52 protein-coding genes and 1 pseudogene (1 of these 53 running past the window's edge) are annotated in these 57,671 nt (G+C 58.5%); 40 read left to right on the plus strand and 13 right to left on the minus strand.

Going from position 1 to position 57,671, the window contains the following annotated elements:
* From FN806_RS19065 to FN806_RS19085, 5 genes and pseudogenes are all read left to right on the plus strand, one after another.
* Positions 1-108 (plus strand): annotated as a pseudogene (locus FN806_RS19065) (IS5/IS1182 family transposase); the annotation flags it as partial.
* 142 nt (positions 109-250) lie between these two features.
* Positions 251-1,132, plus strand: coding sequence for a LysR family transcriptional regulator (locus tag FN806_RS19070; protein ID WP_142640095.1), 882 nt, complete (start codon positions 251-253; stop codon positions 1,130-1,132).
* Positions 1,133-1,217: 85 nt separating this feature from the next.
* Entirely contained in the window at positions 1,218-2,921 is a 1,704-nt protein-coding gene (locus FN806_RS19075) for an NAD(P)H-dependent oxidoreductase subunit E (protein WP_142640097.1), read from the plus strand.
* Positions 2,922-2,934: 13 nt separating this feature from the next.
* Positions 2,935-5,718, plus strand: a complete 2,784-nt coding sequence (gene fdhF, locus FN806_RS19080; RefSeq protein WP_142640099.1) for a formate dehydrogenase subunit alpha — start codon at positions 2,935-2,937, stop codon at positions 5,716-5,718.
* A gap of 312 nt (positions 5,719-6,030) precedes the next feature.
* Positions 6,031-6,963 (plus strand): LytTR family DNA-binding domain-containing protein, encoded by a 933-nt coding sequence (locus FN806_RS19085; RefSeq protein WP_142640101.1) that lies wholly within the window; start codon positions 6,031-6,033, stop codon positions 6,961-6,963.
* A 457-nt stretch (positions 6,964-7,420) separates the two neighbouring features.
* On the opposite strand, the gene FN806_RS19090 is transcribed toward FN806_RS19085, so the two are convergent.
* From FN806_RS19090 to FN806_RS19100, 3 genes are all read right to left on the minus strand, one after another.
* The gene (locus tag FN806_RS19090) at positions 7,421-11,467 is read right to left on the minus strand and encodes a translocation/assembly module TamB domain-containing protein (protein ID WP_246097349.1); all 4,047 of its coding nucleotides are present in this window, start codon (positions 11,465-11,467) and stop codon (positions 7,421-7,423) included.
* A 23-nt stretch (positions 11,468-11,490) separates the two neighbouring features.
* Positions 11,491-13,296 carry an autotransporter assembly complex protein TamA gene (locus tag FN806_RS19095; protein WP_142640103.1) on the minus strand — a complete coding sequence of 602 codons (1,806 nt, stop codon included), beginning with the start codon at positions 13,294-13,296 and terminating at the stop codon, positions 11,491-11,493.
* Positions 13,297-13,452: 156 nt separating this feature from the next.
* Positions 13,453-14,676, minus strand: a complete 1,224-nt coding sequence (locus FN806_RS19100; protein ID WP_142640105.1) for a urate hydroxylase PuuD — start codon at positions 14,674-14,676, stop codon at positions 13,453-13,455.
* A 96-nt stretch (positions 14,677-14,772) separates the two neighbouring features.
* Here FN806_RS19100 and FN806_RS19105 point away from each other — a divergent pair, with 96 nt between their 5' ends.
* On the plus strand, positions 14,773-15,693 hold the full coding sequence (locus tag FN806_RS19105; RefSeq protein ID WP_142640107.1) for a LysR family transcriptional regulator: 921 nt from the start codon (positions 14,773-14,775) through the stop codon (positions 15,691-15,693).
* A 141-nt stretch (positions 15,694-15,834) separates the two neighbouring features.
* Here the strand turns inward: FN806_RS19105 and uraH are convergent, their stop codons facing one another.
* Positions 15,835-16,191 (minus strand): hydroxyisourate hydrolase, encoded by a 357-nt coding sequence (uraH, locus tag FN806_RS19110; protein ID WP_142640109.1) that lies wholly within the window; start codon positions 16,189-16,191, stop codon positions 15,835-15,837.
* Between the two features lie 209 nt (positions 16,192-16,400).
* On the opposite strand from uraH, the gene puuE reads away from it, so the two are divergent.
* The 3 genes from puuE (at position 16,401) to FN806_RS19125 (ending at position 19,789) form a co-directional block, all read left to right on the plus strand.
* A complete protein-coding gene (gene puuE, locus FN806_RS19115; protein ID WP_142640111.1) occupies positions 16,401-17,819 on the plus strand; it encodes an allantoinase PuuE in 1,419 nt (472 codons plus the stop codon).
* Complete coding sequence (locus FN806_RS19120; RefSeq protein ID WP_142640113.1) at positions 17,816-18,298, plus strand: ureidoglycolate lyase; 483 nt, start codon at positions 17,816-17,818, stop codon at positions 18,296-18,298. The genes puuE and FN806_RS19120 overlap by 4 nt, the downstream gene beginning before the upstream one ends.
* Positions 18,299-18,361: 63 nt before the next feature.
* Positions 18,362-19,789 (plus strand): nucleobase:cation symporter-2 family protein, encoded by a 1,428-nt coding sequence (locus FN806_RS19125; RefSeq protein ID WP_142640116.1) that lies wholly within the window; start codon positions 18,362-18,364, stop codon positions 19,787-19,789.
* A 40-nt stretch (positions 19,790-19,829) separates the two neighbouring features.
* On the opposite strand, the gene FN806_RS19130 is transcribed toward FN806_RS19125, so the two are convergent.
* The 3 genes from FN806_RS19130 to FN806_RS19140 all read right to left on the minus strand — a co-directional run bounded on the left by FN806_RS19130 (position 19,830) and on the right by FN806_RS19140 (position 22,106).
* Positions 19,830-20,816, minus strand: coding sequence for a type I glyceraldehyde-3-phosphate dehydrogenase (locus FN806_RS19130; protein ID WP_142640118.1), 987 nt, complete (start codon positions 20,814-20,816; stop codon positions 19,830-19,832).
* A 54-nt stretch (positions 20,817-20,870) separates the two neighbouring features.
* Positions 20,871-21,191: a hypothetical protein gene (locus FN806_RS19135; RefSeq protein WP_142640120.1), complete on the minus strand. Its 321-nt coding sequence runs from the start codon at positions 21,189-21,191 to the stop codon at positions 20,871-20,873.
* Positions 21,192-21,272: 81 nt separating this feature from the next.
* Positions 21,273-22,106 carry a bifunctional allantoicase/(S)-ureidoglycine aminohydrolase gene (locus FN806_RS19140; protein WP_142640122.1) on the minus strand — a complete coding sequence of 278 codons (834 nt, stop codon included), beginning with the start codon at positions 22,104-22,106 and terminating at the stop codon, positions 21,273-21,275.
* A 174-nt stretch (positions 22,107-22,280) separates the two neighbouring features.
* Between FN806_RS19140 and FN806_RS19145 the strand changes: the two genes are divergently transcribed.
* The 5 genes from FN806_RS19145 to FN806_RS19165 all read left to right on the plus strand — a co-directional run bounded on the left by FN806_RS19145 (position 22,281) and on the right by FN806_RS19165 (position 26,485).
* Positions 22,281-22,637, plus strand: coding sequence for a hypothetical protein (locus FN806_RS19145; protein WP_142640124.1), 357 nt, complete (start codon positions 22,281-22,283; stop codon positions 22,635-22,637).
* Between the two features lie 189 nt (positions 22,638-22,826).
* Positions 22,827-24,062, plus strand: a complete 1,236-nt coding sequence (locus tag FN806_RS19150) for an acyl-CoA dehydrogenase family protein (protein ID WP_142640126.1) — start codon at positions 22,827-22,829, stop codon at positions 24,060-24,062.
* 26 nt (positions 24,063-24,088) lie between these two features.
* The gene (locus FN806_RS19155) at positions 24,089-24,877 is read left to right on the plus strand and encodes a thioesterase family protein (RefSeq protein ID WP_142640128.1); all 789 of its coding nucleotides are present in this window, start codon (positions 24,089-24,091) and stop codon (positions 24,875-24,877) included.
* A 73-nt stretch (positions 24,878-24,950) separates the two neighbouring features.
* Positions 24,951-25,598 carry a DUF1007 family protein gene (locus tag FN806_RS19160; RefSeq protein ID WP_142640130.1) on the plus strand — a complete coding sequence of 216 codons (648 nt, stop codon included), beginning with the start codon at positions 24,951-24,953 and terminating at the stop codon, positions 25,596-25,598.
* Positions 25,583-26,485, plus strand: a complete 903-nt coding sequence (locus FN806_RS19165; RefSeq protein WP_142640132.1) for a nickel/cobalt transporter — start codon at positions 25,583-25,585, stop codon at positions 26,483-26,485. The genes FN806_RS19160 and FN806_RS19165 overlap by 16 nt, the downstream gene beginning before the upstream one ends.
* On the opposite strand, the gene truA is transcribed toward FN806_RS19165, so the two are convergent.
* The gene (gene truA, locus FN806_RS19170) at positions 26,482-27,249 is read right to left on the minus strand and encodes a tRNA pseudouridine(38-40) synthase TruA (protein ID WP_142640134.1); all 768 of its coding nucleotides are present in this window, start codon (positions 27,247-27,249) and stop codon (positions 26,482-26,484) included. The genes FN806_RS19165 and truA overlap by 4 nt on opposite strands.
* A gap of 108 nt (positions 27,250-27,357) precedes the next feature.
* Here truA and FN806_RS19175 point away from each other — a divergent pair, with 108 nt between their 5' ends.
* The 10 genes from FN806_RS19175 to FN806_RS19220 all read left to right on the plus strand — a co-directional run bounded on the left by FN806_RS19175 (position 27,358) and on the right by FN806_RS19220 (position 39,844).
* Positions 27,358-28,770, plus strand: coding sequence for a YcjX family GTP-binding protein (locus FN806_RS19175; protein WP_142640136.1), 1,413 nt, complete (start codon positions 27,358-27,360; stop codon positions 28,768-28,770).
* A complete protein-coding gene (locus FN806_RS19180) occupies positions 28,767-29,222 on the plus strand; it encodes a GNAT family N-acetyltransferase (RefSeq protein ID WP_142640138.1) in 456 nt (151 codons plus the stop codon). Before FN806_RS19175 ends, FN806_RS19180 begins: the two co-directional genes overlap by 4 nt.
* On the plus strand, positions 29,215-30,204 hold the full coding sequence (locus FN806_RS19185) for a YcjF family protein (RefSeq protein WP_142640202.1): 990 nt from the start codon (positions 29,215-29,217) through the stop codon (positions 30,202-30,204). Before FN806_RS19180 ends, FN806_RS19185 begins: the two co-directional genes overlap by 8 nt.
* A 54-nt stretch (positions 30,205-30,258) precedes the next feature.
* Complete coding sequence (locus tag FN806_RS19190) at positions 30,259-30,969, plus strand: VIT1/CCC1 transporter family protein (RefSeq protein ID WP_142640140.1); 711 nt, start codon at positions 30,259-30,261, stop codon at positions 30,967-30,969.
* Between the two features lie 91 nt (positions 30,970-31,060).
* Positions 31,061-32,368, plus strand: coding sequence for an SDR family oxidoreductase (locus FN806_RS19195; RefSeq protein ID WP_142640142.1), 1,308 nt, complete (start codon positions 31,061-31,063; stop codon positions 32,366-32,368).
* Positions 32,368-32,847 carry a DUF2269 family protein gene (locus tag FN806_RS19200; protein ID WP_221929504.1) on the plus strand — a complete coding sequence of 160 codons (480 nt, stop codon included), beginning with the start codon at positions 32,368-32,370 and terminating at the stop codon, positions 32,845-32,847. Before FN806_RS19195 ends, FN806_RS19200 begins: the two co-directional genes overlap by 1 nt.
* Before the next feature lie 95 nt (positions 32,848-32,942).
* Entirely contained in the window at positions 32,943-35,636 is a 2,694-nt protein-coding gene (locus tag FN806_RS19205; protein WP_142640145.1) for a DUF2339 domain-containing protein, read from the plus strand.
* A gap of 163 nt (positions 35,637-35,799) precedes the next feature.
* Positions 35,800-38,712 carry an isoleucine--tRNA ligase gene (gene ileS / locus FN806_RS19210; RefSeq protein WP_142640146.1) on the plus strand — a complete coding sequence of 971 codons (2,913 nt, stop codon included), beginning with the start codon at positions 35,800-35,802 and terminating at the stop codon, positions 38,710-38,712.
* A gap of 132 nt (positions 38,713-38,844) precedes the next feature.
* On the plus strand, positions 38,845-39,300 hold the full coding sequence (locus tag FN806_RS19215; protein ID WP_142640153.1) for a methylated-DNA--[protein]-cysteine S-methyltransferase: 456 nt from the start codon (positions 38,845-38,847) through the stop codon (positions 39,298-39,300).
* Between the two features lie 76 nt (positions 39,301-39,376).
* A complete protein-coding gene (locus tag FN806_RS19220) occupies positions 39,377-39,844 on the plus strand; it encodes a GreA/GreB family elongation factor (RefSeq protein WP_142640155.1) in 468 nt (155 codons plus the stop codon).
* Positions 39,845-39,846: 2 nt separating this feature from the next.
* Here the strand turns inward: FN806_RS19220 and FN806_RS19225 are convergent, their stop codons facing one another.
* The 4 genes from FN806_RS19225 to fsa all read right to left on the minus strand — a co-directional run bounded on the left by FN806_RS19225 (position 39,847) and on the right by fsa (position 43,085).
* Positions 39,847-40,542 carry a CDP-alcohol phosphatidyltransferase family protein gene (locus FN806_RS19225; RefSeq protein WP_142640157.1) on the minus strand — a complete coding sequence of 232 codons (696 nt, stop codon included), beginning with the start codon at positions 40,540-40,542 and terminating at the stop codon, positions 39,847-39,849.
* A 67-nt stretch (positions 40,543-40,609) separates the two neighbouring features.
* On the minus strand, positions 40,610-41,530 hold the full coding sequence (locus tag FN806_RS19230; protein ID WP_142640159.1) for a tyrosine recombinase XerC: 921 nt from the start codon (positions 41,528-41,530) through the stop codon (positions 40,610-40,612).
* On the minus strand, positions 41,527-42,234 hold the full coding sequence (locus tag FN806_RS19235; protein ID WP_142640161.1) for a DUF484 family protein: 708 nt from the start codon (positions 42,232-42,234) through the stop codon (positions 41,527-41,529). Before FN806_RS19235 ends, FN806_RS19230 begins: the two co-directional genes overlap by 4 nt.
* Before the next feature lie 197 nt (positions 42,235-42,431).
* On the minus strand, positions 42,432-43,085 hold the full coding sequence (gene fsa, locus FN806_RS19240; protein ID WP_142640163.1) for a fructose-6-phosphate aldolase: 654 nt from the start codon (positions 43,083-43,085) through the stop codon (positions 42,432-42,434).
* A gap of 88 nt (positions 43,086-43,173) precedes the next feature.
* Here fsa and FN806_RS19245 point away from each other — a divergent pair, with 88 nt between their 5' ends.
* The 4 genes from FN806_RS19245 (at position 43,174) to FN806_RS19260 (ending at position 48,073) form a co-directional block, all read left to right on the plus strand.
* Positions 43,174-45,369 carry a primosomal protein N' gene (locus tag FN806_RS19245; protein ID WP_142640165.1) on the plus strand — a complete coding sequence of 732 codons (2,196 nt, stop codon included), beginning with the start codon at positions 43,174-43,176 and terminating at the stop codon, positions 45,367-45,369.
* A gap of 80 nt (positions 45,370-45,449) precedes the next feature.
* Positions 45,450-46,682 carry an MFS transporter gene (locus tag FN806_RS19250; protein WP_142640167.1) on the plus strand — a complete coding sequence of 411 codons (1,233 nt, stop codon included), beginning with the start codon at positions 45,450-45,452 and terminating at the stop codon, positions 46,680-46,682.
* 66 nt (positions 46,683-46,748) lie between these two features.
* Positions 46,749-47,621, plus strand: a complete 873-nt coding sequence (locus FN806_RS19255) for a 50S ribosomal protein L11 methyltransferase (protein ID WP_142640169.1) — start codon at positions 46,749-46,751, stop codon at positions 47,619-47,621.
* Positions 47,622-47,728: 107 nt separating this feature from the next.
* Positions 47,729-48,073, plus strand: coding sequence for a hypothetical protein (locus FN806_RS19260; protein ID WP_142640171.1), 345 nt, complete (start codon positions 47,729-47,731; stop codon positions 48,071-48,073).
* Between the two features lie 102 nt (positions 48,074-48,175).
* On the opposite strand, the gene FN806_RS19265 is transcribed toward FN806_RS19260, so the two are convergent.
* Positions 48,176-48,388, minus strand: coding sequence for a DUF1127 domain-containing protein (locus FN806_RS19265; protein WP_142640173.1), 213 nt, complete (start codon positions 48,386-48,388; stop codon positions 48,176-48,178).
* Positions 48,389-48,721: 333 nt separating this feature from the next.
* Here FN806_RS19265 and ruvC point away from each other — a divergent pair, with 333 nt between their 5' ends.
* From ruvC to tilS, 12 genes are all read left to right on the plus strand, one after another.
* Positions 48,722-49,219, plus strand: a complete 498-nt coding sequence (gene ruvC / locus FN806_RS19270) for a crossover junction endodeoxyribonuclease RuvC (RefSeq protein ID WP_142640175.1) — start codon at positions 48,722-48,724, stop codon at positions 49,217-49,219.
* On the plus strand, positions 49,216-49,893 hold the full coding sequence (gene ruvA / locus FN806_RS19275; RefSeq protein WP_142640177.1) for a Holliday junction branch migration protein RuvA: 678 nt from the start codon (positions 49,216-49,218) through the stop codon (positions 49,891-49,893). Before ruvC ends, ruvA begins: the two co-directional genes overlap by 4 nt.
* 4 nt (positions 49,894-49,897) lie before the next feature.
* Complete coding sequence (gene ruvB, locus FN806_RS19280; RefSeq protein ID WP_142640179.1) at positions 49,898-50,917, plus strand: Holliday junction branch migration DNA helicase RuvB; 1,020 nt, start codon at positions 49,898-49,900, stop codon at positions 50,915-50,917.
* A 61-nt stretch (positions 50,918-50,978) separates the two neighbouring features.
* Positions 50,979-51,602, plus strand: coding sequence for a hypothetical protein (locus FN806_RS19285; protein WP_142640181.1), 624 nt, complete (start codon positions 50,979-50,981; stop codon positions 51,600-51,602).
* The gene (gene ybgC, locus FN806_RS19290; protein ID WP_142640183.1) at positions 51,599-51,982 is read left to right on the plus strand and encodes a tol-pal system-associated acyl-CoA thioesterase; all 384 of its coding nucleotides are present in this window, start codon (positions 51,599-51,601) and stop codon (positions 51,980-51,982) included. Before FN806_RS19285 ends, ybgC begins: the two co-directional genes overlap by 4 nt.
* A 105-nt stretch (positions 51,983-52,087) precedes the next feature.
* Positions 52,088-52,783 carry a protein TolQ gene (gene tolQ / locus FN806_RS19295; RefSeq protein WP_142640185.1) on the plus strand — a complete coding sequence of 232 codons (696 nt, stop codon included), beginning with the start codon at positions 52,088-52,090 and terminating at the stop codon, positions 52,781-52,783.
* A gap of 1 nt (position 52,784) precedes the next feature.
* Positions 52,785-53,261 carry a protein TolR gene (tolR, locus tag FN806_RS19300; protein WP_142640204.1) on the plus strand — a complete coding sequence of 159 codons (477 nt, stop codon included), beginning with the start codon at positions 52,785-52,787 and terminating at the stop codon, positions 53,259-53,261.
* Between the two features lie 9 nt (positions 53,262-53,270).
* Entirely contained in the window at positions 53,271-54,374 is a 1,104-nt protein-coding gene (locus FN806_RS19305; protein ID WP_142640187.1) for an energy transducer TonB, read from the plus strand.
* Positions 54,371-55,690, plus strand: coding sequence for a Tol-Pal system beta propeller repeat protein TolB (gene tolB, locus FN806_RS19310; RefSeq protein ID WP_142640188.1), 1,320 nt, complete (start codon positions 54,371-54,373; stop codon positions 55,688-55,690). Before FN806_RS19305 ends, tolB begins: the two co-directional genes overlap by 4 nt.
* Positions 55,691-55,778: 88 nt before the next feature.
* A complete protein-coding gene (gene pal, locus FN806_RS19315; protein ID WP_142640190.1) occupies positions 55,779-56,288 on the plus strand; it encodes a peptidoglycan-associated lipoprotein Pal in 510 nt (169 codons plus the stop codon).
* 4 nt (positions 56,289-56,292) lie between these two features.
* Complete coding sequence (gene ybgF / locus FN806_RS19320; RefSeq protein WP_142640192.1) at positions 56,293-57,117, plus strand: tol-pal system protein YbgF; 825 nt, start codon at positions 56,293-56,295, stop codon at positions 57,115-57,117.
* On the plus strand, positions 57,114-57,671 hold the 5' end (the start) of the coding sequence (tilS, locus tag FN806_RS19325) for a tRNA lysidine(34) synthetase TilS (RefSeq protein WP_142640194.1). Its footprint extends 696 nt past the window's final position; 558 of the gene's 1,254 nt are visible here — the first part of the coding sequence; its start codon is at positions 57,114-57,116; the stop codon falls past the right edge of the window. The genes ybgF and tilS overlap by 4 nt, the downstream gene beginning before the upstream one ends.

A 57,671-nucleotide genomic window follows, 5' to 3' on the forward strand; every position in this document is an offset into this window, starting at 1 on the left:
TTTGGCTGGCTCAAGGATTGGCGCCGTGTGGCAACCCGTTACGACAGGTGCCCGAAGGTCTTCCTCTCAGCAATCGCCATCGCAGCTCTCGTCATCTATTGGCTATGAGTCCTGACCCTAAGGCCCAAACTTGGCATTACCAATGGTAATAAGGATCGGTTCGAGGAGGGGCCGGGTTTAACTCCTGCTTTCCTCATCCCAAGGAATTCCGCTAGTGTCGGCACCGACCTGATATGAGTGATGCCGCCACATGATCGAAATCCGCGACCTGCAACTGCTCAGCGCTTTGGCGCGGCACCGGCATTTTGCAAAGGCAGCCGAGGAATGCGGGATTTCCCAGCCTGCGTTTTCAATGCGTATTCGCAACCTAGAGGATCGGTTGGGCGTGTCCATCGTCCGCCGCGCCAACCGGTTTCAGGGCCTGACCGAAGAGGGCGAGATGATCGTCCAGCGGGCGCGGCGCATTCTGGACGACACCAAGGCCTTGGAACAGCAGGTGCAGGCGGCAAAGGGGGAAATCACGGGGACTCTGATACTGGGCGTGATCCCGACTGCAATCGCCTTTACGGGCCGGTTGATCAAGCGTCTACAGCAGGCGCATCCGCGCATCATCACTCGGATCGAAACGATGTCGGCTACGGCCATTCAACATCGGCTGGACGAAGGCAGTCTGGATGCGGGCATCACATATGGCGACAGTATCGGCACCGATTTGCGGCAGGTACAGTCGCTGTATGAAGAAACCTATGTCCTGTTGATCCCGTCTCATATGACAGACGAAACGGGGCCAATTCCCTGGGCGCGGGTCGCCGAATTTCCGGTCAGCCTGCTTGAACCGCAGATGCAGAACCGCCGCATATTAGACCGGATTTTCGCAGAACAGGGCCTGCATCCTCATGTGGTCGCGGAAACCAGCGGGTTCACTGCCTCAATGGTCATGGCGCGTGAGGGATTGGCGGCCACCGTGGTGCCACGCGTGTTAGTACGGGCGTTGGGGGATCTGAAGGGAACAAAGGTTCTGCCTTTGGTCGATCCGGTGGTCAGCAAACCTATCTGTCTGGCGACCCTGACACGCGATCCGGAACTGCCAACGGTTGGAGCGTTGCGCGCGGTGGTGACGTCTTTGCGGTGATAAGGTGTCGTTATCGTGCGATTGAAATATGCGATTTGACGATATGCTAGTCTGATGAGACACGGGGCCTGAATCGGAGGGCATCATGGCACCATTAGATACCAAGCCATCAGGCGCGCCAAAGGGCGTCTGGAAGTCAGGTAAAGGCAAGGGGCGGCACACACCCAAAGGCCGTCAGTTCACGGATGAGGCACAGGCCGAGATCACGCGCCTGCTGGGCGATCGTCCCCGCCGTCGCGACCTTTTGATCGAATTTCTGCATCTAATTCAGGACGAACACGGCCATATCAGCGCCGATCATATTGCTGCGCTGGCCGTCGAGATGCGGATTGGTCAGGCCGAGATATATGAGACCGCCACCTTCTATGCCCATTTCGATGTGGTGAAAGAGGATGAAACCCCGCCGCCCGCGCTGACCATCCGCGTCTGCGATTCCCTGTCCTGCGAAATGGCCGGTGCCCAGCAGTTGCAAAAGGCGTTGGAAGACGGTCTTGATCCTTCCAACGTCCGTGTCCTGCGTGCGCCTTGCATGGGTCGTTGCGATACTGCGCCTGTGCTGGAGATCGGGCATAACCATATCGACCATGCCACCCCTGAAAAGGTGCAGGCGGCGATTGCTGCGGATGATACCCACGCCCATCTGCCCGCCTATGAAACCTTTGCAGCATATGAAGCAAACGGCGGCTATGCAAAGCTGAAAGAGCTGCGCGAGAGCGGTGATTGGGAGAAAGTACAGGAAGACATCCTGTCCTCGGGCTTGCGCGGTCTGGGTGGTGCTGGCTTCCCGTCCGGCAAGAAATGGGGCTTCGTTCGCATGAACGAAGGCACCCGTTATCTGGCCGTGAATGGCGATGAAGGCGAGCCTGGCACGTTCAAAGATCGCTTCTACCTCGAGCGCACGCCGCATGTCTTCCTTGAAGGCATGCTGATAGCTGCCTGGGCGGTAGAGGCCGAGACCTGCTTTATCTACATGCGCGATGAATATCCGGCGGTGCTGGAAATTCTACGCCGCGAGATTGCCGAGCTGGAACAAGCTGGCCTGATTGAAAAGGGATATATCGATCTGCGCCGGGGCGCCGGTGCCTATATATGCGGCGAAGAATCCGCGATGATCGAGTCGATCGAAGGCAAGAAAGGCTTGCCGCGTCACCGGCCTCCGTTTGTGGCGCAGGTTGGGGTCTTTAACCGTCCGACCTTGGTGCACAATGTCGAGACGCTCTATTGGGTGTCGAAAATCTGCCGCGAGGGGCCGGAATGCCTCAACAGCACGGAAAAGAATGGGCGCACGGGTCTGCGCAGCTATTCGGTCTCGGGCCGGGTGGCGCAGCCGGGCGTCTATCTACTGCCCGCAGGGTCGACCATTGTGGATGTGATTGAGGCCGCTGGCGGCATGGCCGAGGGTCAGACTTTCAAGGCGTATCAGCCGGGTGGGCCGTCTTCGGGTCTGCTGCCTGCGTCGATGGATGATATCCCTCTGGACTTCGACACCTTGCAACCACACGGGACGTTTATCGGTTCCGCTGCTGTGGTGGTTCTGTCCGATCAGGATACGGCCCGCGATGCTGCGCTGAACATGTTGCGCTTCTTCGAGGATGAAAGCTGTGGCCAGTGCACGCCCTGCCGGGCGGGCTGTGAAAAGGCGGTCAAGCTGATGCAGGCTGACAAGTGGGATCAGGATCTGCTGGAAGATCTGTGCCAGGTCATGGGCGATGCCTCGATCTGCGGTCTGGGGCAGGCGGCCCCGAACCCGATCCGTCTGGTCATGAAACACTTCGCTGACGAAATCTGAGGGAGACAGAGCCATGCTTGATGCAAGCCCAACCAAGACCGTCACCTTCAACCTGAACGGCGATGATGTCACCGTGCCCGAGGGCTGGACCATCTGGGAAGCCGCCAAGGGGCAGGGGTTCACCATTCCGCACCTGTGTCATAAGCCGCAGCCGGGTTACAAACCCGACGGCAACTGCCGCGCCTGCATGGTCGAGGTGGAAGGCGAGCGCACTCTTGTCGCTTCGTGCATTCGCCCTGCGGCGGACGGCATGGTGGTGAAAACCGACAGCGACCGTGCCGAGAAATCGCGCGCAATGGTCATGGAATTGCTGGTCGCCGATCAGCCCGAGGTGGCCCACGACAAATCCAGCCATTTCTGGGACATGGCCGAACTGAACGATGTCAGCAACAGCCGGTTCCCGGCCAAAGAGGTCGAGAAAATCCCGTTGCTGGATGACAGCCATATCGCGATGCGGGTTAATCTGGATGCTTGCATCAACTGCAACCTCTGCGTCCGGGCCTGCCGGGATGTGCAGGTCAATGATGTGATCGGGATGGCCGGGCGCGGTCACACCGCGCAGGTGGTGTTCGATCAGAACGACCCGATGGGCGATTCAACTTGTGTGGCCTGTGGTGAATGCGTTCAGGCCTGTCCGACCGGTGCCCTGATGCCTGCCACAGTGCTGGACGATCAGCAGCAGGGAGACAGCAAGGATTACGATAGCGAAACTGAAAGTGTCTGCCCGTTCTGCGGCGTAGGCTGTAAGGTTTCGCTGAAGGTCAAGGACGGCAAAGTCAAATATGTCGAGGGCATCAACGGCCCCGCCAATGAAGGCCGCCTGTGTGTTAAAGGCCGGTTTGGGTTCGACTATATCCACCATCCCCACCGCCTGACCAAGCCGCTGATTCGGCGCGAGGATGCGCCCGCCAAGGGGCTGAATGTCGATCCTTCGAACCTGTCGACCCATTTCCGCGAAGCGACCTGGGAAGAGGCGATGGACCTGGCGTCCTCCAGACTGAAGGCGCTGCGCGACCAGGACCCACACAATGTCGCGGGCTTTGGCTCGGCCAAATGCACCAACGAAGAAGCATATCTGTTCCAGAAGTTCATTCGTCAGGGATTTGGGCACAACAATGTCGACCACTGCACGCGTCTGTGCCACGCCTCATCGGTGGCGGCGCTGATTGAAAACGTCGGTTCGGGTGCTGTGACCGCAACCTTTAACGAGATCGAAAACGCGGATGTGGCCATCATCATCGGGGCCAACCCGATTGAGAACCACCCCGTTGCGGCGACCTACTTCAAGCAGTTCACCAAACGCGGCGGCAAGCTGATCGTGATGGACCCGCGCGGCGTTGGCATGCGCAAGTTCGCCGATGAGATGCTCCAATTCCGCCCCGGTGCCGATGTTTCGATGCTGAACGCGATCATGAACGTGATCGTCGAAGAAGAGCTGTATGACAGCCAGTATATCCACCGCTGGACCGAGAACTGGGAGGCCGAGAAGGAACACCTGCGCGCCTTCACCCCCGAAGCGATGGCGCCGATCTGCGGTATCGATCCTGATCAGCTGCGCCGCGTGGCGCGCATCTTTGCACAGGCCAAGGCCGGGCTTATTTTCTGGGGTATGGGTGTCAGTCAGCATATCCACGGCACCGACAATTCGCGCTGCCTGATCTCGCTGGCGTTGATGACCGGCAACGTTGGTAAACCCGGCGCGGGCCTGCACCCGCTGCGCGGTCAGAACAATGTGCAGGGCGCGTCGGACGCGGGCCTGATCCCGATGTTCCTGCCCGATTACAAAACGGTGACCGATGACAACATCCGGGCACAGTTCACCTCGGTCTGGGGGTCTGAGGATTTCTCGAACGAAAAAGGCTTGACCGTCACTGAAATCATCGATCAAGCATATGCGGGCAATATCAAGGGCATGTATATTCAGGGTGAAAACCCAGCCATGTCCGACCCCGATGTAGGCCACGCGCGGGACGCACTGGCCAAGCTAGAGTTGATGATCGTGCAGGACATCTTCCTGACCGAAACGGCGAACTACGCCGACATCATCCTGCCTGCCTCGGCGCTGTATGAAAAGAACGGCACCGTGTCGAACACCAACCGTCAGGTACAACGAGTGCGCCCAGCTGTGGCGCCTCCGGGTGAGGCGCGCGAGGATTGGAAAATCACCGTCGAACTTGCGCAGCGCATTGGTCTGAACTGGTCTTATTCGGATGTGTCCGAAGTGTTTGCCGAGATGAAGCTGACGATGGAGTCTCTCGACAACATCACCTGGGAGCGGCTGGAGACCGAAACAATCACCTACCCGTCGCTGTCTGAGACCGATCCGGGCCAAGCGATTGTGTTTGGTGATGGCTTCCCTCGTGCCGATGGGCGGGCCAAGTTCACTCCTGCCAGTGTGATCCAGCCGGATGAAGCGCCGGATGAGGAGTATCCGATGATAGCCACCACGGGTCGTCAGCTTGAACATTGGCACACAGGGTCAATGACCCGCCGGGCCACGGTGCTGGATGCGGTTGAACCAGAGGCCAACTGTTCGATGAACCCACGTCAGCTAAAGCTGATGGGAATCGAACCGGGCGAGACCATTCGCCTGACCACCCGTCGCGGCTCGATCGAGATCATGGTGCGTGCCGACCGGGCGATTGCAGAGGACATGGTGTTCATCCCCTTTGCCTATGTTGAGGCGGCGGCGAATATCCTGACCAACTCAGCCATCGACCCTTATGGTAAAATCCCTGAGTTCAAATTCTCGGCCATTCGCGTAGAAAAGATCGAAGACGCAATCGCGGCTGAGTAAGAGTGTCGGAGTAGAATTTTTGAGGGCGGCCTTGCGAGGTCGCCCTTTTAGGTTTCCGCGACGTCAACGCGGAAATAGGCATTTCCCACTCAGCTTTGCGCCATTTGCGCCATATTTCTCTGGTTTCAGCAATTTTGAGCCTAAGAAAACGCCACCAAAGCGCCCATTTTGCGGTCGTCAGGTTAGGTCTTGATTGGGTTTGGAAACGAAATTGGGGAACCGATTGCGCAGGGCCCGAACCTGTGGGCAGTCGGGCCTAGGCGCCGAAGCCGAAATAGATGGTAGTAGTGCGATCAGAGCAACAAGGGCTGAATGAAACCGCAAGACGTGTATAACGATTTGAAACAGGCTAAGCTTTCGTTTGTCGTATTGCCGGGTATGTCGGTTGATGCGATCCTGAGCGAAGTCCTTAGTTTTTTCCTGTCCAGAAACTTCCTGATGTTTCTGCCTGCTTTGATGCTGCTGCTCATTGGTGCGACGCCGTCATTGTTTGCTGAACCGCTAAACGGGCTGGGGCGCACGATCTATTGGATGTGCGGATTGCTGGGGTATATGGGCTCGGTGGTGCTGATGTTGCTTTTTGAAGCATTCTGCAGCCGATATCTGGGCATCAAACGGTTTTTCACCCCGCTGACATGTTTTCCCATTGCGTATGGGGCGATGCAGTTTGCCCAATTCGCAACGACAATGGTTTTCAGTACATTTCTGTCTTTCAGCTTTGAAAACTCGCCGCTTTTGCTGCCTCAGTACTTTCTCGTCGTTGGAATTGAAGTGATCGTAATCGTTTGGGTTTTTCCACCTTATCTGGCCCGCCTGCGCGCCAGCGATCCGCAACCCGAGGACGAGCCGGATAGCAGAGTGGAATCCCGTGTTCCTGTGGCCAATGGTTTAGTGTCCGCCAATGGGCAAAATTTTTTGGCCAAGGACATTTTGTTCGTTCAGGCTCAGCAGCACTATGTCACCCTGCGTGTAGATGAAAAAGAAGTGCTGGTGCGTTCAACGTTCAAAGGCATCCTATCGCAAATGCCAGAATGCTATGGCCTACAGGTGCATCGGTCCTTTTGGGTTGCCAATCGGTGTGTGGATATTGCTCAAAGCCTGAATGAAGTCGGATATCTGGTTCTGGGCTGCGGCAAAAAGATCGCTATCGCCCGTAGTCGGCACGGCGCCGTGCGTGATTGGCTGTCCGAGATGGCGTCAGCGGAAAGCCCGGCAACAGTCAAAGCTTCACCACAACAAACCTGACATCGTTCGGCAGAAACATCCGGCTTATCGGTTCGTTTAGATAATCCACCTTCCCATCGCTACTGGGTACAGAATACGCAGTGGATGGGAAGGTGGGCAGTTCAATATTCTTAGTAATGAAAAGATTTGAATTTTGATCTTTTGCTTTCCCCGATTTTGAGTTTTTCCCCCTCTATAATCAGGTCGTACTGGTCAACACGTCACTCGATAAAGACGCCGCAAAACCAGGCGCTGCCTTCTTTTCCTGCATAGGCACGGACCTGGCAATGAAATTGGTACGAAACGTCAAAAATTCGAAACGAACGGCAATGAAAATTCGTGTCGCACGAAATGAATAGAGCGACTTGTGCATTCGCTGTCATGTTAAGAAGTTGATAGTAAAGGGGTTAATGAAACTCCCTGCCTTCCTGTGATTTGGCCCGAAACTGTTGTCACAGATGCAGAGTTCCGCGCAGGATTAGTAGTCGCGCTCGAAAAAGACACCCAATCCCGTTTCCCCTCGCCCGTCAACGGTTCCGCGCATGGTGATATTATCGGTGACGTCCAGATTGAGGTTCACTTCGGTATTTCCTTCGGTGTTCACGTTAAAGTCGGTATAGAGATTGTCACCCAGATACGCCCCGGCGCCCAAAATTCCGCCGCTTGACGTTGCTCCGATATCGACTGTGTCGACACCGGTCGACTCCCTCAGACCCTTGGTCGCATCCCCTCCTGCACCGCTGAGCTGCGCCAGCGAAGCCGCCATCTGGGCAATGACAAAGGGGGACAGCTCAGAGAAACGGTTGCCAAACAACAGCATGGCCAGCGCCTCTTCTGCTGGCCGTTCCGGATCCGAGAACACGTTGACTTCGGGGGCGTCCAGCGGCCCGGCGATTTCGATTGTAGCGGTCCCGTCCGAGGTGCTGTTTGAGGATTCAAATTCGATATAGGGTGTCAAGTCGCCTTGTAGGGTTACGATCCCTTTTGTCAGGGCCAGCCTGCGGCCCAGAATGTCGAAATTGCCTCGGATTAGAGCGATCTGGCCCGAAGGAATGATCGAGGTTGTTGTACCGCCTATGTACAGCTGTCCGCCGAGTTCGGCATTCACGCCTCGACCTCGGACAAACACGGCCTTGGGGGCGAGCAGAGCGATGTCCAGCGCAATACGGGAATCGCTTTGGGTGGCATCGTCCTGTTTTACCAAACGAGCACGTTCCCGAGTCCTATAGCTGGCCGCGTTTTCGTTGATATGTTCGATCTCTGGTATGGGTGCAGCGCCGACCGCACCCGAGGCGGCGGCGAGATTAATATTGGTTTCCTCGAATGTAATTTGCCCGACTATTGTGCTGTTGCCAGCCAAAGCTCCGGTCATTGCGATTTGCCCGTTCAGGATCGTCTCGTACAAAAGCTGATCCGTCAGCACGAGACGATTGAGCGTGGTCGTAATTTGCGCATTGAACGGAGGCGTCAGGTCAATCGGGCCCGCGACGGTGAAATTACCCCCGGCGCGGGTTCCACCATTTAGGGAGATGTTGGCGCGGTTGTTGGCCAACTCGACCGCGCCGCTGATGCCGGTAATGGTCTGACCGGCACCCGGTATCGCCAACGAGGTTCCAGAGGTCGTGATCGACCCGCTGAGCGCCTCAAGCGAGGGTTGGCCATTCAAGCTAAGGTCGTACCGCGCAGTCCCGTCGATTTGGTTGGGGGTGATGAACAGGTTTGCGATACCGATATTAACCCCGCCTTGCGCATTCAGATCGGCGTTTCCTGTGGTTTCATCGAACGTGCCCGAGATTTCGCCGGTGATCTGTGCCGGACCCTGCGCCGAAGAGTTGATGGTCCAGACGCCTGCCTTGCGCTTTGCGGTCCCATTGGCGGTGATTGTACCTGGAAAGTCTGGGGCGAAACGCTCGACCTTGTTTAGCTCGGCGTCAAAGTCCAAGTCTGCCGATCCGTCAGAGCCGACAGACCCCGTCAGCGACGCGTATGAACTGTCCGGCCCACGCAAGCTGACTCTTCCTTCAAGGCCTGAAGCTGTTGGCGCGGCGTTGCCTTCCAATGTGAGTGGTCCTGACAACGTCTTGGAAATCCTCGCAAGATCGTCCAGCTTTACCGAATAGCTCAGCCCGCCGGTCTCTTTGCTGACCTGACCCGAAGCGTCTGCGGTCAAGGCGGTGCCCCGCAGTTTGAAGTTTTGGACATTCAGACCCTGATCACTGTTCTCGGCATCGACACGCAGCGTCGTTCGACCTTCGATCAGTTTGTCGACGAGACTGATGCCAATCTGGACGTCCTGCGCATCGACATCGCCGGCTATGTCGAAGGTCTGGCTGGACAAAGCTCCGTTGCCATTGATATCCGCGGTAACCGACCCGGCAAGATCCCGGCCCGCGAGATCCGAAAATAGCGAAAGATCAGGGACAGTCACCTGTGCCTGACCATCAAGAACTAGATTCCCGGTTGGGTCATCAATCGACGCGCTCACCTGCGCGGTCAGCGCCTGGCCGTTGATCGTGGCGTTGCGTATGTCGATAAGGTCTCCCGTTTTCGCACCATCCCAGGCGATCACGGTTTTGCCTGCAAGCAGAGGATCGACTTCGGACATACCTGTCTGCAGATCCTGCGTCGTAATGCTGGCCGTGCCATCAAACTCTTGCGTCTGCAGGGTGCCTTTGCCGTCCATTTGTGCGCTGAGCGACCCGCCCAGCTGCCGCTGGGCCAGCCCGGAGAATACCGAGAGGTCGGGCGCGTTGAGGCTGGCCTGACCGTCGATTGTCAGATTGCCATCAGGCGTGGTCACTTCGCCACTTGCCTGTGCCTGCGCGGCCTGACTGTTCAGTTTGAACTCGCGTATGGATATTCCATCCGCCCCACGGCGAGCATCCAGAGCGATGGTGGTCTGGCCGGTGATTACGGGGTCGATATCGTTGCGGCCCGTAGACAGGTTGTTGCCCTGAACAACAATTTTGCCATCAAAGCTGCCCTCAAGCGGAGAACCCTTGCCCTGAACCTCTGCCGACGCCGACCCTGCCAGTTCCAACTGGGCAAGGCCAGAGAACCGGGACAGGTCGGTAGCGTCCAGCGTTGCTTTGCCATCAACAGCCAATCCGCTGGTTAATCCGCTAATCAGCGTGTCCAGGGCCAGAGTGTAATCCGACCCGACCAGTTCGAAACCGGACAATGTCAGCGACTGGTCATCACCATACTCAAACTGCCCGTCCAGCGTGATGCGGTCTCCGACGGCTGTGTTCAGGTTCGGATCGGTCAGATCTATGCCAGTGACGCTGGCCTGCAGATCGCCGTTCACCGTAAATCCAAGGGTCTGATCGAGCACGCCTTGCGCGATAATTTGCATGCTCTCAAGTTCGGCCTGGGGGGATTTGAACTTATCTGCTGTCAGGCTAAGATCCCAGAGATTGCCGTTCTTCTGATCAAACAAGGTCGAGATCTGCGCGGACTTGATCGTTTTGTCACCACCGCCAACCGGAAGCGTGACCGCCTGTCCCTGCGGCGGGGTAATGCGTCCCTGCAAGGCGGCAAACTGCAATGTGCCACCTTCGGCAAGGGCCAACTTCCCCTCAAGGTTCAGGGCCTGCGTTGCAAGCTGAAGATCGGACAGGTCCAGCGCCCCTTCGGGCAGGGTCTGACCTTGCACGAACAGCCGCGAGTCCGCCCCGAAAAACGGGTCGATGGCAGGGCCGACGAAAGGAGTCAGGTCTCCGTTCAGATCGGCGGTAAATGCTATGCCTTCCGCAGTGTCGTCAGGGGCCGAACCAAGCCGAACCTGCCCGGCCAGACGCTGCTGCCCGTCACTGCTCAGCCCGATATCGGCGGTGAAATCCGTCAGCGGTCCGGCGCCTTTTGCCGTCAGCTCGATCGTTGGGCTGTCGGGAATGTTCAAAGCGGTCGAAATAAGCCCGCCGGATGCCTCGGCCACGTTCAGGTCCAGATTGATCTCGCTTGTCGAGTTGTCGAACCCGGCGGTCAGTGTGATCTCATCTCCGGCACGATCCAACCGCACCACGTCGAGATTGGTGTCCAGCGTTCCATCAGCAAGCGACAGATTGCCGGTGACGGATAAGTCGGCGGCCACCCCAATCAGCGGCTGCCCCAGCGACAGCTGATCCACGCGGATTTCGCCGATTTCAACTGCGACAGGCAGCTCGGGCAGCTGGAATGTCTGGGTTTCCGCAGAAGGAGGAGGGGCATCTTTGGTTGTGGTGCCCGGCGCGCGGGCTACGTCGATCTCTTGCGCTGTCAGCGCATTGACCGAGAACCGCCCCCGTATCAGGGCCAGTCTGTTCCAATCCAGTTCGGCATCTTTGATGGTCAGCCAGACGCCCTCATCATCCGATACCGTGATCTCTGCGATTGTGGCCCGTGCGCTGAGGGCGCCTTGCAAGCCTTTGACGGTTACGTTCTGATCATCACCGGACAGGGTATCCTGCAGAAACTGCTCTAGCATACTGCCGCCTTCGTCCTGCGCCAGAACGGGGTACGGCACCCACAGCAGAACAGCAGCCAAAACTGGATATGAGAAACGATGTGTCAAAATGCCTGACCAATTCCGATGTAAAACTGCAGACCATCTCCGGTGTCGCCCTGAACGGGAAGGGCCAAATCGAGACGCAAGGGGCCAAAACCGCCGAGGTCATATCTGATCCCAAGCCCGGCGCCGGAATGGCTCTCTGCAGCGCTGCTGACAAAAGAGGACGTGTCGACAACACCATAATCATAAAACCCGACCAGCGATATTGTCTCGGTGATTTTGCCGCGAACTTCGCCAGATAGACCGAGGAAAGACTTGCCGCCAGCAACCTCATTGCCAACAGGGATGCCGAGGCTCTCATAGGGCTGACCGCGCACAGTGCCCGCACCGCCCGAAAAGAACAGGAAATCGGGTGTGACCCCGTCCAAGGCGGGTCCTACAATCGACCCAATCTGGACCCGTCCGGCCAGCACGAGACGACCTTGCGTCCGCAGACTGGTATAGGCACGCGCGTCCGCAAACATCCTGAGGCCTGTTTCTGTGTCGGACAGGCCGACAAATGGCATCACACGGGCATCCAGGTAATAGCCGCTGGTGGCGCTGACCTTGCTGTCCCTCTCATCCCATTCCGATCGGAACGGCAGGATGAAATAGCGGAACTTACGCCCGTCGCCATAGGCGTCATCCGCATCCGACCACTGAAACCCGACGGATGCTTCGGCGTATAGGCGGTCTGAAAATGTGCGTCTTGCACCATAGGCCAGTGACGTCACAGTCACGTTGTAATTATCGGTGTTGCGACGTTCCAGAAGGGCGCTCCAGAACGTGCTGTCATCGGGGCCCAGCCGGTCGGGCTGATCCAGCCGTAGCCCGATGCGCCCGTCCAGATCCTCGGCCCCGCCAATATTGCGCAACGATGCCTCAAACCGCAGCCGTTGGGCGCGGCGGAACACGTTGCGATGCGTCCAGGTCGTCGACAGCTCCATCCCGTCGCGCGAGGCCACTTCCAAACCGAAGGTCAGGCGGCGTTTGGGCATGTCTTCAAGATAGACATCGAAATCCAGGGAGCCATCAGGGTTGGGAGTGTCGTGCTCTTCGATCGAGACAATATTAAACGTGCCGGTGCGGCGAAGCCGGGTTCCGACCTTTTGCACCTGCTGGGGGGAATACACCTCTCCGGTTGGGAAGCCGGCGATTTGTTCGACGGACCTGTGGCGAACATCGCTGTCGCCTTTGATGTACATTTTTCCAAAGCTCAGACGCGGTCCCGGGGCGAGGTCAATGCGGGAATCCAGCTTTGCCTGGGCGTGGCGGGCAATGACTTTCTGGCCGCTGACCTCGGCCTTGGCATGACCAGCGTCACGCCATCCCTGCACGCCTGCTGACGCGGCTTGCTGAATGGCGCCGGTGGTGGCCAGTTTGCCCGTCGCATAGTCTTCGGGAAGAACCGTTTCGGTCGCGATCGGCCGGACCACCGCCTGGCCAAATGTGAAGGTTGGGCCGGTTTTAACAGCAATCACGATTTTGTTGATCTGATTGGGCACGTTGAGTGAGCTGAGTTCCGCCGCCTCTTTCCCGTCCAGTTTAATGCTGACGACGGGACTGAAATAGCCTTCGTCATAAAGGATCTGAACAATGGTGGTATAGTCCGACAGGGCCGCTGACAAAAGTTCAAGCGGTGTGTCCAGCCCGCGGGATTCTGCGGTTGTCACCGATGCGGTATCTTCGATCCGTTCAACCAGCGCTTTCGGAGCGCCCGGTGCCGTGAGGACGGTTTCCAATGCGGCCAGCGATGTGGGTAATGTGGCGACGACTATTCCGAACAGACAATTTCTCACAAAGCTGCATTGTCTTATTCGCTGCATCTATTGGCTCCAGCTGCCCCAACTAGAAATTAACTTCGGCGCCTTTTCGGATGTGGCGGCCCCTTAAGGATAGTTAGAACATCTGTAATCGTGTAGGGGAAGTGTTTATCGTTTGGCCAAGAAAATTAGCGGAACAAGTGATGGCTCAGTGCCAGTTCAAAGGCCAGCATTGCGGAACCAGCGAATGATCGCCGCGCGATCTTCCGGTTCCATATAGGTGACATTTGCGGGTGGCATGGCGTGACTGACACCGGCCTGCAGGTAAATCTGTTTCGCATTGCGGGCGATGTCACCTTGGGTTTCCAGAAGAATGCCTTTTGGCGCCCACAGGATGCCGTCCCAAACCGGTTCGCGCGCATGGCACATGGAACAGCGCCCCAGAACGACATCATGTGCCTGTTCGAACCCGTCTGCTGCTGCGTATTTCTGTTCAAATGCGGTGAGCGGCTGTGCCTCGGCCTCCTCCAGAGGTTTGTACATAGGCGCGGTGGACAGCCACATGATGGCGATGAACAGAAGAGCGGTCACCAGCCAGGTCCAGGTCGGATCACCGGCGCGGGCGTGGCGTGTATTGAAGTAGTGACGAATTGTGACACCCATCAGAAATACCAGCGCCGCAATGATCCAGTTGTATTGGGTGGCAAAGGCCAGCGGGTAGTGGTTCGAAAGCATCAGGAAAACCACTGGCAAGGTCAGATAGTTGTTATGAGTCGAACGCAACTTGGCGATCTTGCCGTATTTCGGGTCCGGGGTGCGGCCATTCTTAAGGTCGTCTACGACGATGCGCTGGTTCGGCATGATGATGAAGAATACATTCGCTGTCATGATCGTGGCGGTGAATGCGCCCAGATGCAGCATCATCGCGCGCCCGGTGAATATCTGGTTGTACCCCCAGCCCATCACCACCAGCAGGACAAACAGCAGCACCATCAGTAATGTTGGGCGCTCACCCAGGCCGGATTTGCACAGGAAGTCGTAGATCAGCCAGCCAATAGTCAACGAGGCAGCCGAGATCAGAATGCCCTGCCACAGCGCCAGATCGGCCTTTTGCGCATCAATCAGATAAAGCTCTCCACCAACCCAGTAGACGATCATCAACAGCGCAGCTCCGCTAAGCCAGGTGGCATAGCTTTCCCATTTGAACCAGGTCAGATGATCCGGCATCCGCTCGGGTGCGACGAGGTATTTCTGAATATGGTAAAAGCCGCCGCCATGTACCTGCCATTCTTCCCCGTCGGCGGGGCCGGGGATATCCCGATTCAGGCCAAGGTCCAGAGCGATGAAGTAAAAGGATGATCCGATCCAGGCGATAGCAGTGATTACGTGCAGCCAGCGCACAGCAAATGCCATCCAATCCCAGAACACGGCGAATTCAAACATGAGAGTTCTCTCCAGTAGGTTATAGTCACCCTAGGCAAACTGGCTTTTCTTCGGTATTCCCGTATATTGTCAAACTGTATCAAAAAAAACGATAAGATGTCCTATCTCGACAATATTCGCACCTTCGTTCGTGTCTATGATCTGGGCAGCATGTCTGCTGCCGGGAGGGATTTGCGTGTTTCACCGGCGGTGACTTCGGCGCGAATATCACAGCTTGAGGATCATTTGGGCGTGCGTCTGTTTCAGAGGACTACACGTAACCTCAGCCCGACCGAGCAGGGACGTGCGTTTTACCCCGGAGCGGTTGCGGTCCTGGATGCCGTAGATGAAGCCGAGGCGCAGGTTGTTCACCTGACCGAAGCCCCCCGCGGGTCACTGTTCGTAGCCGCGCCTTTGGGCGTCGGGCGCAGGTTATTAGCCCCACATGTGCCGGATTTTCTCTCGGAATACCCCGAAATTGATGTGCGATTGCGCCTGACCGACAGGTCAGTGGACCTGACGACCGAAGGATTGGATCTGGCCTTTTTCATTGGTCAGCCCGAGGACAGCACCCTGCGTATTCGCAAGATCGCGGATTGCGCGCGGGTTCTGTGTGCCGCACCGGACTATGTAAAACGCAGGGGGATGCCGCAAAACGGAGCCGATCTTGTGTCCGACAAGCACGAGTGTCTTAACCTGCGGTATCCCGGCGCTGCGGAGTTTCAGTGGATGCTGGAAACTCCAGACGGGCCAAAACGTTATGCCGTGTCGGGCCGGTTTGAATGCGATGACGGAGATGTTTTGACCGATTGGGCGTTGTCAGGGCAGGGGATCGCGATGAAACCTGTGTTTGAGGCAGCGGAACATCTCAAGGCAGGACGTCTGGTGGTGGTTGCGAAGGAGACACCTCCTGTCTCTGTTCAGATGGCGTGTCTCTATACCCATCGACGTCACCAGGATCCCAAGGCGCGTTTGTTCATGGATTTCATGATCGCGCGAATTGGCAAGGTTGTGCAAAACTCGGACATCAACGGTTAGCAAAGGCTCCCGGCCGCGCGTAAATTTTCTCGAAGAGCTGTAACCGTCACTATCCGCGCCGCGCCCAACAGGTGCGGCGCCCGGCTCAACAGGAGGAGGCCCGGCAGGGGCGATCGACGGGTGGGAGGTTCGCCCGGTCAGTTAGCTGCCACGATACGTGGAGTAGCTGTATGGCGAAAGCAAGAGCGGCACATGATAGTGGGCGTCTGCTTCAGACATACCAAACCTGATTGGAATCTCATCCAGGAACAGCGGTTCGTCATCCGCCTGGCCAGAGGCGCGCAGATAGTCACCCGCGCTGAAAACAAGTTCATATTCCCCGGTTTCAAAGTTTGCTTGCGGTAGTATTGGGCTGTCTGTTCGCCCGTCTGCATTGGTCAGCATCTCAGCCAGTTTGTGGCGTCCGTCCTGGGTAATCGCGTACAGAGCAATTTTCAGCCCCTCTGCGGGACAGCCTTTGGCGGTGTCCAGAACATGGGTTGTCAGGTATCCTGCCACGCGTTTCTCCTCATATTCCGATCACCGCAACGAGTGGTTGTTGAAAACCGCAAACTGCAATCGAGTATTGTTTGACGCAGTCTGGGGCGAAACCCGAGACTTTGGGAATGCCGAAAGAAAAGGAAACAGCGTTCGGATTGATTTGATAATACTGCTTCCAATTCTGCGGTAAAGCGTAGGTAGTGTAACACAACTGAGACGGAACATTCATGCAGCCCCCTCGCTATCCCCGTGACATGATCGGATACGGAGCCAACCCGCCAAACGCCCAGTGGCCTGGCGGAGCAAATCTGGCCGTTCAGATTGTGCTGAACTACGAAGAGGGTGGCGAGAACTGCGTGCTTCACGGTGATGCCGCGTCCGAGGCCTTTCTGTCCGAGATTGTCGGCGCAGCGCAATGGCCAGACCAGCGTCATTGGAACATGGAATCGATCTATGAATACGGATCGCGGGCAGGGTTCTGGCGTCTGCACCGCTTGATGCAGGACTTGCCCATAACCGTTTACGGTGTCGCGTCGGCGCTGGCACGGTCGCCCGATCAGGTTGCCGCCATGAAAGACGCAGGTTGGGAGATCGCAAGTCACGGCCTGAAATGGGTCGAACACAAGGATATGTCTGAGGCGGAAGAGCGCGCTCAAATAGAAGAGGCCATCCGCCTGCATACCGAGGTCGTGGGGGAACGTCCCTATGGTTGGTATACCGGCCGGTGTTCCGAGAACACCGTGCGTCTGGTGGCCGAAGAGGGCGGCTTTGCCTATGTGGCGGACACCTATGCGGATGATCTGCCCTATTGGATGCAGGCCTCTGGCCGGGACCAGTTGATCGTACCATATACTCTCGATTGTAACGATATGCGCTTTGCAACGCCGCAAGGTTTCAATTCGGGCGATCAGTTCTATTCCTATCTCAAAGACAGTTTCGACGCGCTTTATTCCGAGGGTGAAGCCGGTGCGCCCAAGATGTTGTCGATCGGTCTGCATTGCCGCCTGATCGGTCGTCCAGGTCGGGTCATGGCGCTGAAACGGTTTCTGGATTATGCGCGTGGGCACTCGGATGTCTGGTTCGCGACCCGTCTGGAGATCGCCCAGCATTGGGCAGCGCAGCACCCGCCTGTATCAGGTCCAAAGCCGTCAGAAATGGCGCGGGACGCTTTCGTTGCCGCTTATGGCGGGATCTTCGAACATTCGGCTTGGATTGCAGAGCGCGCCCATGGGCTGGAACTCGGCGCGGCTCACGATACTGCCGGCGGGTTGCATAACGCACTGACGCGCATGTTCCGTTCGGCCTCGGATGAGGAGCGGCTGGGCGTGCTGACCGCGCACCCGGATCTGGCGGGCAAACTGGCACAGGCCAAGCGGCTGACACAGGAAAGCACGGCAGAGCAGTCCTCGGCAGGGCTGGATGCGCTGACGGATGCCGAACGCGATGCCTTTACCGATCTGAATAGGCGCTATACCGACAAGTTCGGATTTCCCTTCATTATTGCTGTGCGTGATCATGACAAAGCCTCTATCCAGCAGGCGTTTCAGCGGCGGATAGATCAGGACCGGGACACAGAATTCGCCGAGGCCTGCCGACAGGTCGAGCGTATTGCCGAATTCCGCCTGAGGGATGTGCTGCCTTCATGAAACAGATCCGGACTGTTCCTTTAACGCCTGACGCTTTTGCCCCGTTCGGAGATGTGATCGAGGCATCGGGCGACCCGGACAAGATCATCAACCAGGGCCAGTGCGGGCGTTTTCATGACCGGGCGGCCCTTGATTTCGCGGGCGGCCGCGCCGGGATCAGCCTGTTCAACGCCAACCCCCGAACTCTGCCGTACCAGTTGGATATGGTTGAACGGCATCCTGATGGCAGTCAGGCCTTTGTTCCCATGACCCATCAACCCTTTCTGGTCGTTGTAGCACCAGATGTTGACGGGCAGCCGGGCGAGCCGTGTGCCTTTGTCACCCGGCCCGGTCAGGCGGTGAATTATCATCGTGGGACGTGGCACGGCGTTTTGACACCATTGCATGGCCCTGGATTGTTCGCCGTTGTTGATCGGATCGGCGATGGGCCCAACCTGGAAGAATACTGGTTCGATAGCCCTTATCAGGTGGTGTCGTAGCCAAATGAAGCCGCAGCATAAGCGGTAAGACCCCCGTGAATCTGACAGAGAGGACAGTAACTCATGGCTGACACTTCAATAGGGACACCCGAACAGCTTCGGGATCCAAATTATACCCCGGCGCTGCACAAGGCAGTTCCGCTGGGCATTCAACATGTTCTGGCGATGTTCGTTTCGAACGTGACGCCTGCGATCATCGTTGCGGGGGCCGCCGGGTTCGGGTTCGGTTCGAACTCCCCCGATTTTCCCGAACTGCTGTACCTGATCCAGATGTCGATGCTGTTTGCCGGCGTCGCGACCTTGCTCCAAACGGTGACGATTGGTCCGGTAGGAGCGGCTTTGCCTATTGTTCAGGGCACTAGCTTTGCCTTTCTGCCGATCATGATCCCGTTGGTTGCTGGCAAAGGCGTCGATGGTCTGGCCGCATTGTTTGGCGGTGTCATTATCGGTGGGGTGTTCCATGCCCTGCTGGGCACGGTGATTGGCAAAATCCGTTTTGCCTTGCCACCTCTGGTCACAGGCCTTGTGGTGACAATGATTGGTCTGGCGTTGGTCAAGGTCGGCATTCAATACGCCGCCGGAGGGGTTCCGGCCATTGGAACGCCTGAATACGGCTCGGCGCTGAACTGGTCGGCTGCTTTGGTCGTGGTTGTGGTAACGCTGGGGCTGAAGTTCTTTACCCGCGGAATGCTTTCGGTTTCTGCCGTTCTGATTGGTCTTGCGGTTGGGTATGTCTATGCCCTGATGGTTGGCATGATCACGTTTGAGGCAATCGGAACAAGCTGGAGCCGCGCTGCAACTTTCGCCCTGCCTGTGCCCTTCAAGTATGGGTTCGAGTTCTCATTCGCCGCCATAATCGGGTTCTGTCTGATGGCCTTTGTTTCGGCAGTTGAGACGGTGGGGGATGTGTCGGGTGTGACCAAAGGCGGAGCCGGGCGCGAAGCCACGGACAAGGAAATCACCGGTGCAACCTATGCTGACGGCTTCGGTTCGGCCCTGGCGGGCGTGTTCGGCGGCTTACCCAACACGTCGTTCAGCCAGAATGTCGGGCTGATCGCAATGACCGGCGTCATGAGCCGAAATGTCGTCACCATCGGCGCCTTGTTTCTGATCCTGTGCGGCCTGGTGCCCAAGGTTGGCGCGATCATCCGCACCGTTCCGATCGAAGTACTGGGCGGTGGCGTCATCGTCATGTTCGGGATGGTTGTCGCCGCGGGTGTTTCGATGTTGTCCGATGTGGATTGGAATCGGCGCAACATGGTGATCTTTGCCATCGCGCTGTCAATCGGGTTCGGCCTCCAGCTCGAGCCGGGTGCGGTGCAACACTTGCCCGATACTCTGGGCATCCTGATGAAAAGCGGGCTGCTGCCTGCGGCTCTGATCGCCATCGTGCTGAATCTGATCCTGCCGGATGAGTTGGCCGATGAGGCAACCGAAGAAGTTTCGGGCGGCATGTCGGGGCACGGGTCGGGCAGCCTTCCCGGCAAGTAACCAAATGAAAATCGGCGGATCGCGTTAGGTCGCGGTCCGCCTATGTGTCGGCCATCATACGAGCGACATCCAGCATGCGGGCTGAAAACCCCCATTCATTGTCATACCAGCCAAAAACACGAACCTGAGTTTCGCCGATCTGCCGGGTTTCTGGCCCTGCGATGATCAGAGATTCCGGCCGCGTCCGCAAATCGGACGACACCAGCGGCTCATCCGTCCAACCCAGAACGGGAGACTCTGCAACGGCTGCACGTAGGGCGGCTTCAAAATCGCAGGCGCTCAGGCCGCGCTTCAGCGTCACAATCAGATCAACCGCGGAAACGCTTGCCGTAGGCACCCTGACCGCCGCGCCCGAGATGCGCCCGGCCAGATGGGGCAGGACTTCGTCTATCAGGTGCATAGCGCTGGTGGTGGTCGGGACCATCGACAGCGCTCCGGCGCGTGACCGTGCCAGATCACCACGCGGAGCGTCGATCATCGGCTGGCTGTTGGTGTAGCAGTGGATGGTGGTCATATGGCCCGACGCGACACCAGCGATCCCGTCCAGAACCTTGACCAGCGGAGCCAGCCCGTTGGTGGTGCAAGAGGCATTTGACACGATCCGCGCATTGCCCAGATGATCCTCATTTGCGCCCAGAACGATTGTGGCCTCGGTCGCGGGCGAGGGGCCGGAAATCAGTACTTTCCTTGCCCCTGCGGTCAGGCCTTGACTGGCAACATCCGATGTCCGGGCAACGCCGGTGCAGTCCATCAGGACATCTACACCGGACAGATCAACCCGGCTTAGGTTGGGGCTGTGTGTAATAGGAATAGCGTGCCCATCGACAACCAGTTGCGCAGTTCCCTGTTCCACTTTGCCCGGATAGGGCCCAAAAGTGCTGTCGTACTTGAACAGATAGGCGCAGGTCTCTAGCGGTGCGATGTCGTTGATCAGCACCAGTTCGATGTCGTGACCGAGCGGCATCGCCAGAAGCTGCCGCAAAATCGTGCGGCCGATGCGGCCGAATCCGTTAATTGCGAGTTTCATGCGCAAGCTATGGCAGTGGCTTGGATTAACCTCAATGCCAGTTTCCTGTCCGGGTCAGTTACAGCTGACCTGTGAAAAGAACTGGCCCGAGATGTTCTGGTACATGCTGGCCACAATCGGCTTGCACCCGGTTGCCTGCTGAATAGCCGCGATGGCCTGAATAGTGCGCAGCCGGGGCGGGGGGCCGAATGGGTTGAGATTGTTGTTATCACGTGTGGCACGGTATACGACCGGAGCTTCCGAAACCTGGGTAATGGCCCAGGTGCGGCTCATGACGTTGACGGTATTTGTCTCTTTGGCGGTTGCAGGGGTCACATCCAGGGCCGTCAGGCCGATTGCAGCCGCCAGTGCCAGCGTTACATTGCGCAGTGCCATCGTACAATCTCCTGAACTAAAACCGTTTGTTATTCCACCAGATTACCGCGCTTGCCCAGTCCCGCCAAGGCCGAATTTATCCTAGCGCCCGCCTGGTGAAAGAGGCATCTGGCGGTTCACATCTTTGTATAGCAGATATCGGAACCGCCCGGGACCGCCCGCATAACAGGCCTGAGGGCAAAAGGCCCGCAGCCACATAAAGTCTCCGGCTTCGACCTCGACCCAGTCCTGATTCAGCCGGTAGACGGCTTTGCCTTCCAGCACATACAGCCCGTGTTCCATGACGTGGGTTTCGGCAAATGGGATCACGCCGCCGGGTTCAAAAGTCACGATGTTGACATGCATATCGTGGCGCAGGTCTTGCGGATCCGCGAAACGTGTTGTGGCCCAGCGACCCTCGGTGCCCGGCATTTCGATCGGGGCGACCTCTTGTTCATTGGTGATGATCGGGTCCGGCTTGGGCAGGCCGGGCACTGCCTCATAAGCCTTTCGAACCCAATGAAACCGCGCTGGCTGCTCCGTATGGTTGCGCAACGCCCATTTGGAACCAGCGGGGATATAGGCATATCCACCAGTTTCCAAAACGTGAATACTTCCCTCAAGCGTCAATGTGACCGCCCCTTCGACAACGAACAACACCGCCTGCGCTGCGGGGTCCGTTTCGGGCGTATCGCTACCGCCACCGGGCTGGACCTCCATGATGTATTGCGAAAAGGTTTCGGCGAACCCGCTAAGGGGACGTGCCAGAACCCACAGGCGGGTGTCTTCCCAGAAGGGCAGATAGCTAGTGACGATGTCGCGCATCGTACCCTTGGGTATAACGGCATAGGCCTCGGTGAACATGGCGCGATCAGTTAACAGGGTGTCCTGTCCGGGGTGTCCGCCATGGGGCGCATAATAAGTCGGGTGTGCCATCAAATGCCTCTGGTTCGTGTTTCGTGCACTATGCGAGGGACGCTCGGCATGGCCTAGCGTCAGAGTCGCAATAGGTTTCTTCGGGATAATTTGAAGGTTGCAGACTAGGGCTTGGCCCAGTGCCTTCCCGGGTATATCCTTGAATGTAAATTGGTTGCAGAATTGCGAGGCGGTATGAGAATTTGGGGATCACTATTAGTTGCAGGTGTTCTGGTGCTGAGCATTGGTGTTGCCGGCAGCGCGAAACCGCTGTCTCGCATCATCGCAGAGTCGGGGTTGAGCCCGGATGATTTCACATTGCTGAGTGCAACCACAGACACCATGCTGGGCAGTGGTTTGCCGCAGGTTGGTGCCGAAAGTGAATGGATCAGCACCGAGACCGGGGCCAAGGGCACCGTCCGTGTGCGCGAGGTCCGCGATAATTGCGTGCATCTGCAGCATTTTATCCGACCTCCGAGTTCCGAGCAGACCCGTGAGATCAGATCCCGCAGGTGCCAGGATGCCAATGGTAACTGGATTTTCACACCCTAATTGGGTTGCTACACCCGCGCGCGACGCAGGTTATTGACGGCTATACGGTCGCCAGTCTCCGGTTACTGCACCCGTTTAATCTCATATGGGGTGGGTGACGTCCCGTCACCCAACTGGACATCATGACGGTGGCTAAGTCATTCTCGGCCCAAAGGTAATGCCCGCGTGTCGGGGCGGAGGAGAAAACTCATGAACATGTCATTCGGCCTGCGCGAGGAAAACCGCGAACTGCTGACCCGCGTAACAGAGATGATCCGAAATGAAGTCATGCCGCTGGAAGAAGAGTTCCATGCTGAAATCAACAAAGGTGACCGCTGGCAATATACCGACCGGCAGGCGGATATCCTTGAAGGGTTGAAAGCCAAGGCCAAGGCGGCGGGATTGTGGAACTTCTGGCTGACCGACAGTGAAAAAGGGCTGGGTTTGACAACTGTGGAATACGCCTTTTTTGCTGAAGAAATGGGAAAGACCCCGCTGGGTGCAGAAATCTTCAACTGTTCAGCCCCAGATACGGGCAACATGGAAGTATTCGAGCGGTACGGGTCCGAAAAGATGAAGCAAGAGTGGCTCAAGCCGCTGCTCGATGGGCAAATCCGTTCGGCCTATCTGATGACCGAACCGGATGTCGCCTCTTCCGATGCCACCAATGTTTCGATGTCCTGTGTGCCGGACGGCGAATCCTACGTTCTGAATGGCGAGAAATGGTGGGCCTCAGGCGCCGGTGATCCGCGGTGCAAGGTCTATATCGTCATGGTCCGGACTGGCGGTGATGACCTGCCTGTTCACAAACGCCAGTCGATGATCGTGGTGCCAGCGGGAACGCCGGGGATCGAAGTGCTGCGCCCGATGGAAGTCTACGGCCATGATGATGCGCCGCACGGGCATATGCATATTCGCTTTACCAATGTCCGGGTGCCTGCCGAGAATATCCTGCTGGGCGAAGGGCGTGGGTTCGAGATCGCTCAGGGTCGATTGGGGCCGGGACGTATTCACCACTGTATGCGTGCTATTGGACAGGCAGAGATGGCCCTGGAGCAGATGTGCAAACGGTCGCTGCAACGCGAAGCATTTGGCAAGAAGCTGGCGCAGCTTGGGGCGAATTTCGATATCATAGCCGAATGCCGGATGGAGATCGAAATGGCCCGGCTACTTTGCCTCAAGGCTGCTTGGTACATGGATCAGGGCGATGCGCGTGCGGCGGCCCCGTGGATCAGCCAGATCAAGGTCGTGGCCCCGCGGGTCGCATTGAAGGTGATTGATGAGGCGGTGCAGATGTATGGCGGGCAAGGGGTAAGTCAGGACACGCCGCTGGCGACCGCGTGGACGCATGTACGGACCCTGCGGCTAGCCGATGGGCCGGACGCGGTGCATCGTCGCCAGGTCGCACGGACCGAACTGAAAAAGCATACACAGGAAAAGGTCTGAGGTCCCAAGTGGTCTTGAAATCTGATATGTCCAGGTTGCCCTATTTCAGACTACGCGCGGACGGGGTTTTTGTCGGCAATGACCCGGCGCGGGGTCCGTGGTCTGCCGAACATTGCCATGCTGGTCCGGTCAGCGGTCTGATCGTGCGCGCCGCGGAATCTGAAATTGGTCCGGACAAGATGCTGACCCGGCTGACGGTCGATCTGCTGCGTCCGCTGCCCCTGTCCGGGTTGCGGGTTGCGGCCGAGACGACGCGGCACACCAGAACGCTGGCGACCACTCGGGTTACTGTGCACGATCTGGACAACACTTTATGTGCCGTAGCCACAACTATGCACCTTGCCCGCCGCGACCTTGGCCCGGTTCCCAATGTCGCTCTCTCATCTCCGCAACTGGCGGACTCGGTGGACGGCCCATTTCCCATCGGCGAAATTCGGCACGATCTTCCTGGGTTCGCGACCTATTCCGATGTCCTCTATCCCAAGGGTGGAAATCAGGGCGTCGGTCCCAAAACGATCTGGATGCGCACGCCTCCGCTGCTTGGGGACGAGGTGCAATCTCCGATTCAGGCGCTGTGTCCACTGGCTGATTGCGGCAATGGCATTTCGTGGAATGCCCCGACAACCGAGATGGGGTTCATGAATACGGATCTGACGGTTCAAGTGCACCGCGAGCCGGTCTCGGATTGGCTGGCCTCCGAGTCTGTCTGCCATTGGCAGCCCTCGGGTATCGGCATGTCGCAATCGGTTTTGTATGACACCCAAGGGCCGGTTGGAACAGCCCTGCAGACCCTTGTGTTGTTCCCACCTGCCTGAGCCATCGGCCAGCTTCTGCGCGCCCGGCCCAAATGGGATTGCCGGGCGCAGGCCGACACCCTATCTTTCGCCCATGCGCTGGCTTGTGACCCTAGTGACCTGCTGTTTGCCGATCCCGGCGATGACGCACCCGCATGTCTTTATCGACACGGGGCTGGAATTCGTCGTGGACGCTTCGGGGCAGCTGACCCATGTCCGTGTGACCTGGGCCTATGACGAGTTTTACTCTTTGCTTGTCCTCGAGGACATGAAGCTGGATCAGGATGGCGACGGTATCCTCAGCAAAAGTGAACAGGATCATCTGTCCGGGTTCGATGCACAGTGGGATCAAGGCTATAACGGCGATCTGGTCGTCTGGTCCGAGTCTGAAGTATTGCCGCTTTCTGGCCCACTGGAGCCGAAAGCATTGATGGAGGACGGGCGCATCGTGACCTCGCATCTGCGCAGTGTCGAAGGTGGGCCTGTACCGGCCACCGCCTTATCGGCGAAGGCGTTTGATGAGACATATTATACCGCATATGACCTGACGCGCCCGGTGACGGTTTCGGGGAGTAAGACCTGCCAGATTGACCGCGTCGAGCCAGATGTCGACGGACAGCTTGCCCAAATGCAGGCGTTTCTGCTGACGCTGGATGCCAATTACGACCTTGAGGAAAATGACATCCCGATGGTGGGCGAAAACTTTGCAACCGAGATCCGTATTTCATGTCCAAATACCTGATTGTCCCGTTTGTTCTGGCGGTCGGTGTTCTGCTCTGGTTCTGGTTCAGCGGCGGGTTTGACCAACTTGCGGCATGGGCTGCCGGTGAACAGCGTGCGTTTCAGAACCAGATTGCGCGGTCGCTGCGCGCTGCCCGCGCCGAACAACCTCAGGCGGTCATGACTTTGTTGACGGTGTGCTTCGCTTACGGGTTCTTCCACGCCATCGGTCCTGGGCATGGCAAGGTCCTGATCGGTGGCTATGGGCTCGGTCGGCGTGTGGCGTTCTGGCGGCTTTCAGCGATCAGTGTGTTGTCCAGCCTTGGACAGGCCGTAACCGCGATTGTTCTAGTCTATGCCGGTGTGCTGGTGTTCCAGATGTCTCGGGAAAGACTGGTTGACACAACGGAGCAAATCATGGCCCCAGTCAGCTATGGGGCGATCACTGCGATCGGGCTTTGGCTAGTGTTTCGCGCCTTGCGGAGCTTTGCCAAACGTAGCCGGGATCACGGCGCAGATCATCATCACCACGATCACGAAACCTGTTCGGATTGCGGCCACCGGCATGGTCCGTCTGCGGATGAGGTGGCGCAGGTCGGTAGCCTGCGCGAGGCGGCGTTGCTGATCGCTGGAATCGCCGCACGCCCCTGTACCGGGGCGCTGTTTGTGTTGATCCTGACCTGGCAGATGGGCATCGCCATCGTTGGCATCGCCGGGGCGTTCTGCATGGCGCTGGGCACTGCGACAGTGACCACTCTGGTCGGGTGGACCTCATTCGGTCTGCGCGGCGGGATGCTGGCCTCGGCCTCAGCGACGCGGTTTGCACAGGTGCTGGCCCCAACCATCGAGCTGGTCGCCGGGTTGCTGATAGCGGTGATAGCTGGCGGGTTGTTGCTGCGCGCGCTTTAGTCGAACACCGGGTTCGGGTAGCCGACCCGCGCAAGATACAACCCCTGCGGCGGACAAACCGGCCCGCAGGCGGCGCGATTCTCAGCTTGCAGTGCCTCTCGCACATCTTCAGGCGTCCAGGGCCCGGCGCCGACACGTTCCAGAGTGCCGACAAAGCTGCGCACCTGATTGTGCAGGAACGACCGTGCCCGGACGTGGAAATGAACCTCGGGGCCTGAAAAGCCCTGCACCTGTTCCACCCGCAACTCATCCAGCGTTTTGACCGGGCTGGCCGCCTGACAGATCGTGGACCGGAACGTGGTGAAATCATGCCGTCCGATCAGCATGTCCGCCGCGGCCTGCATCGCATCAATATCCAACGGGTGACTGACTTGCCAAACCTGCCCCGCGTCATGGGTTGCAGGCGCGCGGCGCATCAGGATGCGAAACAGATATTGCCGTTCAAGCGCCGAGAACCGTGCATGCCAGCCATCGTCCACCCGTGCGGCTTTCACGATGGCCACTGGTTGCGGCTTGAGGTGATAGTTCAACGCTTCGGACAGTCGGAAAGGGTCCCATTCCTTGATCAGGTCGCAATGGGCGACCTGTCCTAGCGCGTGGACACCGGCATCGGTGCGACCTGCCGCAGCGATCGTGTGGTCCCCGGGTTGTATCCGCGACAATGCCTCTTCGATCGCCCCCTGAACCGAGGGCTGATCTTTCTGCCTCTGCCACCCGGCAAACGGCTTTCCGTGATATTCGACTTTCAACGCGTATCTGGGCATGGGCTGCTGGTACCGTGCTGCGCGGCGGCGGGCAAGGGGCCGGAAAGCGCTGGCATGTCGGACGGTGGCTACCTATCTTGAGCGAAACGATAAAAGCGGGGCGACGGCTTGGTCATCTCATCTATGGCAGACAGTCTTGTGCGCGGCATGGAATCCGTGGGCGACAGCGTTTCCGAAGCTCTGTTCGAGCCGGTCATCCGCCTTGGTGTCACCGGGTTGGCGCGTTCGGGCAAAACGGTGTTCATCACCTCGCTTGTTGCAAATCTGCTGGACCGTGGGCGAATGCCGGGCCTTGTTGCGCAGCATGAGGGACGGATCAACGCTGCTTACCTTCAGCCGCAGCCGGATGATACCGTGCCCCGGTTCGACTATGAAAACCACCTTGCTGCGCTGACCGGGCCAAACCCGCATTGGCCCGAAAGCACCCGCGCCGTGTCCGAGTTGCGCCTGTCGTTCAAGGTTCGCCCTGCCGGTCTGCTGTCTGGCCTGAAGGGGCCGCGAACCGTGCATCTGGATATTGTAGATTATCCGGGCGAATGGTTGCTGGACTTGGCCCTGCTGGACAAATCATATGACGACTGGTCAACCGAAACGCTGAACCGCATCACAGAGCGGGCCGAAGCACAAGAGTTTCTGGCGCAGGCCAAAGCGGTCGCGCCAGAGGCAAAACATGATGAGCCGGTGGCGCAATCTTTGGCGCAGGCGTTCTCGGGCTATCTGAACACGGCGCGCGATGCCGGGTTTTACGATTGTACCCCGGGACGGTTCCTGTTGCCGGGTGATCTGGCGGGATCACCGGTTCTGACCTTCGCGCCGCTGCCAGTCGAAGGGGTCGCCACCCGTAACAGCCTGCACCGCGAAATGGCGCGGCGCTACGAAGCCTATAAATTGCGCGTGGTCAAACCGTTCTTTCGCGAACATTTTGCCCGGATCGATCGACAGGTTGTTCTGGTCGACGCGCTGGGTGCGATTCACAAAGGGCCGAAAGCGGTTGAGGATATGCGCCGGGCGATGGGAGATATCCTGTCGGCCTTCCGTCCGGGGCGCAACGCGTGGCTCAGCCAGTATCTTCTGGGCAAACGGGTCGAGCGCATTTTGTTTGCCGCCACCAAGGCCGATCATTTGCACCACCTGCAGCATCCACGTCTGACCAGCATCATGGAGGCGTTGACACGCGACGCCCGTGACCGCGCCAGTTTTGCCGGGGCCGAGACCTCGGCTGTGTCACTGGCGGCTTTGCGGGCAACAACCGAAGAGATGCGAACCCATGAAGGAGTGCCGCTTGCCTGCGTGCGGGGCACTTTGCTTGATGGCAAGCAGGCGGCCTTCTACCCCGGTGAGTTGCCCGAAGACCCGGCTCATTTGTTGGGGGCAGCCCGCAGCGGAGCAGTAAGCTGGCTAGGCGAAGACTATGGGTTCATGAGTTTTGCGCCTGCGAACCTGACCCTGCGATCGGGTGACGGCCCGCCCCATATCCGGCTTGATCGCGCGGCCCAGTTCCTGATCGGAGACCGGCTATGACCGTAACGCTCCGCCCTGCGCGCAGCACCGATGCTGGCGCGACGGGGAAAATCCTGCATGGTTTTGCTTGTGAAAATGAGTGGATGCCAGAGCTGCATTCCTGTGCCGAAACCATCGCCTTTTGCGGCGTGATGATTGATCGCGACTGGATCACCGTTGCTGAAAACGAGGATGGTGTAGTTGGTTTTCTGGCATTGAATGGTTCAGAGGTCCATTCGCTTTACCTGCGTGCGTCAGCGCGCAATCAGGGGATCGGGCAGCGCCTGTTGGATCAGGCGAAATCTGGCCGACAAAAGCTGTCCCTGTTCGCCTTTCAGGCCAACCATGGCGCGCGAAGATTTTACGAGCGCAACGGATTTGCCGAGATTGCCCGCGGTGACGGGGCCGATAATGACGAAAACCTGCCGGACATCAAATTTGTCTGGAACAGAGAAAGGGCTGCTGATGGCTAAGGGTCCGGTTCTGATCGATCTTGATCCCGAGGAACCTGTTGCGGATGTCGCTTTGGCACCGCCCGTTCCGGATGCGGGCGAACCACAGGGGAAGGCGATGCAGGCCGCCGCGCGTCTGGCTGCACGGAAACCGTCGGCCCTGTCACGCTGGTTCTGGGGACTGGCGGCAGCGGTCATCGGCGCGGTTGTCTCGGTGGCGGCATGGGATTTTGTGACCGCTTTGCTGTTGCGCGCGCCGGTTTTGGGATGGGTCGTAACTGGCCTGATTGGCGCGTTGCTGCTGGTTGCCCTGATCATCGCTTTGCGGGAACTTGCTGCGATCGGGCGGCTTTCGCGTGTGGATGGCATCCGTCGCGCCGCAGACACCGCCTTGGCAGAGGCGGATCTGACGCAAGCCCGCGCCGTAACCAACCGGTTGTTGGCATTTTACAACGGGCGCGAGGACGTTCGATGGGGCCGCGATAGGCTGGCCGAACGTATCGCCGAGCCTTTCGATGCCTCGGATCTGATGGCTCTGGCCGAGGACGAGCTGCTGGCCCCTCTGGATGCCGCGGCCAGTCGAGAAGTCGAGGCCGCCGCGCGTCAGGTCGCGACGGTGACCGCTCTGGTTCCTCTGGCTCTTGCGGATGTGGCGACGGCTTTGGCAGCCTCGTTGCGAATGATCCGGCGCATAGCTGAGATCTATGGTGGAAGGGCCGGTTTTCTGGGCAGCTGGCGCCTGACCCGGGCGGTCTTTGTGCATCTGGTCGCAACCGGCGCGGTGGCAATGGGCGACGACTTGCTGGAACCGGTGCTGGGTGGGTCTGTCCTGAGCAAACTGTCGCGGCGGTTTGGCGAAGGCCTGGTTAACGGGGCGCTTAGCGCGCGCGTCGGCGTGGCCGCGATGGAGGTCTGCCGTCCTTTACCGTTCTCGGACCGTCACAAGCCCTCGACCCGGTCGATGATCAAGCGTGCGCTGGCGGGGCTGTTTTCGAAAACTTGACCTGAGACAAAGCGTTCCTGCCAGCCGCGCATCATAACAAAGCAGGAGGCACGTATGACAGACCATGGACACAGCCAGCAAGAAATCGCGGCACGTATCAACGCGCCGCCGGGGCGTGGCGTTTTGCGTGATGTGGTTTACGGCGGGATCGATGGATCAGTCACCACTTTTGCCATCGTTGCGGGCGTTGCCGGGGCGGGGCTGTCACCGTTCATCATCATAGCGCTGGGGCTGGCCAATGTGCTGGCTGACGGGTTTTCGATGGCGGCGGGGAATTACTCGGGCACCAAGGCTGAACTGGATAACATCCGGCGCATTCGCGCGATCGAGGAGCGTCATATACATCTTTACCCCGATGGTGAACGGAACGAGGTGCGCGAGATTTTAGCCCAGAAAGGACTGTCGGGCCGTGTGCTGGACGAAGCCACCGATGCGATCACGGAAAACCATGACAACTGGATCGACCTGATGATCGAGGGAGAATATGGCCTGGGCAGCGTCGATCCGCATCCGCGCAAAGCTGCGGTGGCGACGTTTTTTGCCTTTCTTGTGGCCGGCATGGTTCCGCTTTTGCCGTTTCTGTTTTCGGTGGACCGGGCATTTGCTGCTTCGGCCTGGATGACGATGGGTGTTTTCTTTGCCATTGGTGCCCTCAAAAGCCGCTGGTCGCTGGCTCCGTGGTGGCGGTCAGGGATCGAAACGCTGCTGATTGGTGGGGCCGCTGCCGCAATCGCCTATTTCGTCGGTTCACTGTTTCACCACTAGCGGTCGGAATTGTCGCAGTTTGCCCGGTGCCGCAGACGGCTGCCGCTCGACCCGCTAGGTTGGGGCGCAACTTCAGCAGGTTAGGTACCCGATGCAAGGTTCTGGGAAAAATATACTTGTTCTAGGCGCTTATGGGTTTATCGGCGCGGCGATGATGCGGTCTCTTTCGGATCGAGATGCCAATGTATGCGGCCTTGTGCGCGATACAAACCTGGGTGAGAAAATCCTGCCCGGGATGTCTTTGGCTCAGGGAGATTTGCGCCAGCTCACGCACCCACACGATTGGCTGGAAATTCTGTCAGGTTTTGATTGTATCGTGAACTGCGCCGGGGCGTTGCAGGACGGACCAAAGGACGATCTTGAGGCGGTGCATCACACTGCGATTGCCGCCCTCGGGCAGGCCTGCGCCGCGCGCGAGATTGCTTTGGTTCAGATTTCTGCAACCGGAAGCAGCCCAGAGGCCGACACGGAATTCATGCGCACCAAAGCCTCCGGGGATGCCGCCTTGCAGGCCAGTGGTGTGCCGCTGTGGATTCTAAGGCCGGGCCTTGTGATCGGACAGACTGACTATGGTGGAACGACCTTGTTGCGCATGCTGGCCGCAATTCCGCTTGTGCAACCGATCGCCTATCCGCAGACGCTGGTTCAATGTGTTGGAATGGCCGATTTGTGCAGCGCCGTGGCGGCGGCCGTTGATGAGACGTTGCCACAGGGTACCTATGATCTGGTCGAGGATCAGGCTCATTCGCTGTCCGAGGTTCTGGACGAAACCCGCCATTGGATGGGGTTCCCTAAGGCACGTGTTCGGATAACAGCACCGGCTGTGGTTGCTAAATTCGCCGCCGGATGCGCCGATCAACTTGGGCGCTTGGGGTGGCGTTCGCCCCTTCGCAGCAACGCGATGACAGTCATGGCGAGCGGAGTTCTTGGTGACCCGGTCCCTTATCGCATGGCGACGGGTCAATCCATGCGCTCAATGCCCGAGATTTATCGCAGCATGGCCTGTTCCCGCGAACACAGGTTGGCTGCACGGATGTCGTTGCTGATGCCGTTGACGGTTGCGGTGCTCAGCCTTTTCTGGGTTCTCTCAGGTGTTTTCGGATTGCTGAGCCTGCCGCAAGCCACACAAGTCCTAACCGTCGCAGGCTGGACCAGTGGTGCCGCTGTGGTCAGTGTGCTGTTCTGGTCATGTGTCGATATCTTTCTGGGGCTTGCGATCCTTTGGCGTCCCTGGGCAGAACGCGCCTGCATGGCTCAGCTCGGTGTGTCGATCTTTTACCTGTTGGCGGCCTCATTTATGGTTCCTGCTTTGTGGCTCGACCCGCTTGGACCGCTTGTTAAAGTCATTCCCGCGATCATGTTGTCGCTGGTCGCACTGCCAATGGTGAAAAGCCGATGATGGACCCGGATCTGATCTTGCGCTGGTTTCATGTGATCGGGGCCTGCGTCTTGTTGGGAACCGGGGCCGGAATCGCATTCTTCATGCTGATGGCCCATCGGTCACGCGACCCGCGTTTCATTGCCCAGACGGCGGCAATCGTGGTGCTGGCCGATATGCTGTTCACCACAACCGCCGTTGTTTTGCAGCCAATTTCAGGTGGCTTGCTCGCCTTCAGATTGGGCTGGTCACTGGTCGAAGGGTGGGTGCTGCTGTCACTATTGCTGTATGTCTTGACCGGGGTCTTCTGGCTGCCGGTCGTCTGGATGCAGATAAAGATGCGGAACCTCGCGCAAGAGGCGGCAGATCGCGATACTGCTCTGCCGCGTTCGTATTTCATATTGTTCCGGCTTTGGTTTGCATGTGGGGTCCCCGCATTTCTGGCCGTTTTGGCCATAGTCTGGCTCATGATTTCCCGCCCTTCGATAGACCTGTTTTGATTTCAGGCTGTGTCGCGGTATGCAGGACGGTATTCCGGACTGTTTCTACCTGATGCATCAGGTTAGCCTGCAGAGAACTTGATAGGAGAAACAGGTTGGAATCCCTTCTGGTCCTTCTTGCGTTGGTTGCGCTGGCTATTCCTTTGACCATTGTGCTGCTGCTTGTCAGTCAGGTTCGGTTGCGGCGGCGGGTCGTCCGGTTAGAGGCGGACATCCTGTCACTGAAACAAGGCACCAATACTGAACCAGAACCCGCGACAGAGCCCGAGCCCAAGGCGCAGGCTATTCCGACCAAAGCGCCTCCAGTGTGGCCGACAGCCGACCAACCTGAGACCGAACAGCCAATCCCCCCGCAATCTCCTCAAGAAGCACTGGTTTTCAGCTCTGACCGTTTTGCTTTGCTGCAGGAATGGCTGCAGGAAAACTGGTTCTATGTCGTTTCGGCACTGTCGCTGGCACTGGCGGGAATTTTCTTGGTGCAATACGGCGTCGAGAACGGGTTGCTGCCGCCGTCGGCACGTGTCGTTGCCGCATTGTTGTTTGGCGCGGCGCTGATTGTCAGCGGAGAGGTCATTCGCAGGCGCTATGGCGATGGCGTGGACTCCGCGAGCGCCTATTTGCCCTCGGTGTTCTCAGGCGCGGGGCTGGTCACACTGTTTGGCGGCGTTCTGGCGGCGCGGCAACTATATGGCTTGATCGGCCCTGAATTTGCGCTTGTCGCCATGATTGGCGTTGCATCTGTCGGGCTGGTTTTGGGCTGGTTCCATGGTCCGCTATTGGCAGCTGTCGGATTGACAGGTGCCTTTGCCTCCCCATTCTTGGTCGGTGGCTCTTCGGATGATCCGACCTGGTTATATGGCTACTTCCTAACCATAACGGTTCTGGGCCTGGGCATAGACACCGTCCGCCGATGGGCGTGGATTTCGGTTCTGACACTGGTCGGAGGTTATTCTTCGTGTCTGCTGCTGGTCCTGTCGGAACCGATGACAGAGCCGGGCTATCTGACCTGCATCACCGCCTTTGCGCTCATCACTATTGCGATTCCGGTCCGGCGAATTTGGCCTGATCACACCGGCCCGATGGTCAGCGAAATGATCCGACGCCAAAGCGGTAAGGCATGGCCCGAGTTTCCGACGCGTCTGGCATTTGGTGCGGTTGCGGTCAGCTCGGCCATCCTGGCGCTGCACTGGCCGGATTCCGCCGGTGAGTTCTGGTTGAGCCTGACGCTTTTGGCTGGTCTGGCCCTTGCGATGATCGTTTGGACAAGCGGGGCGAGGGCACTTCAGGACATCAGTGTTTTCCCGATTGTTGGCCTTGTCTCGCTCGTATTTCTCCAGGGGTGGGATCGTGGCAAAGTCGCACAGCGTTTTGCTGAGACCTATGCCGAAACCCCCGAGGCGGATTTTCCCTTTGTCGTGACATTGCTTGTGGCACTGGGTGCAGCCCTGTCAGTTGCGGCGGCGTGGCGGTCGATGCAGCAGGGGCGCTATGGCGTGGTCTGGGCGGCTGGGGCGGTAATAACCGCACCGATACTTGCCATCGCTCTTGAGATCGCTTGGCGCCCGGCCGAGGTTTTGGGCGCGTATTTCTGGGGGCTGCACGCAATGGCTCTGGGTGCCTTGATGGTGGTCTTTGCCGAACGCTATGCGCGCGTGGATGGTGAACAACGTATACGTCCTGCGCTGGCCACGTTATCCGCGCTGTCCTGTCTTGCATTTGCCTGTGTCATCGTGCTGAGTTCTGGCGCCTTGACGATTGCGCTGGTTGTGACCGTTGTAGCCGCTGCCGCGCTGGATCGTCGGTTCAACCTGCCTCAGCTCAGTTGGTTTATCTGGGCCGGGGTCTTCACGGTGACTGTGCGGCTGATCCTGAACCCGGGCCTGTACTGGGCCAATACGGTGCCGGTCGGTGAAATGACGTTGGTCTATGGCGCCGCCACCCTTGGATATGTTCTCGCCTGGGGCCTGATCCGGGGATTGAACCGCCCCGTTGCAATCTTGCTACTGGAAAGCGCAGCCTGGGCAACCGCGGGGATATTGCTGTCATTGCTGCTGCTGCGCTGGCTGGAAGGGTTCGGTCAAGGAGGGATGGAGGACAGCCATTGGGGGTTGGGCCTGATGGCGGTGATCTGGCTGCTGTTGGCGGCGGCACAGATACGGCGGTTCGCTTTGGGCGGGCCGTTGAACTATGTCCGCTATGGGCTGGCGGCGTTCTTTGCCGCCCATGCCCTGTTCCGACTTGCGCAAGCGCTGACCGAGGCAAATCCCGTTCTTTATTTGCACAGTGATCCCGTGTTGGGGCCTGCGCTGATGAACACGCTTGCCATAGCCTACCTTCTTCCTGCCGGGGTCCTTGCCATGTCAGCCTGGCGCGTTGAACCGATGCCGGTTTGGTTGCGGCAGGGCTGTTTCGGTCTTGCGGGTGCGCTTGCAGCATATTGGTTGGGTGCTTCTATTCGTCATTTCTGGCAGGGTCCCGGTGGCATGTATGTCGGGGCTGGGGTCAGCCAACCAGAGCTTTACACCTATACCTTGGCCCTTTTGATTGCAGGCGCGGCGCTATTTTATCAATCTTTGGCCCGTCGGTCCGACCTGTTGCGCAAATTGGGGCTGGCTGTGATCGGACTGGCCGTGGCTAAGGTATTTCTGATCGACATCGCCGGGCTGGGCGGCCTGATCCGGGTCTTTTCGCTGCTGGCGCTGGGGCTTGCACTGGCCGGTTTGGCGTGGCTGAATCGCTGGGCAAAGCTGCGCCAATCGCCACAAGGGGCGGAACCTCTGGACCATTAGCTGTGGGCGTCCTATAAGCGCGGCCATGTATGCCCGTCTGGCCATCATTATTCGAATTATTTCCCCGGCGCTCTGACCACTGAGACGCCGGGCAAAGGTGTTTGAGAACTCGCACCGACCGCTTCGATCCCAATACGACCAGATCATCCAAAGGACGCCCCCAATGTGCGCCGACACGACCCAAACACCTGATTACAAAGACACGCTGAACCTGCCGAAAACCGATTTCCCCATGCGCGCAGGCCTGCCCAAGCGCGAACCCGCATGGCTGGAACGCTGGGAAGAGATCGGTGTCTATGACCGCCTGCGTGAAAAACAGGGCCGCACGCCCTTTACCCTGCACGATGGCCCTCCGTATGCGAACGGTCACCTTCATATCGGTCACGCGCTGAACAAGACGATCAAAGACATGATCGTGCGCAGCCATCAGATGATGGGCCACGACGCGCGCTATGTGCCAGGATGGGATTGTCACGGTCTGCCGATCGAATGGAAGATCGAGGAACAGTATCGCAAGAAGGGCAAGAACAAGGACGAGGTGAACGTTGTCGACTTCCGTCAGGAATGCCGCAAGTTCGCCGAGGGCTGGATCGACATCCAGCGTGAAGAGTTCAAGCGTCTGGGCATCACCGGCAACTGGGCCGATCCCTACATCACCATGGACTATCACGCCGAGGCTGTGATCGCGGATGAGTTCATGAAGTTCCTGATGAACGGAACGCTCTATCAGGGGTCCAAGCCAGTCATGTGGTCGCCGGTTGAAAAAACCGCGCTGGCCGAAGCCGAGGTCGAGTATCACGACAAGGAAAGCTTCACCATCTGGGTGAAGTTCAAGGTTGTGAATGCAGCCGATCTGGATGACGCGTTTGTTGTGATCTGGACGACGACACCTTGGACCATGCCGTCGAACAAGGCTGTGGTCTATGGCAAGGACATCTCCTACGGGCTGTACGAAGTCACTGATGCGCCAGAGGAATGCTGGGCTGCTGTTGGCGACAAGTTCCTGCTGGCGGACAATCTGGCCGCTGACGTGCTGGGCCGCGCCCGCTTGAACGACGACCAGTGGACCCGCGTCCGTGATATCACAGCAGATGAGCTGTCATCTGTCCAACTGGCCCACCCGCTGGCCGGGGCCGAGGGCGGTAATGGCGAATGGGATGACATCCGCGACTTCCGCGCGGCTGAGTTCGTGACCGACACAGAAGGAACGGGGTTTGTTCACTGCGCGCCGTCGCACGGGATGGAGGAATTTGAGCTCTACCGTGATCTTGGCATGCTGGAGCAGGTCATCACCTATAACGTGATGGACGATGGTTCGTTCCGCGCTGATCTGCCGTTCTTTGGCGGCAAATACATCCTGTCCCGCAAGGGCGGTGAGGGTGATGCCAACAAGTCCGTGATCGATAAGCTGGTTGAGGTTGGCGGGTTGCTGGCGCGCGGAAAGATCAAGCACAGCTATCCGCATTCCTGGCGCTCGAAGGCTCCGATCATCTATCGCAACACGCCGCAATGGTTTGCCTCGGTCGACCGCAAACTGGACGACGGCATGGGCGAAATGGGCGATAGCATCCGCGAACGCGCCCTGCGTTCGATCGACGAGTTGGTGAAATGGACCCCGCAGACCGGCCGGAACCGTCTGTATTCCATGATCGAGGCCCGGCCAGACTGGGTTCTGTCGCGCCAGCGCGCCTGGGGCGTACCGTTGACCTGCTTTACCAAGAAGGGCGCTCTGCCGACCGATCCCAATTTTCTGCTGCGCGACCCTGGCGTGAATGCGCGCGTCAAAGAAGCGTTTGAACAGGACGGGGCCGATTGCTGGTATCTTGACGGCGCGAAAGAGCGCTTCCTGGGCAATGACTATAACCCGGATGACTGGAATCAGGTGTTCGACGTTCTGGATGTTTGGTTCGACTCGGGCTCGACCCATGCCTTTGTGCTGCGCGACCGTGAGGACGGCACCGAGGACGGCATCGCCGATGTATATATGGAAGGCACCGACCAGCATCGTGGGTGGTTCCATTCGTCGATGCTGCAGGCCTGCGGCACCAAGGGCCGCGCGCCCTATCGCAACGTGGTGACCCATGGCTTTACGCTCGATGCCAAGGGCAACAAGATGTCCAAATCGCTGGGCAACACCATCGTGCCCGAAGAGGTCATCAAGCAATACGGTGCCGATATCCTGCGCCTGTGGGTGGCTCAGACCGATTACACCGCTGACCAGCGGATCGGACCTGAAATCCTGAAGGGCACCGCCGACAGCTATCGTCGGTTGCGCAACACCATGCGGTTCATGCTGGGCTCGCTGGCTGATTTTTCTGAGGCCGACCGGGTGGACCCTGCGGATATGCCGCGCCTGGAACGCTGGGTGCTCAGCCGTCTGGCCGATTTGGATGAACAGGTGCGAAAAGGATATGCGTCTTTCGACTTCCAGGGCGTGTTCAGTGCGGTGTTCACCTTTGCAACCGTTGATCTGTCGTCCTTCTATTTCGACGTCCGCAAGGATGCGCTGTATTGCGACGGCGACAATCTGCGCCGTCGTGCCGCGCGCACCGTGCTGGATATACTGTTCCACCGTCTGACCACATGGCTGGCCCCAGTTCTGGTCTTCACTATGGAAGAGGTCTGGCTGGAGCGTTTCCCGGGTGACGACAGCTCGGTCCATCTGGTGGACTTCCCGGATACACCTGCCGACTGGCGCAATACCGAGCTTGAGGCTGGCATGGCCAAGATCCGCCGGGTCCGCCGCGCTGTGACTGCCGCGCTCGAAGTTCAGAGACAGGATAAGGTCATCGGTTCCAGCCTTGAGGCCGCACCGATCGTGCATGTCGAAGATGGTGAAACCCGCAATCTTCTGGCAACGTTTGACGTCGATGACATGTGCATCACGTCCGGTTTGACCGTCACCGGAGATCCGGCCCCGGCCGAGGCGTTCCGCGTGCCGGAAATCGAGGGCGTGGCCGTGGTGTTCGAAAAGGCTGAGGGCGAGAAATGTCAGCGCTGCTGGAAAATCCTGCCTGATGTTGGGCGCCATGCGCATGACGGCGTGTGCGGGCGTTGTAACGACGCGCTGAGCTAATCAGTGTTCTGCGGCTGAGGCGGAGTCTTTTGCGAGGCTCTGCCTCGCGCTCCGAGGTATTTTTGGCCAGATGAAGATCCGGATCCGCAGAATTCGGGTTGTGATGCGCGCGGTTTCTGTCAGCCTGTTCGCATGGGAATGATTGCGGTTGAGACCCGTTTCGGGACTTTGGGTGTTGAAGGAACAGATGGCGCGGTGACGCGTCTGATCTGGAATGGCGGCAATCAGGGCGAAGTCACGCCCCTGTTGCAGGAGGCCGCCGCGCAGCTGCGCGCCTATGATCAGGGGCGGTTGGACAGGTTCGATCTGCCTTACCGTATCGAGGGGTCGGAATTCCTGCGTCAGGTTTGCGACCTGATGTTTGCCATTCCGCTGGGCGAAACCAGAACTTATGGTGATCTCGCGAAGGAACTCGGTCAGCTCCCGCAACCTGTGGGGCAGGCCTGTGGCGCCAATCCCATTCCGGTGATTATCCCCTGCCACCGGGTGCTGGCCGCAAACGGGCTGGGCGGGTTTTCAGGTGATGGCGGGATTGAAACCAAAGTCGCGCTGTTGCGCCATGAACGCGCCGCCGGTCTGCTGATCTAGAAAGCGGAATTCTGTTGCAATCCCGCTGGTTGATGCCCAATTTGTTTCAAATAGAGATTTCAAAGGATCGCATGGTATGACCGATCAACCAGACCTGGCAGCTCGTAAAAAGGCCATCATCGACCGCCTTATGTCGCTTGAGGAGCAAGAGCTTGCGACCGCGCAGGCGCATTACGACGCTTTCCTGAAAGATTCGCAGCTTGATGACCGGGAAGGGCATGACAAGGATGACATCGCGGCCTCGCGTGAGAATGCCGATCTGGCAGCAGCCTTCGATGCGCCGGTTCATGCTCATCATGCCAAGATCGATGTGATCGAGAATACGGATTTTGATCTGACCGACAGGGTGCAACCGGGTGCGGTGGTCAAGTTCAACAACCGGCGCTTTGTGGTCTGCGTCTCGACCACGCGGTTCGAAGTGGACGGCAAAACCTATATGGGCATCTCAACCCAAAGCCCGATTTACCTGGCGATGGCAGGCCTGCAACAGGGTGATGTGTTCGCTCATAACGGAACCGAGTTCGAGGTGCAGGAGGTCCTGTGACCTTAAGCTTTGCGCGGCGGGATCACCTGCTGGGAAATTCCTGCGAACACCAGATACAAGCTGGTGATCACCAGACCCCAATGGGCCCAGCTTTCGGGGTGGAAATCGACCCAGGCAGCCCATCCGGCGAAGAAGGTCCAGGCAAATGCCATCGGCAGTGACACATTGCGCCAACGTTCTGTGCGCACTGGGTGGATGAACTTCAATGGCAGGAACATCGCCAGCGAAAGCAGCGTCACCAGCAGCAGGATAACCCAGAAATTGGGCTCGAGCGCGAAGATCACGATGACGAACATGTTCCAGCAGCCCGGAAAGCCGGAAAAGGAATTGTCCTTCGTTTTCATCCGCGTGTCGGCGAAATACATGGCGCTGGCAAAGGTGATGACGATGATGGCGAACCAGCCGGTCCAGCCGTCCATCAAGCCCGATTTGAACAGGGCAAAGGCCGGGATGAACACATAGGTCAGGTAATCAATGATCAGATCCAGAAGCACGCCGTCAAATTCCGGGGCGTTCTTTTTGACGTGATAGTGCCGCGCCAAGGGGCCGTCGATACCGTCCACAATAAACGAGACGACCAGCCACAGATACATCAGGCTCCACTTCTCTTCGACGGCGGCCAGCATGGCGAGCATTGCAAATACGGCGCCGGTCGCGGTGAATAGATGTACGGAAAGAGCTTTGAATCTGTGTGTCATGGTGTCTCTTGAATGATGCGCGGGCCAGATGCAAACCAAAAGCCCGGTCAATTTGGATAGTGTTTGCTTAGGCTTTTGGGTGGGTGCGGTTGTAAACTTCCATCAGGCGCGCCGTGTCGACCGCAGTATATGCTTGGGTGGTGGACAGCGATGCGTGGCCCAGCAATTCCTGAATGGTGCGTAGATCACCGCCCGCAGACAGCAGGTGGGTCGCGAAACTGTGGCGCATGGCATGGGGTGTTACAGTGGAGGGCAGCCCAAGCTGCTGGCGCGCTTTGGCCATCACACCTTGAATGGCTCGGGGGTTCAGGGGGCCTCCGCGAACCCCGCGAAACAGTGCCTTCTCCCTGGATTGGGGGTGGGGGCACAGCTTTACATATTGATCTACAGCTGTTTGCGCGACCGGCAGGACCGGGACGACCCTTTCCTTGTTTCCCTTGCCGGTGATCCGCAGCGAGTTGGGCAAAGGGGTATCCGCTCCGGTCAGTGAGAGAGCCTCGGAAATACGCAAACCACAGCCATATAAAAGAGTAACGACTGCAACGTCGCGGGCAGAAACCCAGTCGCTGGCTGATTGCATCTCGACCGTTTCAATCATCGCACGTGCGGCATCCTCGGCCATGGGTCGAGGGAGTTTTTGGGTAAATTTGGGGGCGCGCGTCGACAGAACTGCGGTCGGCTCAAACCCTTCACGCTCGGAAAGCCAACGGTAGAAGGTTTTTACGGCGGAAAGTTTGCGCGCAAGCGAGCGCGAGCCAACGCCGGATGCGCGCTGATCGGCCATCCATGCCCGCATGTCCGAGATCGTAATCCGTGCAATCGCCGCCATCCCCTGGCTTTCGCTATGGTGCAGTGTCATGAAGGACAGAAATTCGGACACATCCCCCCGATAGGCGGTCAGCGTGTTTTCGGACCGGCCTGACAAGGCCCCCAGGCCATCAAGCCAGTTTTGCAGTGCGTCACGACAAGCCGGAGAAATAAGGCTCACGACAGCCAATGGCGCATCGACCGTTCGAAGACACCAGCAAAGAAAGTCAGAAGATCCGTGCCCAGCTTTGGCGTAAAGTGCCTGGGGTCTTTTGCGCTCATGATGATCATGCCAGGCAGGCGGCCTTCGCCCAAATCCAGCCTCAGACAAGCTTCGGAGCGCAGGTGATCCGCATCACTGCCGAATATCCTGTGCGCGGGGTGGATGATTTCACGCAAGACGACCTCGCGTGCTGGGCCGCTGTGGTCAAAGGTCAGATAGTTGTCGACGAAACCGGGTTCGACGATGGCCAGCACGCCAGCCAGTCTTGAGATAGCCGGGTCTTTCTGGACTGCCGTCGTTTCAAGAACCAGCGTAATGCGTTCGACACGCAGTATGTCAGCCACATCTGCACCAAGTATTTGCAGGAATTCCTCAAATCCGACCGGTTCAAGTAGCCGAAGAATGGCCCGATGAACCTGATTTGTGCCTGCCAGATTTTCATAGGCTGCCGCAATGACCGAGCGGTGCGTATCCTCCAGCCGGTCCAGCCGGGCTTCGAGCCGTTGCATGGCTATGCCGCGCAGGTCGATGACGTTATTCCCGCGCGCCTGCTCATTTGCGGTGACGAGGGCCTGCATCAGGTCCTTGTCATCCAGAATGGCATCTGGTTCGGCCAGAATCGCCTCGCGCAAGGTGTCCTTGAGTATGGTGTTGCTGCTCATGTCCTGTCCGGTCTTTTTTATTTTTCGGCCTTATAGCACGGCTTGCCGGATCTGCCTCGGGAAAAATGAGCGTCAATTTGAATTTCGCGGGGAATGTGGTCGGGAAAACTCCAGTCTGCAGAGATCTGATCCGAGATCAGATTCAAAGCAGCTGGGCCGAGCGCGGCGCCAGGGGCGCCGCGCGGGTTCGCGCAGAATCAGAGGATTTTCTGACCCGTTTTGGCCCAATCGGACAGGAAGGTTTCAAGGCCTTTATCGGTCAGCGGATGATCGGCCAGCTTTTTGATCACGGCGGGTGGTGCGGTGATCACGTCGGCACCGATGCGGGCGCTGTCGGTCACGTGGTTCACGGTGCGGATCGAGGCGGCGAGGATTTCGGTCTCATATCCGTAATTGTCATAGACCTGACGGATATCAGCGATCAGGTCCATGCCATCTAGGTTGATGTCATCCAGACGCCCGATGAAGGGCGAGATGAAAGTTGCGCCGGCTTTGGCGGCCAGAATCGCCTGATTGGTCGAGAAACAGAGGGTCACATTGACCATCTGGCCTTCGTCACTAAGCGTTTTGCAGGTTTTCAGGCCCGCCCATGTCAGCGGCACTTTGACAGCGATATTCGGGGCGATCTTGGCCAGCTTGCGACCTTCGGCGATCATGTCGTCGGCTTCGGTTGCCACGACCTCGGCCGAGACCGGTCCGTCGACCAGATCGCAGATTTCCTTGGTCACTTCCAGAATATCGCGGCCTGACTTCAGGATCAGCGAAGGGTTGGTGGTGACACCGTCCACCATGCCCAGATCGTTCAGTTCGGCGATTGCGTCGATCTCGGCTGTGTCTACGAAGAATTTCATGCGGGCAGTCCTTTGATGGGTTGGCCTTGGTCGCGGATGGCTTTACCTCAAAGAGACCCATGCTGGAACCCCTTGCCAAGGATATGCATTGAGCACTCAGGAGTTTTTCGACCAAGGTGAGCTGGTGGCGGTGCTGACCGCCCAACCGCTGGACCGGGCGCTTGACTATAAGGCGCCCGAGGGCGGGTGCTTTCTGGGCGCTTTTGTCGAGGTGCCGCTGGGCCCGCGCAAGGTCTTGGGCGTGGTCTGGGGGCCGGGGCAGGGTGGCTTTGATCTTGCCAAGGCCCGCTCGGTGATCCGGGTGCTTGAAGTCGCGCCGATGCGCGAAGAGATGCGCCTGTTTCTGGGGCGCGTCGCCGATTACACGCTGACCCCGATGCCTGCGATGTTGCGATTGGCCACGCGCGCGCCCGGATTGGGCGATCCGCCTTCGATGCGCAAGGTCTATCGGCTTGGCGACAGGAACCCTGACAGGGTGACCGACGCGCGGACCCGTGTGTTGGAGGTGCTGCGCGACTACGGCGGGTTGGCCTTTACGCTGAAGGAACTGGCCGAACAGGCGGGTGTGACCTCCTCAGTCGTCAAGGGATTGGTTAAGTTAGGTGCGGTGCGGGAAGAGGACAGCCCGCGCGATCTGCCCTATCCACATCTTGATCCGGATTTGCCGGGCAAGGCTTTGACCGAGGATCAGGCCGCAGCCGTTGAGGTTCTGCAATCTGGCCTGCGGACGGGCGACTATGGCACCACATTGCTGAAAGGCGTCACCGGGTCGGGCAAGACCGAGGTTTATCTTGAGGCGGTCGCCGAAGCGTTGCGCCAGGGGCGGCAGGCGCTGGTTCTGCTACCCGAGATTGCCCTGACTGCCGAATTCCTGACGCGCGTGGAGGCACGGTTCGGCGCGCGCCCGGCAGAGTGGCATTCGGGCGCGACGATGACCGAACGCCGTCGAGTCTGGCGCATGGTGGGGCAGGGCGATGCACAGCTGGTTGTCGGCGCGCGCTCGGCCCTGTTTCTGCCGTTTCGCAATCTTGGGTTGGTCGTGGTCGATGAAGAACATGACACTTCGTACAAACAGGAAGACGGGGTGCATTACAGCGCCCGTGACATGGCTGTGCTGCGGTCCGCCATTTGCGGCGCGCGCGTTATTCTGGCAAGTGCGACGCCGTCACTGGAAAGCTGGGCCAATGCCGAAGCAGGCAAGTATGAGCGGCTCGATTTGACTTCGCGCTTTGGCGATGCGGTGTTGCCCGAGATGAAGCCCATCGACATGCGGGCCGAGAAGATGCAGCCGGGGACGTGGATTTCTCCATCGCTGCGGCAGGCCGTCCATCAGCGGATCGAGCGGGGTGAACAATCCCTTCTGTTTATTAACCGCCGGGGATATGCGCCGGTCACCCTGTGCCGGGCTTGTGGCGAGCAAATTGCCTGCGATCACTGCGATGCGCGCATGGTCGAACACCGGTTTCTCAAGCGGCTGATGTGCCACCAATGTGGCGAGACCAAACCCATGCCAGAGGTCTGCCCCTCTTGTCAGGTCGAAGGCAAGCTGGCCCCGGTTGGGCCAGGGATAGAACGGCTGGCAGAAGAGGCCGAGGCGACCTTCCCCGAGGCGAATATCGCCATGCTGTCCTCTGATCTGTTCGGATCGGCGCGCGCGTTGAAGGCGAAAATCGAAGAGATTGCTGCGGGTGATGCCGATATCGTCATCGGCACGCAGCTTGTGGCCAAGGGGCATAATTTCCCGAAACTGACACTGGTCGGTGTCATTGACGCCGATCTCAGCCTGCATGGGGCGGATTTGCGTGCGGCCGAGCGCACATTCCAGCTGATGCGGCAGGTGGCTGGCCGCGCCGGGCGCGCGGATAAGCCCGGACAGGCGCTGTTGCAGACGTTCCAGCCGGAACATCCCGTCATTCGCGCCATCCTGTCGGGCGATGAAGAGGGGTTCTGGAAAGCCGAAGCGGCCGGGCGGTTGGCAGCCGGAGTTCCCCCCTATGGACGCATGGCCGGTATCGTTCTGTCTGGCCCCGAGGTCGGTCCCGTTTTTGACATCGGCAACGCCATGGCCCGCAACGACGCCCCGTTGCGGCAGATCGGTGCGCTGGTCTTTGGTCCAGCGCCTGCGCCCATTGCGCGTATCCGCGGGCGACACAGGGTGCGGCTGCTGGTCAAAGCCCCCAAAGGAGCGCCAATTCAGGATGCCATCGCCCGTTGGATAGCACCGCTGCGGCTGAAGGGCGACATCAGGCTGACCGTTGATATTGACCCGCAAAATTTCTACTGACCTCTGCATTCATGCAGAGCCAATGTGCGTGCCCTTCTTCCCACTCGCCAAAACCTGAAAATGGGCGTAGAGGGACTCTCATGCTGAAACCCATGCCACTTTCCGAGGCGCAAAGCCTTCCGTTCTGGCGCCGTCCCATCACGCTTTTATTCGCGATGGCACTGACCATGCCCATTGCTTTCAACGCATGGAGCGCGTTGTTGAATAATTTCGTTATTGAAGTGGCGAATTTCGACGGTGCCGACATCGGCCTGCTGCATACCGTGCGCGAGATCCCAGGCTTTCTGGCTGTAGGCGTAATTGCCGTGATCTTGTTTGTTCGGGAGCAGGTGCTGGCGATGATCTCGCTGATCATGCTGGGTGTTGCGACTGCGGTGACAGCGTGGTTCCCAAGCCTTGGTGGCTTGTTGTTCGTCACACTGCTGAGCTCGATCGGGTTCCACTATTATGAAACCGTGAACCAATCCCTTCAGCTGCAGTGGTTGCCCAAGGACCGAGCGCCGCAATTTCTGGGCTGGATGGTCGCCATGGGATCAGCTTCGACATTGGTTATCTATGGGCTGATTGTCCTGACGTGGGATCGGTTCGATCTGTCCTATAACACTGTATTCATGGCTGCGGGTGGGCTGACGGCTTTGCTGGCGTTGTTCTGTCTGGTCGCCTATCCGCAGTTCGACGCGCCGACTCCGCAAACCAAAAAAATTGTGCTGCGCCGCCGATACTGGCTGTACTATGCGCTTCAGTTCATGGCGGGCGCGCGTCGTCAGATCTTTGTCGTTTTCGCCGGTTTCATGATGGTCGAGAAATTCGGGTTTGAGGTCCACGAACTCACCGGTCTTTTCTTGATCAACCTGGTTATCAACATTTCGGTTGCGCCGATGTTAGGCAAAGCTGTGTCCGTATTCGGTGAACGTCGCACTTTGATTTTCGAATATGCAGGCCTGGCAGTTGTATTTGCAGCCTATGGCGGCATTTATTGGTTCGGTTGGGGCGTTGTTCTGGCGGCTACTCTCTATGTGATTGACCATGTGCTTTTCGCGCTGGCTCTGGCGCTTAAAACCTATTTCCAGAAAATTGCCGATCCGGCAGATATTGCGCCAACCGCAGCGGTTGCCTTTACGATCAACCATATCGCCGCGGTATTCCTACCAGCGCTTCTGGGCCTGCTCTGGGTGTACTCGCCCGGAGCGGTCTTTGCGGTGGCTGCAGCGATGGCGTTGATTTCGTTATCGCTGTCGCTGCTGATCCCGCGCCACCCAGAGCTTGGGAATGAGACGATACTGTCGAAATACGCGCCCGCTCCGGCGGAATAGCTGCCAATGCTTGACCTTCGCGGGCCCGCACCCTAGGCGCTGTGTCAGCTGACACAGGAGGCTCCCATGCCCACATTCACCGCGCTTACCACCCTGACCGGCAAAAAATCAGCCGATGGTCTGGGCGAAGCCATGGAGCGTCTTGATCCCGAACCCACGGGCGTGGGCGTATTCGAAGTCGAAGATGGTTCGGGCCTGTGGGAGATTGGCGGTTACTTCACCGAAGCGCCGGATGAAACGGCACTGGCGGTTCTGGCGGCTGCGTTCGGATCCAAACCCTTTGTAATCTCGGAACTGCCCGAAACCGACTGGGTCGCCCATGTCCGCCGTGAATTGGCGCCTGTCGAGGCTGGCCGCTTTTTCGTCTATGGCTGTCACGATGCCGACAAGCTGCCCGAAGGCCGTATCCCTTTGTTGATTGAGGCTGCAATGGCTTTCGGTACCGGGCATCACGGCACCACCCTTGGGTGTCTCAAGGCTCTGGATTTTCTGCTCGATCAGGGTTTTACCGCGACAAAAGTTGCAGATATCGGCTGCGGCACCGCCGTTCTTGCGATGGCTGCAGCCCGCGTTTGGGATGGCGACATTATCGCCAGCGACATTGATGAGGTCGCCGTCGACGTCGCCGAAGCCAACCTGAAGGCAAACGGCATGTCAGGGAAGGTTCAATGTGTCGAGGCTGCGGGGTTTGATCATCCGGAGCTGAAATCTCTTGCGCCCTATGACCTGATATTCGCCAACATCCTCAAGGGCCCATTGGTGGCCCTGGCGCCCGAAATTTCAGCGAATCTGCGGGTTGGGGGTAAGGCGATTCTATCGGGAATCCTTAACGAGCAAGCCGAGGACGTTGTTTCCGTTTATCTCCAAAATGGCTTCAATGCCTCTAGAAATGACCAAATTGGTGAATGGACGTCGCTAGTCTTAACCAAACAGGGCTAAAATCGGGCCATTTGCAGGAGTTTTGTGGGGTTTCGCCTCTTTTTTGTCGCAATCTGTTTTTACCGTCAATGACGTGGAATTGGGGGGCGGTTGATTTGGAGGCTGCCATGACTGGAAAACAAATTGAATTTGATCAGCGCGTTCATCGGCTGAACAAGAAACATTCGAAGATGACCCGTGGTTATCGTGCGACTATGCGCAAAGATGGCCTGGTTGTTATGAAACCACAGCGGGTTCAGTCCGCGGTGCCTGCAAAGGCTCTGCTGATCTGCTTGGCTGGGCTGTTCGCATTCAAAACGCTTTTGCTGACCAGCTTGGGGTCGTCGGCCTACCAGTATCGTGTCGATAGCCTTGCGCAAGGGACCGAAGTGGAGAAGGCGGGGGCATGGATCATGCAGATCGACCCGGTATCACAGGCCCTCTCGTCTCAACTCAGCAAAGTTCTCCGCTAAGTTTCTTCCGTTTTGAATAGAAACGCCGCGTATCCGGGGATACGCGGCGTTCTTCTTTGCCCCGAGGGAGAAGGGGAAAATCAACGGTAGGTTTGCTTTGCCTTAACGGCGGCCTTCAACGACGATTTCAATGTCGCCACGGCACAGGCCGATATCTTCCAGCTCGCGGTCCGACAGACCGCTCAGCGCGTTGCGTGTAACGCGGGCATCATTCCATTCGACAACGGCGTTTACGACCATTGCGAAAGTCGCGCCGATACGGCCGACGAGGCCAAATGAGCCAGTGGTGGTGCGGGTTGTGTCCAGTGCAGCCATATCCTGTTTCCTTCCGGTTTGTGTTAAACTCTGATCTTGCGATCTGACGGGCATGTAGGGATGGTTTTCTGACTGCACAAGCATAGAAATTGCATGTGTCCTATGCGTTTTTTGCAATGCTCGAAAAACATGAAAACGCCTTAATTTATTGGCAATTTTGCCTTCATCAAACTGGTCGAAACCCGACCTTTTCCGGTCGTAATCAGCCCATTCTGTCGGAGACAGGACGACCGTGTCGCAATCTGACCATTAGTCAATTCGCTTGGAAAATGTTCTTGTTTCGTGCTAGTCGGTAAAAAAGAACACACAAACCCGAGCAGGCCGAGGCTATATATGCGAATTCTGGGCATTGATCCGGGGCTACGGACCCTGGGATGGGGCGTCATCGAATCACATGGCAGCCGTCTCAGTCATGTTGCCAATGGGTTATGTAAATCGGACGGGGATGATCTGGGAGAGCGGTTGTTATCGCTCCACAATCAGATCGTCGAAGTGATTGCCGAGCATCAGCCCGATCAGGCCGCCATCGAACAGACCTTTGTGAACAAGGACGGGGCCGGTACGCTTAAGCTGGGTCAGGCGCGGGGTGTGGCGTTGTTGACGCTGGCGCAGGCCGGATTGCCAGTGGGAGAATATGCGCCCAACCGAGTCAAGAAAACGGTTGTGGGCGTGGGCCATGCCGAAAAGGAACAGGTTCTTCATATGGTCAAGTTGCAACTGCCGGGCTGTCAGCCCAAGGGCGCGGATGCCGCGGATGCGCTGGCGATAGCGATCTGTCATTCCTTTTACGGGGCAACGCCACAGTCGCGGATGAAACAGGTGCGGGCATGATTGGCAAGCTGACAGGCCGGTTGGATTACCGCGCGCCGGATCACGTGCTGATCGACGTGCGTGGGGTCGGCTATCTGGTCTATTGCTCGGACCGTACGATGGCTGCGCTGCCGGGCGTGGGTGAGGCGATCTCGATCTACACCGACATGGTGGTGCGCGAGGATTTGATGCAGCTTTACGGGTTCCTTTCGCTGGTCGAGAAGGAATGGCATCGCCTGCTGTGCTCGGTGCAAGGGGTCGGGGCCAAGGTCTCGCTAGCAATCCTCAGCGCCTTGGGCCCCGATGGTGTCAGCAGGGCGATTGCTCTGGGCGATTGGGGGGCGGTCAAGGCAGCCAAGGGCGTGGGCCCAAAAACCGCGCAGCGGATCGTGCTGGACCTCAAAGACAAGGCGCCCGGCGTTATGGCCATGGGCGGCACGGTGACCGAGGCAATGGATGGCCCCGCGCTGGATGTGGTGGAACTGACTGAACCGACACCTGTACCAAAGCGGCCCACCATAAGCGCATCAGGTAATGCAGCAGCATCTGCCGGGGCATTGTCGGCACTCTCCAATCTGGGCTATGGCCCGTCCGAGGCCGCGTCAGCCGTGGCCGAAGCCGCGGCAAGCTTGCCCGAAGCGGGTGAGGCGGACCTGATCCGCGCTGCGTTGAAACTGTTGGCTCCGAAAGGGTGATTGAATGGTAGATGCCGATCCCACCCTGCGCCCCGAGCCGTTGCCGGAAGACAATGACCGCGCCTTGCGCCCGCAGGGACTGGACGAATTCATCGGTCAAGCCGAGGCGCGCGCCAATCTGCGTATCTTTATCCAATCCGCTCGCCAAAGGGGTGAGGCAATGGATCATACGCTGTTCCATGGCCCTCCGGGTCTGGGCAAAACCACGCTGGCGCAGATTATCGCGCGTGAGTTGGGGGTGAATTTTCGGATGACATCTGGCCCGGTTCTGGCAAAGGCGGGCGATCTGGCGGCGATCCTGACCAATCTGGAAGCGCGCGATGTGCTGTTCATTGACGAAATCCATCGATTGAATCCAGCGGTCGAAGAGGTCCTGTACCCGGCGATGGAGGATTTCGAGCTGGATCTGGTGATTGGTGAAGGCCCGGCCGCGCGCACGGTGAGGATCGAGTTGCAGCCGTTTACTCTGGTCGGGGCCACCACCCGGATGGGGCTGCTGACCACGCCGCTGCGCGACCGCTTTGGCATCCCGACACGCCTGCAGTTCTATACCGTTGATGAATTGCACGAGATTGTCACCCGCAACGCGCGCAAGCTTGGGGCACCGGCTGATGACAGCGGCGCCCGAGAGATCGCGCGCCGGTCACGCGGAACGCCTCGGATCGCCGGGCGCCTGCTGCGGCGGGTGGTGGATTTCGCAATCGTCGAAGGCGATGGACGGATCACCCGCGATTTGGCTGATGGGGCGTTGACGCGGCTGGGGGTCGATCATCTGGGGCTGGACGGCGCGGACCGCCGGTATCTGAAGCTGATCGCCGAGAATTACGCGGGCGGGCCGGTAGGTATCGAAACCTTGTCGGCAGCTCTGTCGGAAAGCCGGGACTCGCTGGAGGAGGTGATCGAACCCTTCCTCTTGCAGCAAGGCCTGATCCAACGCACACCGCGTGGCCGGATGCTGGCGCAGAAGGCGTGGACGCATCTGGGCATGGCCGCACCCAAGGGGCAAAACGATCTGTTTGGTTGAAGCCGAGCCTGCGAGCTTTTAAGGGTTTCGCCAAACATTGTCCGATTGCCGAGGATTGCGCGTGACACCCGACGACATTCAAGCCCTGTTCACCCGCGAAAGCGGAGAGTTCCTGTTTGCGCGCTGGGGCCGCCCCATCGTGCCGATCGTCTTTGGGGTCGAAGATGAAAGTTTGGCCACGGTCAAAGGCGCGTTCGAGGCAGTGGTAACACTGGCAGGGCATCAGATGGCAGAAACCGACCCCGAGCTTGGCGCCAACTGCATGGTCTTTTTCTTCCGCGACTGGAAAGAACTGACAGAAGTGCCCGATCTGGACCGTTTGGTCCCTGATCTGGGGCCGTTGGTTGATCGGTTGATCGCGGCCGATGCCAACCAGTACCGGATATTCCGTTTTGAAGAAGACGGCGCCATTCGTGCGGCCTTTGTGTTTTTGCGGATGGACAATGAATTGTCGCAAGTCCCCGCTGAAACGCTTGCGCTCAGCCAGGTGGTGCAAACGGTGCTGCTCTGGTCCGATACCGCTTTTCGCAACCAGTCGCCCTTGGCAGTGGCGGGTGACGCGACGATATTGCGACCAGACATTGCCGGGTTGATCCGGGCGGCATACGATCCTGTCCTGCCGGGCGCGGCGCAGGATGCCTCTCATGCGCTGAGATTGTTTGCCAGATTGGATCAACCGCAATGAAGCACGTCTATTCCGTTAAAGTTTATTACGAAGACACCGATATGGGCGGCGTGGTCTATCACGCTAACTATTTGAAATACATCGAACGCGCCCGGTCGGACTATGTGCGGCGCCTGGGCAATGACCAGAATGCGATGCGTGACGCAGGTATCGTTTGGGTCGTGCGCCGGATCGAGGCGGAATACCTGGCCCCGGCCAAATTTGACGACGATCTGGAGATCGAGACCGAAATCAAGTCTCTGTCCGGTGTCCGTCTGATCATGGCGCAAGTGGTCAAACGGGGCGAAGAGGAGATTTTTCGCGCCATCGTTACCGCCGTCTGTATGAATGCGCAGGGCAAGCCCGTACGCCTTCCGGCAGAGATTCGCGCATTGTTGTAACAATTTGCAGGGCCCGGGTGGTTCTGTTGGCAATTCGCCCCCATCTGCGTTAGCGTTTGACAAAACAAGGCCGTAAGGCTGTCAGGCAAAACAAAGAGCAGGTTCATGGAAGCTGAAACGCTGGCGCTGGCGCAGGAGATCGATTTCTCCATGTGGGGGCTTTTTGCCCGCGCGACTTTTATCGTTAAACTGGTAATGCTGATGCTGATTGGCGCATCAGTCTGGTCCTGGGGGATCATCATCCAGAAACTGATCAATTACCGTGCTGCAAGGCGTGAAGCTCAGGTTTTTGATGAGGCTTTCTGGTCCGGGAACCCCTTGGATGAACTGTTCGAGCAGATCGGTACCCAACCCGATGGCAGTTCGGAGAAGATATTTGCCTCGGGCATGATCGAATGGCGCCGCTCGCACCGCACTGATGGCGGTCTGATAGCTGGTGCCACCGCACGCATTGATCGGTCGATGGATGTGGCCATCGCGAAAGAGGCCGAGGCGCTGCAAAAGGGCCTGCCCATTCTGGCCACTGTCGGCTCAACTGCACCCTTCATTGGTCTGTTCGGAACGGTCTGGGGTATCATGAATGCGTTCATCGAGATAGCCGAGCAGCAGAACACCAACCTGGCTGTTGTCGCGCCCGGTATTGCCGAGGCGTTGCTGGCCACCGGCCTGGGCCTGTTGGCCGCGATTCCGGCGGTGATTTTCTATAACAAACTCAGCGCAGATAGTGATCGGATCGTTGGAGGCTATGAAGCCTTTGCCGATGAGTTCGCCACCATTCTGTCGCGCCAGCTGGACAGCTGAGATGGGGGCTGCGGTTCAGCAATCCTCGGGCGGGAATGGACGCCGGCGGGGTCGGCGTCGCGGTCGCGCGCAGCCGATGGCTGAGATCAACGTCACACCCTTTGTGGACGTTATGCTGGTGCTGCTGATCATCTTCATGGTGGCCGCGCCCTTGCTGACTGTTGGTGTGCCTGTTGATCTGCCCAAAACGGCGGCCAGTGCGCTGCCCGGCGATAACGAGGAACCTTTGACCGTCACGCTGACCGCGGATGGCAGGGTGCAAATCCAAACCACGGATATTCTGCGCGAAGAGCTGATTGGCAAACTACGCGCCATCGCAGCAGAACGCAGTAGCGACCGAGTGTTTTTGCGCGCGGATGGTGCGATCCCTTATGCGCAGGTGATGCAGGTAATGGGCGCGCTTAATGCGGGTGGGTTCTCCAATGTGGGGCTGGTGACCGATACGGGCGGCCCGACACTGGACGACGGTGGAGAGTGAGGCCGCACGGTGGATACCGGCACCAAGATCTCGGCGATTGCCCATGTCAGTCTGATTTGTTGGGCATTTTTTGGCGGTACCTTCCGGTCCGAACCGTTGCCTATGGCCGTGCAGGACGTGTCGGTCATTTCGGCTGAGCAATTTGCGGCAATGACCGCTCAGCGGGATGCGCCCGAAGTGCCAACGCCAACAGCGCTACAGCCGCCCGAAGCCCCAACAGAAGAGGAGCCAGCGCCGGAACCGGTAGTGGAGGAGCAGCCTTCGTTGCAAGAGGCGGAACCTGCTGAACCCGACCCGGACCCGGATCCTGAGCCTGAACCGGTTGAGCCGCCGCCAGAACCGGTGGTGATTGAACAGCCACCGGTGTTGGACACGCCTGACCCCGAGATCGTCGACGTTACGGTGCCTTCTGGGCCAGAAGCACAGCCCAGCCCGGCCGAGAATGTTGCGCCGGTGCCGGTTGCGCCGCCTCCGCCCGAGGCCGCGCCTGATGAAATCGAAACCCCGGCCGTATCTTTGGACGAGAGAGCCGAGACCCAGCAGGAACAGCAGGATCAGACCGCCCCCGAGGAAAAGGCTGACGAGATTGTGACCGAAGCGGAAGAGCCCAAGGAAAACGCTCCCCGAACATCGCCGCGCCCGCGGACCCGTCCCAACCGCCCGACACCGCCGGTCGAGCCCGAAGTGGCGGAGACGCCCGAGCCCGAACCCACAGAGCCCGCGCAGACGGAAACAGCCATCAACGATGCGCTGGCCGAGGCGTTGGGACAAGGGAGTGAACCCTCTGGTCCGCCCTTGACCAGCGGCGAAAAGGACGCGATGCGATTGGCTGTTTCCCAATGCTGGAACGTTGGGTCCTTGTCCACGGATGCTCTGCAGACAGTTGTTGTTGTCGGATTTTCGTTGACCCCTGATGGCAAGGTGGTTGGCGGCAGCTTGCGCATGATCGACAGCTCAGGCGGTTCTGACGGCGCAGCCAGACAAGCCTATGAGGCTGCTCGACGTGCCATTTTGCGCTGTGGAGCCAAAGGATATGACCTGCCAACCGATAAATACGAGCATTGGCAGGATATTGAGATTACATTCAATCCCGAGAGGATGCGGATCAAATGATGAGACTTCTGACCAGCCTGTTGCTTGGCCTGACACTGGTGTCGGCACCTGTTCACGCCCAAAGTGGACCGCTTCGCTTGGAATTGGATCAGGGGATTATCGAACCCTTGCCCTTTTCGGTTCCGAATTTTGTGCCGGACAGCACAGCAGCTGCGCAATATGCCCAGGATATCTCGCGGGTTGTGGCCGCCGATCTAACCGGAACAGGGCTGTTCCGCGAAATTCTGTCTGATGCTTTCATCAGCCAAGTGGCCAGCTTTGAAGATCCCGTTCGGTTCGCGGATTGGAAAGCCATCAATGCCGAGGCTTTGGTGACAGGTGCTGTGAATGTGTCGGGCAATCGCCTGACGGTGCGGTTCAGGGTCTGGGATGTGTTTTCTGGGCAGGAGCTGGGCAACGGTCTGCAGTTTGCCGGGACGACTGAAGGGTGGCGGCGCATGGCCCATAAAGTGGCGGATCAAGTCTATAGCCGTGTAACGGGCGAGGGCGCCTATTTCGACAGTCGCGTTGCCTTTGTCTCGGAAAGCGGCCCCAAAAACCAGCGCCTGAAACGGCTGGCGATCATGGATTATGATGGTGCGAATGTGCAGTACCTGACCGACAGCGCCGCCATTGTTCTGGCACCACGCTTTTCACCTGCCGGTGATCAACTGCTCTATACCAGCTACGAATCCGGTCAGCCGCGCATCTATGTTCTGGATATCGAGCGGGTCAGGCGGACTGAGTTGAACACCCAGGGCGGCACGATGAGCTTTTCGCCCCGGTTTTCGCCGGATGGACGGTCGATCGTCTATTCGCTTATCCAGGGCGGCAATACGGACCTGTGGAAAATGGACCTGGCTTCCGGGCAAAGCGTACGGCTGACCAATACGCCCGCGATTGAAACCGCCCCCAGCTATTCGCCGGACGGTTCACAGATCGTGTTTGAAAGTGACCGTTCGGGCACGCCACAGCTTTACATCATGCCCGCAAACGGGGGTGAGGCGACGCGGATCAGCTTTGGTCAGGGCCGTTATGGAACCCCGGTCTGGTCCCCCCGTGGCGATCTGGTTGCGTTTACCAAGCAGAACAAAGGCCGATTTCATATCGGTGTCATGCGAACAGATGGCAGCGAAGAGCGTTTGCTGACCTCGTCGTTTCTGGACGAAGGACCGACATGGTCCCCTAATGGTCGCGTGATCATGTTCACCCGAGAAACTCAGGGCGCAAGTGGCCGGGCGACGCTGTATTCGGTTGATATCTCGGGACGCAACCTGCGCCCGATCCGCACCCCGGATGGGGGCAGCGATCCGTCATGGGGCCCACTGCAGAATTGATCACGGCTGCTGGCAGGAAAAGTTCACAAGGAACCTGCACTATGCTACAGAGACGGCAATAAAGAGAAAAAACAACGAGGCACCTGAGATGAACGTATTGGGCAAAATCCTAGCACTAGGTGTGTTTGGCGCGTTGGCGGCCTGCACCAATAACGATCCGTCTGCGCTGGGCGGCGGCTTTGGCAATGGCGCAAATGGCGGGCTGGCCGCGGGCTCTCCAAGTGATCCGCGCTCGCCTGCATATTTCCAGCAAACTGTTGGTGACCGGGTTCTGTTTTCGGTCGATCAGTCGACGCTTACTCCGCAGGCGCAGTCAGTGCTGCAGGGGCAGGCCGACTGGCTGATGGCCAACCCCGACTTTGTGGCAACGATCGAAGGCCATGCGGATGAGCAGGGCACGCGTGAGTATAACCTCGCACTGGGTGCGCGCCGGGCAAATGCCGCCCGCGAGTTCCTGATTTCGCGCGGGGTTGCGGGCAACCGGCTGACAACTGTCAGCTATGGCAAAGAACGTCCGATCGAGATTTGCAGCACCGAGGACTGCTATTCGAAAAACCGTCGTGCAGTGACGGTGCTGACCGGATCAACTTTGGGATAAGACGATGAAACTAGCAGGATGGGTTCTGGCCGCAGTTTTGGCGACCGCCGGTTTGGCACAAGCACAAGATCAGCAAACCTTGGCGGATATCCGGCAGGAACTGACGGTGCTGCATGTGGAAATTCAGCGGCTCAAGCGCGAGTTTTCAACAACTGGCTCTCCGGCCCCGAACCTGTCCGGCAGTTCGATACTTGAACGTGTTGATGCCATAGAGGCCGAGTTGCAGCGCCTGACGCGCCAGACCGAACAGTTGAACCAGCGTGTACAGAATATTGTAACCGACGGCACCAACCGCATCGGTGATCTTGAGTTTCGCTTGGTCGAACTGGAAGGCGGCGACCTGAGTACGCTCGGTGATACAACAACTCTGGGCGGAGAAACGGACATCACATCCGTAGCCCCTACTGCTCCGACAGCGCCAACCGATTCCGACCTGGGTGAGTTGGCAGTAGGCGAGCAAGCGGATTTCAATGCTGCTGCTCAGGCGCTGGCCGATGGAAACTTCCAGGCCGCCGCGGATCAGTTCGCAGTATTCGATACATCATATCCCGGAAGCCCGCTTGCGCCCGAAGCACACCTAAAGCGCGGGCAGGCGTTGGAAGGCATTGGCGACACCCGCGAAGCTGCAAGGGCTTTTCTGGCCAGCTTCACGGGTGATTCCGAAGGCGCCTATGCGCCTGAGGCTTTGTTCGAACTGGGTGCTGCTCTGGGCCGTCTGGGACAGACCGAACAGGCGTGTATAACACTGAGCGAGGTCAGCGTCCGGTTCCCGGCCTCGGCATTGGCCTCCAGCGCCACGCAGGAAATGACGTCACTGGGTTGTACTTGACCACACAAGGCACACTCCTGAAATCCGAACTCCGCGCGCGATTGCCGGAAAACCTTCCGCGCCGTCTAGGCGTTGCGGTATCCGGTGGCGGTGACTCAGTTGCTTTGCTGAGTTTGTTGAAGCACATCGCCCAAGAGGAACAGGTTGAGCTGTTTGTCGCCACGGTGAACCACAATCTGCGCCCCGAAGCGGTGGCGGAGGCAGATTGGGTGGCGCAGCTTGCCCAGGGTCTGGGCCTTCCACATGAGACGTTGCACTGGCAGGGGTGGGACCAGACAGGTAACCTGCAGGATAGGGCGCGGCAGGCCCGGTACCAGTTGCTGTCAGACTGGGCGCGTGACAAGCAGATCGGCGCGATTGCCCTGGGACACACCGCCGATGATCAAGCCGAAACCATGCTGATGCGATTGGCGCGCGCTGCTGGTGTGACGGGATTGTCCGGCATGCCCGCAATGCGGAACTATCAAGGGATCATGCTGCTGCGGCCGATGTTGGGGGTCACCCGGCAACAACTGCGCGATTATCTTGCCAAGATTGGGGCAGATTGGATCGAG

This window comes from Ruegeria faecimaris, from assembly GCF_900182615.1.
Taxonomy (GTDB): Bacteria; Pseudomonadota; Alphaproteobacteria; order Rhodobacterales; family Rhodobacteraceae; genus Ruegeria; species Ruegeria faecimaris.

Bases quoted from the DNA above. Each gene is read 5' to 3' on its own strand.
- FN806_RS19180 (WP_142640138.1), top strand. From the start codon at position 28,767: ATGACCGTAACGCTCCGCCCTGCGCGCAGCACCGATGCTGGCGCGACG.
- FN806_RS19215 (WP_142640153.1), top strand. From the start codon at position 38,845: ATGGGAATGATTGCGGTTGAGACCCGTTTCGGGACTTTGGGTGTTGAA.
- ruvB (WP_142640179.1), top strand. From the start codon at position 49,898: ATGGTAGATGCCGATCCCACCCTGCGCCCCGAGCCGTTGCCGGAAGAC.
- FN806_RS19225 (WP_142640157.1), bottom strand. From the start codon at position 40,542: ATGACACACAGATTCAAAGCTCTTTCCGTACATCTATTCACCGCGACC.
- ileS (WP_142640146.1), top strand. From the start codon at position 35,800: ATGTGCGCCGACACGACCCAAACACCTGATTACAAAGACACGCTGAAC.
- truA (WP_142640134.1), bottom strand. From the start codon at position 27,249: ATGCCCAGATACGCGTTGAAAGTCGAATATCACGGAAAGCCGTTTGCC.
- FN806_RS19260 (WP_142640171.1), top strand. From the start codon at position 47,729: ATGACTGGAAAACAAATTGAATTTGATCAGCGCGTTCATCGGCTGAAC.
- FN806_RS19265 (WP_142640173.1), bottom strand. From the start codon at position 48,388: ATGGCTGCACTGGACACAACCCGCACCACCACTGGCTCATTTGGCCTC.
- FN806_RS19235 (WP_142640161.1), bottom strand. From the start codon at position 42,234: ATGAGCAGCAACACCATACTCAAGGACACCTTGCGCGAGGCGATTCTG.
- tolB (WP_142640188.1), top strand. From the start codon at position 54,371: ATGATGAGACTTCTGACCAGCCTGTTGCTTGGCCTGACACTGGTGTCG.
- FN806_RS19150 (WP_142640126.1), top strand. From the start codon at position 22,827: ATGAACATGTCATTCGGCCTGCGCGAGGAAAACCGCGAACTGCTGACC.
- FN806_RS19200 (WP_221929504.1), top strand. From the start codon at position 32,368: ATGGACCCGGATCTGATCTTGCGCTGGTTTCATGTGATCGGGGCCTGC.
- tolQ (WP_142640185.1), top strand. From the start codon at position 52,088: ATGGAAGCTGAAACGCTGGCGCTGGCGCAGGAGATCGATTTCTCCATG.
- FN806_RS19095 (WP_142640103.1), bottom strand. From the start codon at position 13,296: ATGCAGCGAATAAGACAATGCAGCTTTGTGAGAAATTGTCTGTTCGGA.
- FN806_RS19220 (WP_142640155.1), top strand. From the start codon at position 39,377: ATGACCGATCAACCAGACCTGGCAGCTCGTAAAAAGGCCATCATCGAC.
- FN806_RS19140 (WP_142640122.1), bottom strand. From the start codon at position 22,106: ATGGCACACCCGACTTATTATGCGCCCCATGGCGGACACCCCGGACAG.
- ruvC (WP_142640175.1), top strand. From the start codon at position 48,722: ATGCGAATTCTGGGCATTGATCCGGGGCTACGGACCCTGGGATGGGGC.
- FN806_RS19195 (WP_142640142.1), top strand. From the start codon at position 31,061: ATGCAAGGTTCTGGGAAAAATATACTTGTTCTAGGCGCTTATGGGTTT.
- puuE (WP_142640111.1), top strand. From the start codon at position 16,401: ATGCAGCCCCCTCGCTATCCCCGTGACATGATCGGATACGGAGCCAAC.
- FN806_RS19165 (WP_142640132.1), top strand. From the start codon at position 25,583: ATGTCCAAATACCTGATTGTCCCGTTTGTTCTGGCGGTCGGTGTTCTG.
- FN806_RS19130 (WP_142640118.1), bottom strand. From the start codon at position 20,816: ATGAAACTCGCAATTAACGGATTCGGCCGCATCGGCCGCACGATTTTG.
- FN806_RS19185 (WP_142640202.1), top strand. From the start codon at position 29,215: ATGGCTAAGGGTCCGGTTCTGATCGATCTTGATCCCGAGGAACCTGTT.
- ruvA (WP_142640177.1), top strand. From the start codon at position 49,216: ATGATTGGCAAGCTGACAGGCCGGTTGGATTACCGCGCGCCGGATCAC.
- FN806_RS19160 (WP_142640130.1), top strand. From the start codon at position 24,951: ATGCGCTGGCTTGTGACCCTAGTGACCTGCTGTTTGCCGATCCCGGCG.
- tolR (WP_142640204.1), top strand. From the start codon at position 52,785: ATGGGGGCTGCGGTTCAGCAATCCTCGGGCGGGAATGGACGCCGGCGG.
- FN806_RS19075 (WP_142640097.1), top strand. From the start codon at position 1,218: ATGGCACCATTAGATACCAAGCCATCAGGCGCGCCAAAGGGCGTCTGG.
- pal (WP_142640190.1), top strand. From the start codon at position 55,779: ATGAACGTATTGGGCAAAATCCTAGCACTAGGTGTGTTTGGCGCGTTG.
- FN806_RS19070 (WP_142640095.1), top strand. From the start codon at position 251: ATGATCGAAATCCGCGACCTGCAACTGCTCAGCGCTTTGGCGCGGCAC.
- FN806_RS19105 (WP_142640107.1), top strand. From the start codon at position 14,773: ATGTCCTATCTCGACAATATTCGCACCTTCGTTCGTGTCTATGATCTG.
- FN806_RS19145 (WP_142640124.1), top strand. From the start codon at position 22,281: ATGAGAATTTGGGGATCACTATTAGTTGCAGGTGTTCTGGTGCTGAGC.
- FN806_RS19155 (WP_142640128.1), top strand. From the start codon at position 24,089: ATGTCCAGGTTGCCCTATTTCAGACTACGCGCGGACGGGGTTTTTGTC.
- ybgF (WP_142640192.1), top strand. From the start codon at position 56,293: ATGAAACTAGCAGGATGGGTTCTGGCCGCAGTTTTGGCGACCGCCGGT.
- FN806_RS19100 (WP_142640105.1), bottom strand. From the start codon at position 14,676: ATGTTTGAATTCGCCGTGTTCTGGGATTGGATGGCATTTGCTGTGCGC.
- FN806_RS19255 (WP_142640169.1), top strand. From the start codon at position 46,749: ATGCCCACATTCACCGCGCTTACCACCCTGACCGGCAAAAAATCAGCC.
- fsa (WP_142640163.1), bottom strand. From the start codon at position 43,085: ATGAAATTCTTCGTAGACACAGCCGAGATCGACGCAATCGCCGAACTG.
- FN806_RS19125 (WP_142640116.1), top strand. From the start codon at position 18,362: ATGGCTGACACTTCAATAGGGACACCCGAACAGCTTCGGGATCCAAAT.
- ybgC (WP_142640183.1), top strand. From the start codon at position 51,599: ATGAAGCACGTCTATTCCGTTAAAGTTTATTACGAAGACACCGATATG.
- fdhF (WP_142640099.1), top strand. From the start codon at position 2,935: ATGCTTGATGCAAGCCCAACCAAGACCGTCACCTTCAACCTGAACGGC.
- FN806_RS19135 (WP_142640120.1), bottom strand. From the start codon at position 21,191: ATGGCACTGCGCAATGTAACGCTGGCACTGGCGGCTGCAATCGGCCTG.
- FN806_RS19120 (WP_142640113.1), top strand. From the start codon at position 17,816: ATGAAACAGATCCGGACTGTTCCTTTAACGCCTGACGCTTTTGCCCCG.
- FN806_RS19085 (WP_142640101.1), top strand. From the start codon at position 6,031: ATGAAACCGCAAGACGTGTATAACGATTTGAAACAGGCTAAGCTTTCG.
- FN806_RS19250 (WP_142640167.1), top strand. From the start codon at position 45,450: ATGCTGAAACCCATGCCACTTTCCGAGGCGCAAAGCCTTCCGTTCTGG.
- FN806_RS19190 (WP_142640140.1), top strand. From the start codon at position 30,259: ATGACAGACCATGGACACAGCCAGCAAGAAATCGCGGCACGTATCAAC.